Raw genomic sequence first — 55463 nt, 5'->3', positions numbered from 1 at the left:
GCATCAAGTGGCCGGTGTCGGTGACGGGCACCGATCTGGTGTGGCCACAGGGCCGCATCCGCCTGCACGGCACCTACAGTGACCTCGCTTCGACCGCCGGGTTCGCGGCCGACGCCCCGCCCGCGGGCCTGTATGCCGATGGCACCCGCATGGATCCGGACGAACCCTTCAGCGTCGACGTCGACGCCGCTACCAGGGTGCACGACTGGTTCGCGGTGGGAGACATTGCATTACGGCGCTTCGCCGAGGAACAACCGGTGCTGTGGCCCGAGCACTTCGATCTGTCCGCCGCGGTCGACGAGGTGAATTACGGTGTCTCCCCAGGGGATTGGGACAACCCGCAGCCCTACGCGTATGTCGGGCCGTGGACCCGGCGCCAGGGCGAGTTCTGGAACACGTCCTTCGGGGCGATGCGCCCGCGCGCCGAGGTGGCGACGGTCGAGGGCCTGCTGGAGTTCTTCCGGGAGGGCAGAGCCCGCGCCGCGCAGGACAATTGATGTCAGCGCAGGTGCGCCTTCAGCACATCGCCGCCCTCGGTGCCGAGGATGAAGGTGTGGTCGTCGGACGGGTCGACGGCCACGGAGGTCAGCGGCTGGCCCGACAGCAGCGTGCAGCTGGTGTGGGTGACCGGATCGGCCCGCACGAATTGCCCACTGCCGGTGGCGATGTAGAGCAACCCATCGGCAGCGATCGCCAGATCGTCGGGGAGCAGCGGTGCGGTGAGCGGCGCGGGCGCCAGATCGACGGCGACACCGGCCCGGGCCGGATCGTCGATGGGCAATGCGACGATGCGTGCCGTGGGGCTCTCCAGCAGCGTCACATAGAGGATGTTCCCGGCCGCGGCGATCCCGTCGGCGCCGGATCCCTTGGCCGCCAGCGCGTTCCGGGCCCGCTCGGTCCACTCGGTGTCGAGGGTCCCGTCCGGCCGGATCCGCTCCACGGTGTTGGCGGTGGTGTCGGCGACGAACAGATTCCCGGCCGCATCGAAGACGGCCCCATTGGCCTGGCCGAGCCCGGAGACGAAGACTTCGGGCCGCGGGACGGCCGCGGCGGGATCGAATCGGAGCACGCCGCCCTGCCCGGTGAGCCCGGCGAACGGTGAATTGCCGTATGTCACGTACATCAGCCCGTCCGGGCCGAGCCGGACCGCGCCCGGGCTCGACACCGGCACGCTGACGACGAGGTGACCATCCCGGTCGTACCGTTCCACCGCATTGCGGTAGGTGCGCGCGACCCAGACGTCCCCGGCCGCGTCGAATCCCAGATTCTCCGACCAGTCGCCCACCGGCGTGCGGGTCGGCAGGCCCATCGCCAGCTCGGCGGGGGAGCAGGAAACCGGGGTGGCCGTGCCGGGTACATCGGCGGCGACCGGGCCGGCCATCGCGACGGGTCCGCCCGCGGCGATGGCCAGCACGAGGGCCATGCCCAGTCCGGCGCGTCGTCCCCTGGGATCCGCTTGCGGCGCAGCTACTTCCGATCGCGGCTCCGGCATCGAGGCGTTCCCTTCCCTGGGCGGTGGTCGCGGCCAGCGTATATCGCTTGGTCCAGCCCGGCAATGATCTCTGGGCCGACATTTTCGGAGGTCAGGCGGCCGTTACGACGCGGCGGGATGGGTGGGTAACTGTTCGGTGGAGCGTTCCGCCAGTGCCGCTTCGACATTCGCGATGCCGGCCCGCACTCCGAGCCCGTAGCCGTCCTCGTCGAGGGCGTCGAGCCGGTCGCGGGCGTCGTCGAGGTGGCGCTGGGCGGTGTCGAACGCGCCCAGGCGGCGATAGTTGTCGGCGAGATTCAGGTGTAGCGACGGATAGAAGCCCCGGACACTCAACCCCGCATGGTGGGCCTGGGCCCGCTCGTCGGTCAGCGTGTCGGCGGCATCGAGGGCCCGGATGTCCCAGGTGAGCGCGTCCGCCGCATGCGTCTGGAGGTCGGCCAGGAAGTGGGCGAGCGAGACCCGGTGCAGCGGGTCGCCGCCCGCGCCGATGGTGTCCCACAGCGCGGTCAGCTGCTTTCGCGCCGTCGCCGTATCACCTTGGCGGCCAAGGGTTACGGCGTCGTTGATGGCGGTCATGGTCTCGTCGACGGCGGTCATGCCCGCGACCGTAGCGTCAGGGTCCGACAACTAGCGGGCGGGCCGCCCGTGCCGCCCGTCCCCGGTGATCCGGCCGCGCCGGATGAGATCGCGCTTGGTGCCGGGTCCGAGGGTGACCTGCTCATCGGCCCCGGCCACGGCCTCGTCCGGATTGGGCCGCACGAACAGTGTCACCGTGGTGCCCTCGGTGAACCCGTTCCTGCGCATCATGGACGCCGAGGCCGTGTTGTGGTTCTCCACGTCGGTCACGATGCGGGCCGCGCCGTGCCGGAACAGCAGATCGCAGCACGCGGTCATGAGCCGGCCCGCGACACCGCGCCCCTGCATATCGGGCGCCACGGCGATCCACTCCAGGTATGCCCAGTCCTCGCGCAGCTCGAATTCCATGGAGGCCAGCACGAATCCGACGACCCGATCCGAATCCACCGCCACCCAGCAGGACCGGCCGGCACTGTCGAGGTGCTCGGCCACCGAGGTCAGCGACCACGAGGTGTAGGGCTTGGCCTGGGTGTCGAACACCTGGTAGCCGAGGTCGATGACCTGACGCAGATGCCCGAGTCCCATGGGCACGACGGCGATGTCCGGATGGCTGGATATGTCGGAATCCATGCCCGACAGTTTGCCAGGTGGGTGCTGGCTACCCGGGCGCCCGCCGGGTGGCGAGGCCGCGCGGGTGGCGTGCTATCACGCGCCCTTGCGGGTCTGCTTGGCCGGAGCCTTCTTCGCGGCTTTCTTGGCGGGCTTCTTCTCCGCGGTCGCCTTCGCAGCCTTGGTGGCCTTGGCCGGCGCGGCCGGTGCGGTACCCGCCTTGCGTCCGGAGGCTTCGAGACTGCGCTGCAGGGCCGCGACCAGGTCCACGACCTCGGCATCCATAGCCGGAACCGCTGCCTCGGGCGCCCGGGTGACCTTGCTGGAACCGCTGGCGATCGCCTCGTCGAGCAGCTTCTTCAATTCGATCTGATATTCGTCCACGTACAGACTCGGATCGAAATCGTCGGACAGCGTGTCGACGAGCGTCTCGGCCATCTGCAATTCCTGGGACTTGGGCTCGGTCACGTCCTCGAGCTTGTCGAACGCCACCGCCCGCACCTCGTCCGGCCACAGCAGCGTCTGCAGCACCATTACCCCGTCACGCACCCGCAGCGCGCCGAGCCGGGTCTTCTGGCGCAGGGTGAAATGCACCAGCGCCACCCGGTCCACTCGTTCGAGGGTCTTCGCCAGCAGCACATAGGCTTTCGGCGTGGTCGAATCGGGTTCCAGGTAGTAGCTCTTGTCGAAGAGGATCGGATCGATCTGCTCCGACGGCACGAATTGCAACACTGGAATTTCGTGTTTCTCGGCCGCCGGAAGTTTGGCGAAATCCTCGTCGGTGAGAATCACCCGATCCCCGTCGGGTGATTCGTAGGCCCGGTCGATATCGGAATACTGCACCGGCTGCCCGTCCACCGTGCACAACCGCTCGTAGCGAATGCGCCCGCCATCGGCGGCGTGCACCTGGTGGAACTTGATGTCGTGGTCCTCCGTGGCGGTGTAGACCTTCACGGGGACATTCACCAGTCCGAACGCGATGGAGCCCTTCCATATGGACCGCATTCGGCAAGAGTACGTCGTCCCAGGTCAGCGTTCTACCGCACCGCACCGGGACCTGCGGATTTGCCCTGGTCGTTGGTGGTTGTTGGTGAGCGTCTGACGGCTTGTAGGCGGCTTGGGCTCGCGGGCGCGATGGCAGGTGCCGCTACAACGTGCCGTCCGGCCTGCGTGCTCGCAGGCTCTCGAGAACGGCTCGGAACCCGGACCACTACGTGCGGTCATGCACTGGTTGCGGCTCGAGACACGATGCGCTACATCCGGTACGAAAAATGCGCGACTTCGGCCGTTTCCATCAGCAACAGGAATTCGCGCTGCGCCATATGGATGAGCGCCTCGTGATCGCCGGCCTCGAAATAGACCTCCGGCTCCAGCGCCAGATCCTGCTCGAGGAACGTCTGCATGCCGTAGGCCATGCAGATCGGCGGCAACGCGCCTGTATCGCAGTCCGTGAACAGCTTGTGCAGCTCGGCTTCCTTCGCGAGCACCAGATGCCGTCCGGTCCGCGCCCAGAGATCGGCCAGGCGCACCGCTTGCGTCGCCGGTAGCACGGCTGCGACATAGCCGTTGTCGTCTTCGAGCAGCACGGTTTTCGCGAGGCGATCGCCGGGGATGTGCGCCGCCGCGGCCGTCTGCAGGCTCGTATCGCTATGAGGGTGGTTCACGACTTCGTACCGCGAGGATTTCTGACGCAGGCAATCCTGCAGGGTGGGAGACATGGACATGGCACCCCTCGTCTCAACGTCTCGGGTGAATATTGTGTTTGTGCCGGTGTCGTTCAGCATAGATCGCATTCGCACGTATGGAATCACGTTGCACCCTTTGCCTTCACGTCGGCCCAAGCCTGGCAATCAACCCCGACGCCTGGATTATCGAGGGCGGCCAGCAGCCTTGCTCGAGCCTGCGACCCCGCTCACCCCGAATCTGCCTCGGATCGCGTCGAGCCCTTCGGCCGGAGAATCGAGAGGCGATGAATCGTGTGTGTCGTGTGCGCATTTCTCCTCGAAAGCCAGTCGTGTGCAATTGGCTGTCGTATGGTCTCGGTGACTCGCGGGGAAGCGCGTTGGCAAGGCATCTTACAAATCTGCTTATGGGTAGCTGACCTTGCCTGATTGAAGTGAATTCATATCGGGACGCCTATGTCCATAGGGAATGCTGCGAATGGCACGAATCAGCATATTTTAGCGGGGCTAATGTTTCTGCACCCCGAGCTCGCCCGCTACACCGCCGCCGAACTCATGGCCGCGTGAGCCCGCTGGTACCGCGAGCCGGCATACAACTTCATCGACTGCCTCCGCCGCCACGACCGTCCCTTCGCCGACGTGCAGACCACGTGGCCCTCTACTCCCCGAAAGCCGAAGCAGCATGACCACCACCGAACCCTCCTACCCTGCCCGCCGGCTGATCGCCCTGCCGGTGTCAGCCCTCGGTGTCCGGCGTCGAATTCATGCACTGCAGGCGATCGGCTACAGCTACCGCGACCTCGGCGACCATTCCGGAATCCGACCCGAATCGTTTCGACGCCTCACCGATGTCCCACAAGTGCTGGGACGCAGCGGGTTCCTCATCACCGAGCTCTACGACCAATCCGGTACACCCGGACCGTCTCGCCTGAGCGATCGCCGGTTGTCAGCAGTTGTTGGGTTCGCCATATTTGACGACGGACAGGACCGCGTCGCCCTCGCCGAAAGGGGCTCCCGGGGAGCCAATGTGGCGCGTATCATGAACTGTTGCAAGGAGATTCACCTCTCCTAAGTCATCAACAGGGTCATCGACATGAGCTGCTCCCGACGCAGAAGGGTCCCCCGCCACACTGCGGCCGATATCGCACCCGCCTTACCCAGAATGGTCTGTGCTCCAACACATCTCAAGCCACCGAGCATGTGGCTCGTCCCACACGATCAGCGGTTCGGGGGTGCGGCCTGGACGCGCGGGTGCATCCAGGCCACCCAGCCCCCCACAGGCGTGCCTGCCCAGGTGCGCCGGGGCGCGCGGGTGCCGGTCACCGGTCGGGGATATGCGTGTCGCCGCCGGTGACAAGGGGTGCAGCAGTTCCGCGCGGCAGCCGAGCCCTGGCCTGCACCACACGAGCCGAGCTGACACCGGCGCCGGAGAAAACGCCGGTAAGCAAAGATTGTGAAACACCGGTCGCCGCTACGCATCCCGAACGGTGCCGACAAGCATGGACGGTCATCGATCCGGCAGAGGCGGTCTGTGGCCCGCCCGGCCTCCGGGAGAAGAACCGGGCGGGGGTGCCTGGGTATGCACTCCACAGATGGCCGCCGCGGAGAGGTGACCGAGAAATATCGTTGGCGCGACGGCCCCGATCAGGCCTTTCACCACGCCGCTGCGGAAGTGGTGGCCTGCCTCGAGCCGGGTTGAGACAACGATGGCCGACCGCCCGCGGCGGAAGGTCAGTTGTGCTCGGGCACCGATATTTCCGCTGGTGAGCGGTCGAAGCGGAGTCCGCGCCAGGACGGGTGGCGCAGGCCGGTGGCGGTGCGTTCGCGGTAGGCGACATCGCCGACCAGATGCGGTCGCGCGGCGGACGGGGCTGGCTTCCGGCACGCTGTATCCGATTCTGGCTCGGCTATCCGACGCTGAGTTGCTGGAGACCCGGTGGGAAGGACGGTCCGGCGGCGGGGCGCCCACCTCGGCATCTGTACCGGTTGACCGCCGCGGGTGCGGAAATCGCGGCTGTGAGTCAGCCGAGTTCACCAGGGAGGCCGTGCGGCGGCCGCTGGGGCGGCCGGCGTTGGGGGAGGCGTGATGGCTCAGTGGAATCGGTGGCTGATGCGGCTTTTGCCACCCCGGCGAAAGGAATTCGCCGAGGCTCTGCTGGCGGAAGCGGAGTACCTGCCCGACACCGAACGGACCCGCTGGCGCTCCGGAGTGGTGTGGTTCGTTATTCGAGAGGTGATCATGCGCAGGATGCTCTACCCGATCGGCCTCGTTGCGGCGGCTGCGATCGTGATCGCTACCAACTACTTCGCGACCTCCGACGACTCGTCCCAGGTGGTGGTGCTCGTGCTGATGGTCGCGGCGTTCACGCTCGGGCTCGCGGTGCCACGGCGTGCCTGGCTGTCAGGTGCCGTTCTGGGTTCGACCCTGGCGGTCGCCGTTATGTCGGCGCTGATCGTGGACCCGCGGGCGACCGTGCCGCAGCCGGGCGGATTCGCCGGTGCCGCAACGCTGTTCGGGCTGGTCGTTCCAGCGCTCGCCGGTGCCGGACTGGGTGGCCTCATCGGCCGTCGTCGAGCGGTGTATCCCTGACCGCGAGGTGCGGTCCTCTTACTACACAGGGCGCGCCCGGAAAACGATCAGTCGTTCTCCGGGACTTCGACTTCGGCAGGAGTGCGGTCCAACCTCGGGCCGCGCCAGGAGCAGTGACGCAGTCCGGTCACGGTAGGCGACATCTCGGTCATGACACCGATCGCTGGAACTGCGGGGTCGAGATGTGCTCGGCGCCCATGACGCTGTCCCACCAGGAGGCCAGCGGGCTCGGATCCGGCCAGATGACCTGTTCCTGACGCTGATTGCTGATGGGCCGGACAGTGGTGTCACACATGTGGATCCTCCTGGCGCAGACGACGCTTCTGATGGGGCAGCCACCACTTTGTCGCTGCTGTTCCAAGATCGCGCGGCAAGCAGGCGCACCACAGGAGCCGAAAGTCCGCGCTCGGGCTCCCATACGTCACACAGCTCCATCCGATAGGCGCTGGCGGGCAAGGCGTTCGCCGAGTTCGGGCATGGCACCGACCGGGCTGCCGGCCAAGTCGGACAGGCTCCATCGCAGTACCGATTCCACCTGCCGGCGCGGTGTGGTGCTCTCGAACTCGACGCACAACCGTGCGACGGTCCGCTCGAATATTCCGGCATCGATCGTCCGCGTCGGCTCCAGCTCACCAATCATGATCACGGTTCCAAGGCTGCTGGGCGCACCCACCCCCGCAGCAGAGTCGAAGGACTCCACACCACCTGCCTTGGCCACCACGCGCGAATGACAGCCGATATGGCGTAATTCCATGGTAGGTGGGGTTTTGCGGTTGGGCTGTGTGTCCGAGCGGTTCGTGCTCGACGTGTCTGTGGCGCACCCGCCGAGGGACAGCCCAGGTTTGATCGGACGCCGACGGGTGGTGACCTGGAGACGGTGTGGACCAACGGGATACGGCAGACGGGTGTTGTCGTCGCCGAATGTGCCGGTGCGGCCGAGGGTGTCGGTGCCCGGCTTCCCCTCCGCGGCGATCATTGCCACCGGACACTGCTGCGCGGCGGCAGGGCGCTGGTTCCCGATACGAGGTGTTCACCCAGGATTGATTCGCGCGGCTCAGCAGCAAAGGGGCCTTGGTGTGCCGACCAGGTGTCCGGTCGAGGAAAGGGGTGCTGCCGTCATGTCAGGTTCGACAGACGCTGGCAATGACCACGGTTACACCGGCGCCGGCGGTGGCACGATTCGGGAGACGTTGTCACAGCTGCGATTGCGGGAATTGCTCGCCGAGGTGCGTGACCGCATCGAGCAGATCATCGACGCCCGCGACCGGGTCGACGGCCTGGTCGAGGCGATGCTCGCCGTGACCGCCGGCCTGGATCTCGAGGACACCCTGCGCCGGATCGTGCGCACCGCGATCACGCTGGTGGATGCCCACTACGGCGCGCTGGGGGTACGCGGCCCTGACGGGCAGCTGGCCCGGTTCATCCACGAAGGCATCGACGCCGACACCGCCGAGGCCATCGGGCACCTGCCCGAAGGCAGAGGCGTGCTCGGGTTGCTGTTCGCCCAACCCAAGGCGATCCGCCTGGACAATCTGGCCGATCACCCGGACTCGGTGGGATTCCCGCCCGGGCACCCGCCGATGCGCAGCTTCCTCGGCATGCCGGTGCGCATCCGCGGGGAGATCTTCGGCAACCTGTATCTGACCGAGAAGGCCAACGCGATGCCGTTCACCGAGGACGATGAGGTCGTCGTCGCCGCGCTGGCGGCCGCGGCCGGTGTCGCGATCGACAACGCCCGCCTCTACGAGACCGCGCAGGCCCGGCAGGCGTGGATCGCGGCCACCCGCGACCTCACCACCGCCTTCCTGGCCACCACCACCCCCGACACCGTGCTCGGACAGGTCGTCGACCGGGTCCGTACCCTGTCCGACTCCCAGTACGCGTGGCTGGCTGTCCTGCCCGACCCGGACCTGCCCGCCGGCGAGGCCACCGAACTGGCCATCGCCGAATGGTCCGGGCCCGGCCACACCCACCGCGGCGAGCAGATCCCGATCACGGGCACGATCCTGGCCCGAGCACTGGCCTCGGCGACACCACTTCACCTGGACACCACAGACAATGCCGAGCCACTGCCGATCGGAGCAGGCCCCGCGCTGGTGCTGCCGCTGCACACCGGCGAGGCCACCCTCGGGCTGCTCGTGGTCCAGCGCGGCGATACCCGGCCCTACCCCCGCGAGACCGCGGAACTGACCGAAGCGTTCGCCGGCCAAGCCGCACTGGCCATGCAACTGGCCGCAGCCCAACAGCGCATGCGCGAGCTGGACGTGCTCGCCGACCGCGACCGCATAGCCCGCAACCTGCACGACCACGTCCTGCAACGGTTGTTCGCGATCGGCATGGCCGCCCAGGGCACCGCCGCCCGCACCCGCAACACCGAGGTTCGCCAACGCCTCAGCGACCACATCGACGACCTGCAAACCGTCATCACCGAGATCCGCACCTCCGTGTTCGACCTGCACGCCGGTGAGGGACCCACCCGGCTGCGCCAACGCCTCGACGAGATCATCCGCCAGCACACCGCCGACACCAGCCTGCACACCAGCGTCCGCGTCACCGGTCCCCTCGACGTCGTCGACGCGGCACTGGCCGACCACGCCGAAGCCGTCGTCCGTGAAGCGGTCTCCAACGCGGTCCGCCACTCCGGCGCCGACACCCTCACCGTCGAACTCACCGTGAACGACGATCTGGTGATCGTCGTCGAGGACGACGGATGCGGCCTGCCCGACGGGCTGACCCCCAGCGGCCTGACCAACCTCGCCCACCGCGCCGAAACCGCCGGCGGACACTGCGAACTCGGCCCCGCCACCGCTGCCGGCCCCCGCAGGCCCGGCACCCGCGTGCACTGGTCGGCACCGCTGTAAACCCAGGGGCTGCACCGGCCGGAAAAAGCGAGGATGCCGGCATGCGGCGATGGGATACTCGGGCATGGCCGGAGCGAAGGTACTGGTAGTCGGCGCGGGCGTGATCGGCCGTATCTACGCCGCGCGACTGGCCGCCGCCGGCAACGACGTCGATCTCCTGGCGCGGGGAAGGACGCTGGCGAACCTCGCGGGCGGTGCCTTGACGTTGCACACCAACGGCCGATCGACCACCCAGCAGATTTCGCTGCTCGAGGCACCACGCGCGTACTACGACACCGCCTTCGTCACGGTGCGACGCGATCAGATCGACGCCGCACTGGATTTCGTCACGCATGTGCGCTGCGACCACGTCGTCCCACTCTGTAACAACCCGCTCGGCATCGACACACTGCGTGAGCGGATCGGGGCCGAGCGACTGATCGCTGGATTCCCCGGTGTCGGCGGTTATCTCAATTCCGATGAGAGCGTCACCTACCTGCAGATCCGTCAGCAGCCGACGACTCTCGAGCGTCGACGCGGCGCGGAGCGCGCTACCGCCGAACTGCTCACCGGGGCGGGGTTCACCGTCGCGGGGACCGACCACATGGCCGACTGGCTGGCTACCCATGCCCTGTTCGTCACCACCGTCTGTGCCGCGCTCGATCGCGCGAACTACGATGCGCCGACACTCGCCCGCGATCGCGCCGTCATGCGCGATTTCGTCCGGGCGACCCGCAGCGGCTTCCTCGCCCTGCGCCGTCGCGGGATCGCCGTCGCCCCGGCTGCTCTGGTCTTCCTGTTCACCAGAACTCCGACCGAATTCGCCGCCCGCTACTGGAGTCGGCTCCTGCGCGGCCCCCTGGGCACCGTCGCCCTCGCACCCCATGCCCGGGCCACCCGTGACACCGAGATCGCCGCCCTCCGAACCGATGTCCGGCTCCTGCTGCCTTCGGGTGCCGCTCCCGACCTGGACACCTTCGTCTATGCGGGCAGTGCAGTGCCGTAGAGGCCATTAAACAGACGCTGCATCACGCTGCTCATTACGACCCCGCCAGGACCGATCCCGTCGACGCGTTGGTCGAACTGCGAGCACATGATCGACGCGGTCGCGAGCCTGTCCGAAACGTTCATACGAGCGTGCCCACACCTGCGGATCCTGGCCACCAGTCGCGAGGCTCCGGGTATCGGCGGGGAAACGGTTCATCCACTACCGCCGCTCAACCTCGCCCACCGCGCCGAAACCGCCGGCGGACACTGCGAACTCGGCCCCGCCACCGCTGCCAGGCCCCCACGGGCCCGGCACCCGCGTGCACTGGTCGGCACCGCTGTCAGAGCCGCTGCTCAACAAGGTCCACGCCGTCGTCGAAACCGCCACCGGTGAGGCGGCCAGCATGGGCAAAACCGCCAACCACATCGCCGAGGCGTGGGACCAGCGCCGCGAGGCCCTCGCCGCCCAGCGCTCCCGTCAGACTCCGCCTCCTGCCTACGACAGCTCCGAGCGACGCGCCGGGCAAGAGATTTCGCGTGGGATTCATCCTGCGACCCTGTCGAGAGGCGGGCTGGTTCCGGCGTTGAAGACGCTGGCTCGCCGCTGTTCGGTCCCTGTCTACCTCGACCTTGTCATCGAGCGCCGTCTGCCCGAACCCGTAGAGGTCGGCGCGTATTACGTGGTGGCTGAGGCGCTGACCAATACTACGAAGCATGCCCAGGCGTCGATCGTGAACGTGCACGCGGAAACGGACGATGCGAACCTTTGTCTGCTGGTCCGTGATGACGGGAGGGGCGGAGCCGACCCCCGCGAGGGGTCGGGGCTCATGGGCCTGATCGACCGCGTCGAGACTCTGGGCGGCCATCTGGAGATCGTCAGCCGGCCCGAATCCGGGACAGCGCTGCACATCTCGATGCCGGCGTAGCAAGGAGGCTGTTGATGGTCACGCGCGCACGGTCTCTCGGACATGCCGCGCGGGAATCTACGCACGATCTCGCGGAGAAGGCGCTTCCTACAGTGAGATTCGCTAGCATCAGGGTCCGCCTCGTGGCCCGGCCAACCGAGGCTGATCTTGCTCCGCCAGATGGTGTTCGACCCGGTGGCGTTCGGTCAGCCCAGGTGGGCCTGCAGTAACCAGGCTGGTACCGAGCTACGGCCGTCCGGCTCGTCACGGACATCCTCGAACCAGATCGGTGTCCGATTGTCTCTCGGAAGATTGTTGCCGTGGATGCGTGCCGGGCGGATGTCGTCGATCACCCAGTATTTCGAGACCACCTCGCGCAGTTCGTCTTCGGTGACGGGATTGGGGCCGAACCCTGCGGTCGGGGTCGGGAGGGCTTTGCGGTCGAACACGAGCACGAAGTAGGACGCTGCCGGGGCGGCGGCGCGGACGATCGATTGCTGGTATCCGTCGCGCTGGTCCACCGGAATCGAATGGAACAGTGTGCTGTCGACGATGGTGCCGAAACGGCCGTCGTACCCGGTGAAGGAGGTGATGTCGGCGACCTCGTACGAAGCGGTGGTCAGCCCGCGCCGGGCCGCCTCGGCACGGGCCAGGTCGATGGCGGTGGGGGCCGAATCCAACCCCACCGTCGTGTAGCCGTGTTCGGCCAGATACAGCGAGATCGCTGCCTCGCCGCACCCCACGTCGAGCACGTCGCCGTGGAACTTGCCCAGCTCGATGAGCGCTTTGAGTTCCGGCTGCGGCTCGCCCAGACTCCAGGGGGGCTTGGCATCCGAGAACAGGCCGGCTTCGCCCTTGTAGGCGCCTTCGAACGTGAATTCGTTCGGTGTGGTCATGATTCCCTCCGAATCGGTCAGGGCTATCAGACAGGGGTGGTGCTGTCTCGATGCTACGACAGGCGGGTAGTTCGAGATTCCGGGCAAGTCCTGCCCATACCGGTGTTGGTTGCACGCGTCGCGCAGGCTGTTCCGCGGCGGCACTCGAGCGCCCGGGTGCCGCCGCGAGGGGCGTTGATCGCACGACGGTCCCTGGCCGGCCTGTAGGTCCGGATGGGTCGTCGGACTTGGGTATCCGTGGGGTCAGGCGGCCCGGCGTTCGGGCTCGCTGCGGTAGCGGGATTGGTCGCCGTCGATGTGCAGGAGCTTCCACAGTCGCTTGGTGACCGGGTTCATCAGGCCCAGGTCGCCGGCGAGGGAGCGCATGTCACCGAAGTATCCGGAGAGGATTTTCGACGCGGTGGGGGAGCGCCAGAAGGCTTCCTTGATGACCTCGCGGGGGATGTCGAAGGTGCGGGCGAATTCCGGTGGGGGAGCCATGATCTCACCGGCCAGCCACCGCATGGCGAGCGGGAACGCGATACCGCAGACATTGCGATGCAGCGGATTGAAACCCGGCACATGCTCTTTCAGGAACTCATTGGCAAAGGAGATGTGCCGGGCTTCCTCGGCGATATGGATCTCCATGCAGCGCACCACCGCGGGCGGCAGCTTCGCGCCATTGCGGATGACCGCCTTCTGATAGTGGTCGATCGGTTCCTCGCCGCCGAGAATGCCGATGAACAGAATCGGCCAGGCATAACCGCCGGCCACGCCGATGAACGGTGACAGCCTCCGGAAGATGGGCCGCATCCCCGGGACGTCCGCGCCGATCCGGTTGACCAGCTCCTGGAACATCTGGATGTGGTTGCACTCCTCGGTCATCTCGTGGAGGCAGTAGCGGAACTCCGGCGACCCGTTGGGCAGCTTCATGATGTACTGCATCATGCCGCGGATCAGGATGCTCTCGAAGGCCGCGCCGACCTTGATGGCATTGGCGATCCGCCACCGCCCGATCTCGATCTGCCGTTCCAGGGGCAGGTTCTGATACCACTGCGTCGCGCCGAGCGGATCGATGTCCGGTTGCAGCACCCAGCGCGGGTCCTGGGGGTCGATCGCGAATTCGGGTGAGTCCCAGGCGATATCGAGATACGGATCGAATCGGCGGTACACCGATCCCTCCGACAGGGTGTGCAGCACATCCGCGTAGTCTCGTGCCGCCGGAACGGAGCCCGACATCGTCGTCAGAGCCATCATTGCCTCCTCGTCTCTGTGCCGCGCCGCCCGGGAGCCGAAGCCGAGGCCGCTCCTGTGCGGTGCAACACACTCCAAGGTAAGTGCTAATTAGGGTTACAGACAACCCCGGAATGCCCGCGTGTTCCAGGATTCGCCCGGTGCCCCGCCCGTCACCAGTGCTGCCAGTGCAGGACCCGGTCGCGGGGGACACGGACCGCGGGCTTGAACTCGGTGCCGAGCGTGAAGGCCAGTGGCAGGAACGCGGCCAGCATGACCTCGTCGTAGGGCACGCCCAGGATTGCCGACAGTTCGCGCTCGAGTGGAGCCTGGGCCGTGGTCCACACGGTCCCGAGACCGCGGGCGCGGGCGGCGAGCATGAAGCTCCAGACCGCGGGAAGGATCGATCCCCAGGTGCCGGACTGGATCTGGACCGAGGCGGCGTCGGTGCGGCCCTCGACGGCGGGGATCACGAACGCGGGCACGCGGTGAATGTTGTCGGCCAGATGGCGCACGCCGTCGAATACCCGTGCCATGCTGCCCGGCCGGACGTGCATGCGCGCGAGGTCGTCCCGCGACAGTGGCGCGGTCTCGCTCAGCGCGAGCGCCCGCCGGAAGATCTCGGCCACCTCCCTGCGCTGCGCGGCCTCGGTGACGACCAGGAAATGCCAGCGCTGGCGGTTGCGCCCGGTGGGCGCCTGGGTGGCGAGATCGACGCACTCCTCGATGAGGTCGCGCGGCACCGGCCGGTCGAAGTCCAGGCGGCGACGCACGGCCCGGGTGGTCGACAGCAGTTCATCGGGAGAGAGGTCAAGCGTCATGGCAGCTCCTGTGGCCCAACGGGTTCCGAGATCGTCTGCGCGAAAATCATCTGCGCCCAGACGATTGGACCGTAGGCGCGGCAATCATCTGCTGTCAAACGATCTGCGCACAGATGGTTTTGGTAAGCTGGCCGCGATCGAACGAGGAGACCATGCCTGCCGCCAGACCGTCCTACTTCCCGGCTCTCGCCGCCGAACGCCCCGATATCGCCCTCTGCCGCGCCTCCGCCGCGGTGGCCAAGGCCGGTGAAGCCCATGCCGCCGCAACGGAACTGGGGGTCGGACAGCATCTGGTGCTGAAGATGCTGGACGCGGTCGGCGACTGCGCGCAGCAGACGCTGGCCGCCGAACTCCGCATCGATCGCAGCGTCATGGTGACCGTCTGTGACGACCTGGAGCGATCGGGCTACATCCGCCGGGAACGCAACCCGAAGGACCGGCGCTCGTACGCGGTCACCATCACCGCGGCCGGACGAGACCGATTGCGGACCGCCGAGGCCGCGATCCCGGGCTTCCTGGCCGGCGCCTTCGCCGCGCTCACTCCCGAGGAGCGGGTCCAGCTGACGACCTTGCTCGGGAAGCTCCTCGCTACCGGAGGGGCATCCGAGTAGCAAACGTTCCACCGCTGCGCGCATGCGTGATTCGCGCGTGGAGGGAAATCCGTTGAACCGGGTTGCCCGAGGCGCTGAGTTTCCCTGTCCCGGACCGTCTTACGAGGTAGGTGGCGCAAACACCGTGCCATCGGAACGGGAAGGAAGCCGGCCATGTCGATCCGGAAATCGTTGCAGCAAGCACGGCGCGTGCACTCGAAACTGATGCAGGCCCATCGGGGTCGGGATGACGACCGCAGCGCCCTGCACCGCCGTCGGGTGGCACAGGACGCGTGGCGTGGCGCTCGGTGAGAGCGGGCCGGTCGGCTCAGTTCTGACCGGCGACAGCGAGGGTCGGCTCCGGCTCCGCGGTGGCCGGGGTGTGGCGAGGTCGCAGGGTGAAGGCCAGGACAGCGGCTCCCGCGAGCGCGAAGATCATGGTCCAGACACCGCCGACGTGCATGGCGTGGATGAAGGCGTCGTCGGCGGCGTGGGACAGGTCGGGTCGGTTGATGGCGGCGGCCACATGGCGCGCCTGTTCGGCCGATACCTGGGCGGGTTCGCGGGCGGCGTCGGGCAGGCCGGTGAGCGCGCCCTGGATGCCGGTCCGGTAGGTGATGGCCATGATGGTGCCGCCGAGCGCGATACCCAGGACACTGCCGGTTTGCCGGACGGTATTGGTGACGGCCGATCCCGCGCCGGCGCGGTCGAGGGGGAGCGTGCTCATCAGGGCGCTGGTGACCGAACCGATCACCATGCCGATCGAAAAGCCCTGTGCTGCAGCCAGTGCCACGTTCCAGATGATGGGCGTGTGCAATCCGAAGAAGACCGCGCTGCCCATGCAGAGCGCGCCGACGGTGAGGGCGGTCGCGGTCACCGCGCGCAGGGAGAAACGACGGACCAGGCGGACGCCGAGCGGACCGCCGATGATGACGCCGACGGCGGCGGGGGAGTTGATCAGACCCGCGGCGAGCGGTGGGAAGCCGCGGGCGCCCTGGAGGTAGAACGCGCCGTAGAAGCCGGCCGCGGTCATGGCCAGGAACAGCAGGCCCAGGGCCGCGTTGCCGCCGCCGAAGACCCGCTGCGCCAGCAGACGTGGATCGAAACTCGGCTGTTCGGAACGCAATTCGACCACCACGAACGCGGCCAGCAGGGCCAGCCCGGCGGCGATGGGCGCCCACACCTGCACCGGCGTCCACGCGGCGACCTGGCCCGCCCGGATGAGCCCGTAGGCGAGGGCCGCCAATCCGCTCACCGACAGCGCCAGTCCGCCGAGGTCCAGCGGTCGCGGCGTCGGGCTGCGGAAATTCGGGACCAGTACCGCGATCCCGATCAGTGCGACCGCGACGACGGGCACGTTCACGAGAAACACCGAGCCCCACCAGAAGTGGTCGAGCAGCACCCCGGCCAGCAGCGGCCCGGCCGCCAGTCCGACCCCGGCGGAGGTCGAGAACAGCCCGATGGCCGACGCCCGCGCCGGACCGGTGAACGTCCAGGTCACCGTCGCCATGGTGGCGGGCATGATGAGCGCGCTGCCCACGCCCATGACCGCACGGGCGGCGATGAGCCCGGCGGGATCACCGGCGTAGGCCGCCCAGACCGAGGCGGCTGCGAAGACGATCAATCCGGTGACGAGCACGGTCCGGTGCCCGTAGCGGTCGCCGAGCGCCCCGGCGGTGAACATGAGCGCGGCGAACACGAGCGTGTAGGACCCTGAGGCCCATTGCAGCTGAGTGGGATTCGCGCCCAGCCCGCGCACCGGATCGGCGAGGGTCTCGAGCGCGGTGGCGAGGATGGTGTTGTCCAGCCAGATCAGCAGGGAGGACAGCAGGAGAACGGCGAGGATGAGCCGCTGCCGGGATTTCGGCAGCGTCGCGGGCACGGTCATGGATGCCTTCGATAAGATTGGTAGGAACCTGACGATCGCCAGTGTGCAAGATTGTCAGGAACCTGTCAATCTTTGGAAAGGGTTGTCGCGGTGAGCTGTTCCGGATCGCAGGATGGATCCCTGACCTTCATGGTCCGCACGGTGTGGTTGAGCATGCGTTCGGCCATCGGTGAGGAACTCAAGGATTTCGGCCTCACGACCTCGCAGTACGCGACGCTGATGATGACGCAGAAGCAGCCCGGGAAGTCGGTCACCGATATCGCCCGCGATGTCGGCAGCACCCGGCAGGCCGCGAACGAGATGCTCGGCGGCTTGGAGAAGGCGGGCCTGATCGAGCGCCGCCCGCACCCCACCGACCGCCGGACCCACCAGATCTACGTGACCGACGCGGGCCGCGCCATCTACACCGAGGCCCACGCCGCCGTCGGCCGCCGCGAAGCCGAACTGGAAGCCGGATTCACCCCCGCGCAGCGCACCGCGGTCCGGGAATGGCTCAGCGGCATGGCCGAAGCCTGCCGCTGACCCGCGCCGATCCGGCCGCGAGAAGCAAGCGGATTTCCACGATATGGAAAATTCCGCCGTCAAAGGATCGTCCTGATTCGAACCCTTCGGTGAGTACGACCGGCCGCCTTACCGTTCCGGACACCAACTCTCCCGGGAGGAACGTACCGATGAGCGAACCATGGCAGATCAGTACCGATGTGCTGGTGGTCGGCGGCGGGCCCGCCGCGTGCTGGGCGGCGGTGCACGCCCGGGAAGCGGGCGCGGAGGTGGTGCTGGTGGACAAGGGCTACTGCGGGACCAGCGGCGCCACAGCGCCTTCCGGCACCGGCGTCTGGTACGTCGCGCCCGAGGCCGCAGCCCGCGCCAATGCCAAGGCCGCCCGGGAGGCGCTGGGCGGGCACCTGGCCGACCACTATTGGATGGACCGGGTCCTCGACCAGACCTACGCGAACATGAACCGGCTGGCCGTCGAGGGCCGGTACCCGTTCCCGGTGGATCCCGGCACCGGCGAGCCGGTGCGCACCGGTGTGCAGGGGCCCGAGTACATGCGCAGGATGCGAGCCTGGGTGAAACGGCTCGGCGTGCGGATCCTCGACCATTCACCCGCGCTGGAACTCCTCGTCGATGCCGAGGGGGTGGTGCGCGGGGCGGCCGGCTATCGGCGGCAGGCCGAGGAGGACTACCGGATCACCGCCGGTGCGGTGGTGCTGGCCACGGGCGGATGCGCCTTCCTGTCGCGGGCGCTGGGCACCAATGTCGACACCGGTGACGGCGCGCTCATGGCGGCCGAGGCCGGCGCGCGCTTCTCGGGCATGGAGTTCTCCAACGCCTATGCCATCGTGCCCAAGGGCTCGACCATCACCAAGACCGCCTACTACGGCTACGCCACCTTCTTCCACGCGGACGGCCGGGTGCTGGAGGGTGCCGGCTCCGCGAAGGGCCGGTCGGTCATCGCGCGAACCCTGTTGTCGGAGCCCGTGTTCGCGCAGCTGGACCGCGCCGACGCCGAGGTGCAGGCGCGGATGCGGCTGGGCCAGCCCAACTTCTTCCTCCAGTTCGACCGGCGCGGGATCGATCCGTTCACCGACCGCTTCGAGGTGGATCTGCTCGCCGAGGGCACGGTGCGCGGAACCGGGGGCATCGATATCGTCGACGACGACTGCGCGACAACGGTTCCCGGTCTCTACGCGGCGGGCGACGCCGCGACCCGGGAACGAATCTGCGGTGGATTCACCGGCGGCGGCAGCCACAACTCGGCGTGGGCCATGTCCTCCGGAAGCTGGGCGGGCCGGGGCGCGGCGGCCTTCGCCCGGCGATCGGGGCGCGTCGATCCCTCCGCTGTCCAGGGAGCCGGGCGGGTCGGATTGCGGCCGGAGACAACGGAATCGGTGCCCGCCGACGAGGTCGTGTCGGCCGCGCAGCGCGAACTCATCCCGTTCGAGAAGAACTATCTGCGTCATGGTGACCGCATCCGCCCCGCCCTGGCCGAACTGGACGAGCTCTGGGAGCGGGCCGCGCGCGGGCTCGGCGGCGGAACCGGTGCCGAGCGGATCCGGGCCAGGCAGGCCGCCGCCATCACCGCGGTCGGCCGGCTGATGTACCGATCCACGCTGGCGCGCAAGGAAACTCGCGGCATGAGCAAGCGTGCCGACCACCCGGACCTGGATCCGGCGCAGCACCACCACATCCTGTCCGGCGGCCTGGACCGGGTATGGACCTCGACCGCCGCGGCCACCGGACTCACCTCGGCGGTGGCGTCGTGATCGAACTGGTCCGCGCCGACGACTGCATCGCCTGCGACAAGTGCGTCGACGTCTGCCCGACCGATGTCTTCGACCGCACCGACAGCGGAATACCGCTCATCGCACGGCAATCCGACTGCCAGACCTGCTTCATGTGCGAGGCGTACTGCCCGGCCGACGCCCTCTACGTCTCACCCGAGGCAGCGCCGCTCGTGGACCGCAGCGCGATCCCCGAATCCCACATCGGTCGCTACCGCGAGCAACTCGGCTGGGGGAAGGGCCGCGCGCCGGGCAGTCTCGTCGCGATCGGCCCGGCCCTGCCGCACGGCGCTCTGCCACCGCGGCTGATCGAGCCCGGTCGACTGGTTCGATGAGTGGCCGCCGCGCATACTCGACGCGCTGCTGCCCGCTCCTGTCTCCGGCCGAGACATACCCGCCGAGCTGGTGTGTCGATTACGTTGTCCGGCACAGTGATTGGCGATCGCGCCCGTCGATCCGGGCATACGCTCACCGCAGGGCGAGGGCGAGGAAGAAGTCGACGCGGTCTTCGAGCCGGGACAGGTCGCGGTTGGTGAGTTCCTCGATGCGCTGAATGCGGTAGCGCAGCGTATTCACGTGCAGGTGCAGCAGATCCGCGCACTTGGTCCAGGAGCCCGACACCTCCAGGAAGGTCTCCAGGGTGTGCACCAGATCGGCGCGATTGTCCTGGTCGTAGACCCGCAGCGGATCCAGCAGTCGCACCCGGAACATGCGCCGGACCTCGTCGGGGACGCTGGCCAGCAGCAGCATGTGGGTGGCGAGTTCGTCGTGACGGACCACGCTGGTGGGCTGCTGCCGTTCGGCGGCCATGCGCCGGGCGTAGCGGGCCTCCTCGACCGCGCCGCGCAGCCCCTCGCCGTCGACCGCGCCGCTGATGCCGACCGAGAGCCGGCTCAGTTGCAATCCGGGTTCGAGGGCTTCGATGGCCCGGTGGATGCGATCGTCGAGGGCCTTGTCGTCGCCGAGGGCGACCAGCAGGATGACCTCGCCGTCGACAACACCGACGGCAGGGCTTCTGCCGTAAAGGATTTCGCGCAATACGGCGCGCAACTCACCGGGCCGCACGGCCCCGGAGTCCGCGGTCGCGGCGACCGCGAGGTAGCGGTCGGACAGTCCCAGCCCGGTCAACTCCAGCCGGGAGATGATGTCGGCGGATTTGGCGTCGGACATGATCAGCTCGATCAGTTCCTGGGCCAGCCGCCCCTCGGCGCTGTGCCGATCGTCCTGCCGGGCTCGTTCGAGGGACACCACCGCGGCCAGTTCCCCGATGAGGGCCCGCCGCTCCTCGGGCCAGTCCTTGTAGTCGCTCTCGAACACCAGGAACCAGTCCGCGATGCGTGAGGTTCCGTCGGCGTCCACCGCGAACAGCGAGTACCGCACCTGATTGTGGGAAAGCACATGCGGCAGCCGCCGCGCGCCCAGGAACGCCGACCGCACCTGTTCGGGCAGGTCCCGGGTCGGCCCGGCCACCACGCGGCCGAGGGCCGACACCACCCAGCAGCGGGTGCCCAGCGTGCGATGCACCAGGTCGAGCACCGAATCCAGCCCGCCGCCGGACACCAGTTGCCGGTGCCGGTCCAGGATCGCGCTGAGGTCGGCGGCCCGTCCGGACGACAGTTTCCGGTTGATCTGCTCGGTGACGGTGGCGAAGGCGATCTGCTCCTCGACCCGGAACAGCGGGATTCGGTGTTTCTTGCAAGCCGCGACGAGATCGTCGGGCGCTCCGCCGTACAGCGCGTCACCCGCGGCGAGCGCGGCCACCCGGGCGCGGGCGAGCGCGCTCACGAAGGTCTCGCTGTCCTCGGGGGAATGCCGCCATTGCAGTCCGGTCAGGACGAATTCGCCGCCGGAGAGGTATCGACCGGGATCGAGCATGTCGGTGGTTACCACCCAGCGTACGAAGCGGTCCAGCTCGTCCTCTCCGGTGACGAGCCGCAAGCCCAGATCGTGCATGGTGAGCAGGGAACGTAACCGCATGATGCCCGAGGCTAACAGTCGGTGACGGCCCGGTTACCGAACTTGGATGTAACTACGAACGCGCCCCTGTGAAGCAGGCCACAGGTTCGGAGGTCTCGTCCTTTCGAGCATGACCGCCCGCCGGGTTAAGTGGTTGACACACGCCGAAGACGGATGGAGGTCGGATGTCGAGTCGCCTGGAATGGCTCGGTTCGCTGCCCCTGGAAGAGGCCGAGACGCACCTGCTGACCTGCAATGCGTCGCGGACCTGGGCACGCAAGATGGTGGCGAACAGACCGTACGCGGACGAGTCGAGTCTGATCGCCGCGGCGGTGACCGGGGTCACCGAGCTGAGTTGGACCGATGTCGAGGAGGCGCTGTCGGCGCACCCCCGGATCGGGGAGCGCACGGCCGCCGCCCACCAGTCCGAGCGTGAGGCGCAGTGGTCCGCCGACGAACAGTCCGGAGCCTCCGCCGCCGACGATCAGGTGAAGGCCGACCTGGCCTCCTGGAACGTGACCTACGAGGAACACTTCGGCCATGTCTTCCTGATCCGGGCCGCCGGGCGCAGCGCCACCGAGATGCTCTCGGAGCTCCAGCGCCGTCTCGGCAACTCGGTCGCCGATGAGCAGCTGACGGTCCGCCGCGAGCTCGCCGACATCACCGGCCTGCGGATCCGGAAACTCCTGGAGGACGAATGAGTCTGTCCACCCACGTGCTCAATGCCGCGACCGGACGCCCGGCCGCGGGCATGGCGGTGCGGCTGGAGAGCGCGGCGGGGGAGATCCTCGCCGAGCGCCACACCGATGACGACGGCCGGATCAAGGATCTGCCCGCCCCGGGCGCCGGTGCGCACCGCCTGATCTTCGACACCTCCGGTGTCAGCCCGTTCTATCCCACGGTGACCATCGATTTCCTGGTCACCGATCCGGATGAGCACTACCACGTACCCCTGCTGTTGAGCCCCTACTCCTTCTCTACGTACCGGGGCAGCTGAGTGCTGTCGTACCTGCGTCGAACCGATATCTAGAGGATTGCAATGGATTTCCTACAACCGGGAAGCTGGGCCGAAGCGCTCCAGCTGAAAGCGGAACGCCCCGAGGCGGTTCCGATTCAGGGCGGCACCGACGTGATGGTCGAGCTGAACTTCGACCGGCACCGTCCGGCCGCCATTCTGGACCTGAACCCGTGCCGTGAGGTCTTCACCGTCGACGAGCAGGAGGACGGCCGGATCCGGCTGGGCTCCGGCGTCCCGTTCGTGAAGATCATCAACCGGTATCAGGACCGCCTGCCCGGTCTGGCCCAGGCGTCGCGCACTGTGGGTTCTCCGCAGATCCGCAATCGCGGCACCGTCGGCGGCAATCTGGGCGGCGCCTCGCCCGCCGGTGACGCCCACCCGGCCCTGCTGGCCGGCAATGCCGCGGTCGAGGTCGAGTCGGCCGCCCGCGGCACCCGCATGATCGACATCGACGACTTCTACGTCTGGGTCAAGAAGAACGCGCTCGAGCCGGACGAGCTGATTCGCGCCGTGTGGCTGAAGCCCGCCAGCGGCCCCCAGTACTTCTCGAAGGTCGGCACCCGCAACGCCATGGTGATCGCGGTGTGCTCGTTCTCCGTTGCGCTGCACGCGGATTCGCGGACCGTCGGCGCGGGCATCGGCTCGGCCGGTCCGACCCCGATCCGTCCGGTGGAGGCGCAGGACTTCCTGGCCGCCAACCTGGACTGGGACAACGGCGGCGCGCTGAACGACGAGCTGGCCCGCGAGTTCGGCCGTCTGGTCGGCGCCGCGGCCAAGCCCATCGACGATGTGCGCGGCACCGCCGACTACCGCCGGCACGCGCTGTCGGTGATGGCCCGCCGGACCCTCGGCTGGGCGTGGAACGACTACACCGCGGAGAGGAGGGCGGCCTGATGCGTATCAACTTCACCGTCAACGGATCCCAGGAAACCGCCGACGACGTCTGGGAAGGCGAGAGCCTGCTGTACCTGCTGCGTGAGCGGGTCGGCCTCCCCGGCTCCAAGAACGCCTGCGAGCAGGGCGAATGTGGTTCCTGCACCGTCTATCTGGACGGCACCCCGGTCTGCTCGTGCCTGGTGGCCGCCGGTCAGGTGGAGGGCCGCTCGGTCCGCACCGTCGAGGGCCTGGCCGACGGCGACAAGCTGGACCCCATGCAGCAGGCCTTCATGGAGGCCGGCGCGGTCCAGTGTGGTTTCTGCACACCGGGTCTGATCGTGCAGGCGCACGACCTGATCGACCGGGTGCCGAACCCGTCGGACGTCGAGATCCGTGAGGCGCTCGCCGGAAACCTGTGCCGCTGTACGGGTTACGAGAAGATTCTGGATGCCGTTCGCCTGGCGGCCGAGCGGAAGGCTGCCGCCAAATGAGCAAAGTCGTCATTGACAATGCCTATATCGCACCGGTTGTCGGTGCGGAGATCCCGAACGGCTATCTGGTCGTCGGCGACGACGGCCGGATCGAAGCTCTCGGTGCAGGACCTGCGCCGATGGTGGTGGGTGCTGAACGCCTCTCCGGCACCGGCTGCCTGGTGACCCCGGGCCTGGTGAATACCCACCACCACCTCTACCAGTGGGCCACCCAGGGCCTGTTCCAGGACGCCACCCTGTTCGAGTGGCTGACCGGGCTGTACCGCCTGTGGGCCACCATGGACGCCGAGATCGTCTACGGCGCGGCGTCGGCGGGTCTGGGCTGGCTCGCGCTGACCGGCACCACCACCTCCACCGATCACCACTACGTGTTCCCCAAGGGCCGTGGCGATCTGTTCGAGGCCGAGGTGCGTGCCGCTCGCGAGCTGGGCATCCGCTTCCACCCGTGCCGCGGGTCCATGGACCGCGGTCAGTCGCACGGTGGCCTGCCGCCGGACGAGGTGGTCGAGAACCGCGAAGAGATCCTCCTCAACACCGAGGAGATCATCCGCACATACCACGACCCGTCCTTCGACTCCATGCTGCGCGTGGCCGTCGCCCCCTGCTCGCCGTTCTCGGTGTCCGAGGGCCTGATGGTCGATTCGGCCGCGCTGGCCCGCCAGCACGGCGTGCGCCTGCACACCCACCTCGCCGAGACCCTCGACGAGGAAGAGCACTGCATCGAGCAGATGGGTTGCACCCCGGTCGAATACATGGAGAAGCTGGGCTGGCTCGGCGACGACGTGTGGTTCGCCCACGCGGTGCACCTGCACGACAAGGACATCGCGGCGTTCGCGAAGACCGGCACCGGTTCCGCGCACTGCCCGACCTCCAATGCCCGGCTGGGCGCGGGCATCGCGCGAGTGATGGATCTGCTCGCCGCCGGTGCGCCCGTCGGTCTCGGCGTGGACGGCGCGGCCTCCTCCGAGCTGACCTCCATGGCCGGGGAAATGCGGCAGGCCATGCTGTTCCAGCGCGCCGTGCACGGCCCCCGCGCCATGACCGCGCGGCAGGCCCTCGAGGTCGGCACCCTGGGCGGCGCCCGGAATCTGGGCCGCCAGAACGAGATCGGTTCCCTCGAGGTCGGCAAGCTCGCCGATATCGCGGTCTGGAAGGTGGACGGCTTCCGTGCCGCCATCGAGGACCCGGTGTGCTCGCTGGTGTTCGGCCCGCAGCCGCCGCTGGCGCGCCTGCTGGTGGGCGGCAACACCGTCGTGGAGAACGACGAGCTGAAGACCATGCCGCACGACGCGGTCGGCCAGGCCGGCGTCGCCGCGCGCAAGCGAATCATGAAGCAGGAGAACCGATGACCATCACACGCACCACTCGGTTCCCCACGGATGTGGCGGTCCCGGGCAAGGGCGGGATCGGCGAGAGCCCGCTCCGCCCGGACGGCACCCTCAAGGTGAAGGGCGAATTCGCCTACTCCTCGGACCTGTGGATGGACGGCATGCTGTGGGGCGCGACCCTGCGCAGCCCGCACGCCCGCGCCAAACTCGTCAGCGTCGACACCAGCAAGGCCCTCGCCATGACCGGCGTGCACGCCGTGCTCACCCACGAGGACGTGCCGGGCCGCAAGGTCTACGGCCTCGACCACACCTGGGACCAGCCGGTACTGGCCTTCGACGAGGTGCGCCATCACGGCGAGGCCATCGCGCTGGTCGCCGCCGACCACCCCGAGATCGCCCGGCGCGCCGTCGCCGCCATCGAGGTGGAATACGAAGTGCTGGAACCGATCACGGACCCGATGGCCGTCGTCGAGGACCCGGTCGGGCTGGCCGTGCAGTCGCGCGGCGGCATCGCCCGCTACCAGCCGGTGCGCTCCGGCGACATCGAGATCGGCAAGGCCCTCGCCACCGTCGTGGTCTCCGAGGAGTTCGAGGTCGGCATGCAGGACCAGGCCTTCCTGGGCCCGGAGTCCGGCATGGTCATCCCGAACGAGGACGGCTCGCTCGATTTCTATGTCGCGACGCAGTGGCTGCACTGGGACCTCACCCAGATCGGCCCGTGCCTGGGTCTGGACGAGGACCAGATCCGCATGACCATGTCCGGCGTCGGCGGCGCGTTCGGCGGCCGCGAGGACCTGTCCATGCAGATCCACGCCGGCATGCTGGCCATGCGCACCGGCAAGCCGATCAAGATGATGTACAACCGCGAGGAGTCGTTCTTCGGGCACGTGCATCGCCACCCGGCGAAGATGCGCTACGAATTCGGCGCCACCGCGACCGGAAAGATCACCTACGCCAAGGTTCTCATCGTTCTCGACGGCGGCGCGTACACCTCGGCCACTCAGAACGTGATCGGCAATGCCGCCTCGCTGGCGCTGGGCCCCTACGAGGTCCCGCACCTGGAGATCGACGCCTACGGTGTCTACACCAACAACCCGGTCTGCGGCGCCATGCGCGGATTCGGTGTCGTGCAGGCGTGTTTCGCGCACGAGTCCATGATGGACAAGCTCGCCGAGGCCCTCGACATGGATCCGGTCACGGTCCGTCAGGTCAATGCCGTCTCGCAGGGCTCCACGCTCGCCACCGGCCAGGTCGTGCACGCGCCGACCCCGCTGAAGGAGATGCTCGACAGCCTGCGCGACATGGAACTGCCGGAGTCCGTGGACACCTCCGACATTCGCAACCTGCCCGGCGGTGCGTCGCAGACCACCCACGGCGAGGGCGTGTACCGCGGCGTCGGCTACGGCGTCGGCATCAAGAACATCTGCTTCTCCGAGGGTTTCGACGACTACTCGACCGCCCGGGTGCGCCTGGAGGTGATCGGCGGCGAGCCGGTCGCGCTGGTGCACACCGCCGGCGCGGAGGTCGGCCAGGGTCTGATCACCCTCGAGGCGCAGATCGCGCGCACCGAGCTCGCCATCGAGCGGGTGGTCAGCCACCCCTCCGACAACAATGTCGGCAGCTCGGGTTCCTCGTCCGCGTCGCGTCAGTCGTACATGACCGGCGGCGCGGTGATGACCGCCTGCCGCGCGGTGGCCGACGAGCTGTTCGTGCTGGCGCGCAAGAAGTTCGACGTGCACGGCTTCATGCGGCTCGAGGGCGGCAAGGTCGTCAAGAACAACGGTGAAGTGGTCGCGGCCATCGAGGATGTGCTCGGCGACGACGTCATCGATCTGACCCGTGAATACCACCATCAGCCGACCACCGGTATGGACAAGGTGACCGGTCAGGGCTCCAGCCACACCCAGCTCGCGGTCTGCGTGCACCGGGCAGTGGTGGACGTCGACACCGAACTCGGACTGGTCAAAGTCGTTGCCCTGGACGCCGTTCAGGACGTCGGCAAGATCATGAACCGGCTTTCGCTGGAAGGCCAGATCCACGGCGGCTCCATTCAGGGCCTGGGTCTGGCGGTTATGGAGGAAATTCAGGTCACCAACGGCAAGGTGCGGAACCCGTCCTTCACGGACTATCTGATTCCCACCATTCTCGATACACCCCCGCAGAAGCTGGAGATCCTGGAGAACCCGGACCCGCACGCCCCCTACGGCCTGCGCGGCGCGGGTGAACCGCCCACTCTCTCCTCCACGCCTGCGATCGCCGCAGCGATTCGCGATGCCTGCCGCAAGCGGGGCGGCACCGGCAACATCAACCGCGTGCCCGTGCGTCCGGAAGACATCATCCGGAACAGTTGATTAACAGGGGCAGATCGCGCTGCTCGACATGGTGGAGCGCGATAGGGACCCCACAACAAGCATCACCGAATCCGCGGCCCGGGATACCCCAGCACCCCGGGCCGCTGGTCGGCTACGCCCATAGGAGGGCAGCCATGACCCAGACTCAGTCACCGATCACCACCCCGGAAACGCGGGGTTCTGCGCTCGAAAAGTTCTTCAGGCTATCGGAGCGCAAGACCACCATATCGCGTGAAATCCGTGGCGGCATCACCACATTCGTCGCTATGGCGTATGTCATATTGCTGGTTCCGCTAATTCTCGGCGGCGTCACCGACGCGCACGGGGACAAGCTCAGTATCGCTCAGCTGACCACCACGACCGCCTTCTCCGCCGGCCTGACCACCGTCCTCATGGGCGTGGTCGGCAATGTGCCCCTCGCATTGGCCGCCGGCCTCGGTCTGGTCCCCGTCGTCGCCTATCAGGCCGCACCCCATATGACCTGGCCGCAGGCCATGGGCCTGGTGGTGCTGATGGGCATCGTCATCGTCATCCTGGCCGCCACCGGCCTGCGGACGATGATCATCAATGCCATTCCGCTGGCCATGAAGAATGCCATCGGCGTCGGCATCGGCATGTTCATCGCCATGATCGGCCTGGTCTCCTCCGGCGTGGTGGGACACGGTGCGCCCGGCGGGCCACCGGTAACACTGGGAGTCGAAGGACATCTGGCCGGTTGGCCCACGGTGATCTTCGCGGTCGGCCTGTTGCTGATGCTCGCCCTGTTCATCCGCAAGGTGCCGGGCGCGATCCTGATCAGCATCGCCATCTCGACCGTGCTGGCGATCATCGTCAACGCCATGGCGACCATCGACCCCAAGGCGTGGGGCACCGTCGTCCCCGAGAAGCCGAAATCGCTGTTCGCTTCGCCGGATTTCGGTCTGATCGGTCACATCGACCTGTTCGGCGGCTTCGCCACCGCGGGTGCGGTCACCGCCACGGTGGTGCTGTTCACGCTGGTGCTGACCGGCTTCTTCGACGCCATGGGAACGGTTTTCGGCGTCTGTGACGAGGCGGGCCTGGTGGACGAGAAGGGTCAGGTGCCCGGCATGGGCAAGATCCTCACCACCGACGGTGTCGCCCAGATCGTCGGCGGCCTGTCCGGCGGCGCGGGATCCACGGTGTACGTCGAGTCCGCGACGGGTGTCGGTGAGGGCGCCCGTACCGGTCTGGCCAGCGTCATCTCCGGCGGATTGTTCTGTGCCGCCATCTTCTTCACCCCGATCGCGGCCGTGGTGCCGATTCAGGCCGCCGCTCCCGCCCTGGTGCTGGTCGGCGCGCTCATGATGACGCAGGCCCGCAAGATCGACTGGAACGATCTCGAGGTCGCCGTGCCGGCCTTCATCACGATCGTGCTCATGCCGTTCACCTACTCGATCACGAACGGTGTCGGTGCGGGTCTGATCGCCTACACGGTGATCAAGCTCGCTCGCGGAAAGTACCGCGAAATCCATTGGCTGGTGGCCGTGGTGAGCGTCGTCTTCGTCGCCTACTTCGGTATCAACGGCATCGAATTGGCCCTGGGAGGCTAGTCATGCGCGACATCGCGGCACAACTCTTGGAATGGCATGCGGCGGGCAAGGATTACGCCGTGGCCTCCATCATCGGGATCGGCGGCTCCGCGCCCCGTCCGATCGGCGCGGCCCTGGCCGTGGATGCCGACGGCACCGTCATCGGGAGCATTTCCGGCGGCTGTGTCGAGGGTGCGGTTTACGAGTTGTGCCGCGAGTCGCTGCGAACGGGAGAACCGCTCCGGGAGACCTTCGGCTACAGCGATACCGACGCTTTCGCGGTCGGATTGACCTGTGGCGGAACGATTCAGGTGTTCGTCCAGTCGGTGACCGAGTCCAATCGCGATGCGGTGGAGAAGGTCCTGCGAGCTGAGGGGGAGGCCGTGGCCATGGTCCGCGACCTCGACAGCGGCGCCGTCATGGCGCTGGGCACCTGGTGGACCTCCGGAGCCGAATTCGACGAACGGGTGGTGGCCGAAGCCCAGGCCATGCTCGACGCCGGCACGACCGCGGTGCGCACCGTCGGGTGCGGTGACGCGGAGGTCACGGTTTTCGTGGAATCCCATGTGCCGCCGCCGCGGATGATCGTCTTCGGGGCGATCGACTTCGCGGCCGCGGTCGCCAGAATCGGCAAGTTCCTCGGCTATCACGTCACCGTCTGCGATGCCCGGGAGGTCTTCGCCACCCGCGCCCGCTTCCCCGACGCGGACGAGGTGGTCGTGGAATGGCCGAACAAGTATTTGGCGCGGACCCAGGTGGATGCCCGGACCGTGCTGTGTGTGCTCACTCACGACGCCAAATTCGACGTGCCGCTACTGGAGGTGGCGCTTCGACTGCCGGTGGCGTTCGTGGGTGCGATGGGATCCCGGCGGACGCACGAGGACCGTCTCCAGCGGCTTCGTGCGGTCGGGATGACGAATGCCGAACTGGCGCGGCTGAAGTCGCCCATCGGACTCGATCTCGGCGGGCGGACTCCGGAGGAGACAGCCGTCTCCATCGCCGCCGAGATCGTGGCGGTCCGCCGTGGGGGCACCGGAATGCCTCTGGGCACCTACGGCGGACCGATCCATCGCGATGCGATCGCGGTGCCGGAGGTGACCGTCCCGGACTCGCCGGACGCCCTCCGGCTCACCGCCTGACCGCTGTCGACCGAAAAGGGAACCACGGCAATGCCTTTGATCTTCCTGAACGGGGGTGCCATGCGCGGCGGACCCCTGAACCACCTGCTCGAGGGCGCGCCCTGCGCCGGGGAGGTCAGGACCGCGCCGCACTACCGCTTCTATTCGGTCGGCGACCGCTTCCCCGGCCTGCATCCGGTGGCCTACGGCGGCGCGCCCATCGCGGGCGAGCTGTTCGAGGTGCCGATGCAGGTGCTGCGCACCCGCCTGCTCCCGGCCGAACCGCCGGAGCTGGAACTGGGTGTGATTGCCTTGGACGACAACCGCTCGGTGCTGTCCATGCTGTTGCGCCGCCCGATCATTTCCTACCCGCAGCTCATCGACATCACCGATTTCGGTAGCTGGCATACCTACAGGGAGGAAACGACCCGATGAAGTACACCGCCGACGGTGCTCTGCGGAAGTTCGACGTGCACTGCTCGATCCTGTTCACCGATCTGCCGTTGCTGGAGCGTCCGGCGGCGGCGAAGGTGGCCGGGTTCGACGCGGTCGAGTTCTGGTGGCCCTTCGGCGAGAACCCGGTGCCCGGAGACAAGGAGGTCGACGCGTTCGTCTCCGCGGTGTCCGATGCCGGAGTGCGGCTGGTCGGGTTGAACTTCATCGATCTGGTGCCTGCCGGGCGGGGACTGGTGTCCGTGCCCGGGCGGGAGGCCGAATTCCGGGACAATATCGATGTCACCGTGGGCATCGCCGAGCGGCTGGGATGCCGGTCGTTGAATGCCTTGTACGGGAACCGGATTCCCGGTGTGGACCCGGCGGTGCAGGACGAGCTGGCTGTGGAGAACCTGCGACTGGCCGCGCGCGCCGCCGCGGGCATCGAGGCGCAGGTGGTGCTCGAGGCACTGAATTCCATCGAGTCGCCGGACTATCCGATCGTCTCGGCGGCGCGCGCCCTACAGGTGATCGATGCGGTCGGCGAACCCAATCTCCGGTTCCTCTGCGACCTGTACCATCTCGCGCGCATGGGTGCGGACCTGTTCGCGGTGATCGCCGAGTACACGCCCCGGATCGGGCACGTGCAGATCGCGGATGCGCCCGCGCGCAGCCGGCCCGGCACCGGAACCCTCGATTTCGAGGCCCTCTTCGCCGCCCTGGACGCCGCCGGATACGACGGCTGGATCGGGCTGGAATACCAGGACCCCGACCGTGATTGGAGCTGGATCGAGTGAGCGTCGGGCTGAGCGGTCCGGGCTCGTGGACACCGCAGGGGCACTGTGCGTCGGCGCTGCCGCCCGGCTGGATGATGGAGCGGTTCACCGTGCAGTTGCCGGTCGTCGGACGCACGCGGCATCGCCACGAGCGAGTGGGACTGACGGCCACGAGCGAGTGGGGCTGACCTCGCTTCATGGCGCGGGAGCCGCTGACCGATGAGGGGCCGGCGGCTCCCGTGCGTCACTGCGTCAACGCCCGATCGATGACCACGGCGTACATCGCTGTCTCCCAGGGCTCCGGCTCGGCACCCATGAGGATCTCGTCCAGGAGTGGCGCTCGCGCCAGGCTTCCCGCGCCGTAGTGGCCGGAGGCGCGCGCACTGGCGATGACCGCGTAGATGACGGTGGCATACACCTCGGACCGTTCCGCGAGCACGACACCGTCCTTCGCCTCGAAACGCCGCAACCGATCCTCGACCGCGTCTATCACATCCTGCAGCGTTCGAATCTCGATGTCACTCTGGTCGTCCACGTCCCACCCCGTTCGTTCTGCGGTGCGATTCACCGAAAAGAAATGTCCTGGCCTGCAATTTGATCGGACAGATTGTGATCGGGCATTCGGCGTGCGCTTTCTGCGCGGCGAGCGCATCAGAAACGGTCATCCTCGGCAGTGCACGGTGACTGGATCGTGGAAGGTCGAACATCGTTGGAACCTCCCCTATTCGGGATTGCGACCCCACCAGCAGACCATCAGCGACTGCTTTTGACCGGCAATTCGGGAGAATTCGTGTAGATCAATACCGAACGCGCTCCCGATAACCGTCGACCTACTGCGCTACGCGGGGCCCTCGGCGGATACGGGTGTGGCTCAGGAGGCGTCGGGTGTGCGGCGAGGCGGCCGGGCCACGGCAATGGCGAGTGTGCGCTGTACTCGCCAGGGGAGCGCCGCGAACAGCGACATCATGGCGGCGGTGGTGCCGCGGAGGTCGTCGCGGCCGGAGAGGTAGGCGCGCTGGGATTCGACGGGCAGAGCGAAGAAAGCCTCGAAGAAGAGGGGCAGGTCGGCGGGCGGCAGCGCCAGCAGAGCGCGTAATCCGGCCTGGCGCAGCAGGTGCACAGCGCGCGCCGGACCCGGCCAGAGGGGGTCCCCGGCTACGACGGCATCGGCCGTCCGCAGGGAGGTCGCGACGCTGTATCCCGTTGCCGGATGCGTGAAAGCGCCCGCGGACCCGAACGTGCAGGCATTCGGCCGGCCGCCGTGCACCGGGAACCGGACGCGCTCGACCGGTTCGGTGCCGGTGAGAGTGATTCCCCGGGAACGCAATCGGTGCGTCAGCCGGTCGTGCAGCGTCCGCTGATCCAGCGCCGGGAGCCCGGCCAGGCAGGTCTCCTCCAGCAGGACCCGCTCATCGTCCAGCGGCACCGCGTACAGAAACGACCGGGGCGCATCGGTTTCCGCGCCGTTGTCCGCACGCCAGTCCATGAAATATGTCTCCGGGTCCGGCAGACGGGCCCGGTCCACGATCACCCCGAATGCCGTCTGCTCGGCGAGCCTGGGGGAGCGGGTCACCCCGCGCGCGTCGATGACGCGTCCGGCCGCCAGCACCGAACCCGATGCGAGCCGTACCGACGGCAGATCCAGTCCGTCGTGCCGGTGGCGGGCCGCGGGCGCGATGTCGGTCACGCTGTCCTGCAGGAGCCCCGCCCCCTGCAGGTCCAGCGAATCCTGTAGGCGCGCTGTATCGAAGACGATGTAGCGGCGATCCAGTTCGATGCGGTGCTGCGCCCACACGATCGGGCGGTCGACCGTGGCCCCGACCGCCTCCGGGGCGATCCACTGCGGCAGCTCATCCGCCCAGGCCGCATAGGTGGCCGTCCATCGCCGCCGGGGATGCGGATCGACGATCGTGACCGAGAGTCCGTGCGCCAGCGCGCGGTGGGCGAGGGCTCGCCCCGCCGGGCCCGCACCGCAGATGAGGAGATCATCGGTCACCACGTGATTGGATCATGCCGGGTCGCCCGCCTACGCTTCGGGAATGATGCCGGGCCGGGGAGGGCTCGGGCAGGCCGCGAAAGGTGAGCAGATGACGTATCCACCCGCCGGATTCGGCGGCGATCCCACCGTGCACGGGCAGCCGCCGCAGGATCCGGATCCGGCGTGGTGGGACCACCCCACTCAGCAGACCGGCAGCCAGCAGCAGGCGTCGCAGCCCGGCTGGCCGGGACAGCAGCAGGCCGACCCGGCAGGCTGGCAGCCGACGCAGACGAATTGGATTGGGCAGCAGGGATATCCGCAGCAGCCGGGGTATCCGCAGGACGCGGGTTACGCGCAGCAGCCGGGCTTCCAGCAGAACCCGGGCTTTCCGCAGCAGCCGGGCTTCCCGCCGCCGCAGCCGCCGAAGTCGAACACCGGCTTGATCATCGGTGTGGTGCTGGGCGCGATCGTGGTGCTCGCGGTCGCCGTCGGCGCGATAGTCCTGGTCTCGAAGAAGGACGACTCCTCGCAGGCCGACGCCACCACGACGACCACCACATCGTTGGCCACCAGCGCCCCGGCCACCACCCGTAGTGCGCCCACCACCTCCAAGTCCGCGCCCGGCGGTAGCCGCTTCAGCTACACCGAATTCGGCAAGGACTGGAACTTCAAACTGGGCGACGTCGCGCTGCAGGCCACCTACGTGTCCGGCCGCGACTACGACTCCTGCGCCCCGATCGAGGAGTCGGGCGCGCTGACCGCCCTCGGGTGCACGCGTGCCTCGGAGATGGCGTGGAAGACCGAGAACGGCGCACTCATGCTGACTCAGCTGGTGCTCACCATGTCCGACGCCGGCAAGGCCTCCAGCGCCGACGGCCAGTTCGACGACCAGGACGTGGTGCTCCCCGAAGGCAGCTACATCAAGAACTTCGAAACCGGCAAATGGAAGGACGGCAACCAGGACAAGTTCCTGGTCATCACCGTCGGCACCGCCACCCCGGCCGTCGACGAGGCGACGGTCGAGAAGTACGTGAAATACCGCCACAGCGACACCCTGGGCGCACTCGCCTTCCGCTGAGCACTGCGCAACTCGCGCCCGGCACCCATTCCTGGTGCCGGGCGCGAGTTTTCGATGCTTCCAGTGTCAGATGCCGCCGGTGGCCAGCAGGCCGCCATCCACCCGCACGGTCGTGCCGGTGATCCACGACGACTCGTTCGAAGCCAGGAATCCGATCAGCGCCGCCACATCCTCGGGCGACCCCAGCCGCTTCATCGGATAGATGCCCGCCGCGGCCTCTTCGTCGGCCGAGTACAGCGCGTCCGCGAACTTGGTCTTGATCACGCCCGGCGCCACCGCGTTCACCCGGATCTTCGGACCCAGCTGCCACGACAGCTCCTCGGTGAGCCGGATGAGCGCCGCCTTGGACGCCCCGTACGCGGCGATCACGCCGGTGGACCGCAGCCCCGCGACGCTGGCCACATTCACCACCGCGCCGCCGTGCTCACCCATCCACGCCCGGTACGCCTCCTGCACATACCCCAGTGCCGCAACGACATTCACATCGAAGATCTTGCGCACGGCATCCAGATCGGCATCCATCAGCGCCCCGTACACCGGATTGATCCCGGTGTTGTTGATCAGCACATCCAGCGACCCGAACTGCTCGACCGCGGTGGCAACCTGCTCGGCCCGAGCCGCCGCATCGCCCGAATTACCGGCGACCGCGACCACCTTCCCCGGATACCCCAGCCCGCGCAGCCGCTCGGCCGCCTCCTCCAGCGGCTCCGGCTTCCGAGCCGAAATCACCACATTGGCGCCTCGCCTGAGCAGCTCCGCAGCCACCGCGAACCCGATACCCCGGCTGGCCCCGGTGACCAGCGCGCTCTTACCCGACAAGTCATCACTCATGTGACGGCACGTTACTTCAGTCACGGTTTCGTGCCAGATCTGCCCCATATTGGGGTTCATGCCGTCACACGATACCGGTCGTGATCCCAGGCCGCACAGGGGTTTCCGGACCGATCGCTGCAGGGGTGCTCGAAGCAAGGGGTGCGGCTCACCGGTGAGGAGCGACAGTGCCCGTGCCACCTCCGGCAGCGAGGCGCGGACGTAGGTGTAGGTCGCTCCCGCGGCCCCGCCGGGCTCGCTGTGGCGGCATAGGCCCGCGCGACGGCATATCCGCATTCCCGCTCGACGAAGGTCAGGGTCGTGTGACGGATCCAGTGCGCGCTGAATTGCAGGGCGGCAGCCCACGGCAGCTGTTCGCGAATCCGCTTCGTCAGATAGTCGTAGCGGCGACGCCCCACCGGCCTTCCTCTGCGGTAGCGCAGGACCCGCCATGTGGCCTATTCGCCACCGCGGAGAGCGACGTGCTCGACAAGTCGTCCCATCAGCGTCGGAGACACCGGCTGCCAACGCTCGGTCTCACCCTTCTCACGGAGTTTGACCAGACAGTCCTCGACATTGAGGTCATCGACGGTGAGGGCCAGCAGACCACCACGGCGGCACGCGGTCTCGATATGCAGCCGCACGATCAACGAATCGAGCTCGCAGTCGTCGCCGGTCGTGGACGCGACCCGACCGATGTCGACGACTTGGTCGAGATCCAAGGCATGGCGGGTACTGGGCAACCGGCGCGGCTTCTTGACCTGCAGGGCCGGGTTGTCGTGGGGGTGAAGGATCCGATCCGCTTCGGCGTGGCGGTAGATGCAACGGATCGCGGAGATCATGTTCGTCGCCGCGCCTCGTCCGCCCCGGAAATTGCGCCGAACGACGGCGTTCGACCGATGATGCCGGACCAGCTGATCGATCTCGGTAGCCGTCGGCGAGGTAAGGAGCCGGTCGGGCCAGGCCCTCTCGATGACGCTCCAGTACGAGCCGTAGGTACTGACTATCGTTTCCGGCAGCGCTTCACGCAGATGCCGGATATACGCAGAGAACGTCGGCACCGATACCGCGGCCTGGCCGCGACAAGTCAGATCATCGACAGTGAGCCCCAGCCGCGAGAGTATCTGCAGCGCTGCGTCGACATCATCGGACTTCGCGAGATCCCCTGAAGGGGGCTTCGGAATAGGCCCGCAGTGCGGCAAGCACCAGAGGCGCGGAATACACCAAGATCATCTCGGAGTCGACGACCGCTGCCATCGGAACTCGATCGTCGGGCATCAGACTGCATCGGTTCCTGACCGACGCCGGCAGGCCAAGATGGCCGGTCGAGCGGATGGTCCAGCGGCTGTGGACGGCCCGCTCCACAAGGGCGACACCGTCGATCACGTCTATCGAAATGTACTGGCCTGGCGCCCATTTCACGGCTTTGAGCGCAGACCTGTCGGACAAGCGGCCGTGGTCGTTGACTGTTGCGACCGACCAGTGAACCCTGCCGATCGGGCTCGGTGACGGTGTTCGGGGGAACGCGAAGGGAATCCGGGCAAGTACGCCTGCGCTGTGATCGGAGTGAAAGAACCGCTCGATCCCAGTATCTGCGTGGTGGTTTGGATCATCCACGAACGAGTTCATGCGCGGCAGCTCGGCGTGTGCGGCAGGTGTATCAGAGGTCATGTGGCGACCTCGGTTGGCAGGCTTGCGAGGTCACATCGACCCCATTCCGTCTCGAGAAGGTTCGGTACAGATCGTTGGCGCCGTGTCGGGTTGAGCACTCGGTAGACATGCAGCTGAGGTATCGGATCAGGCCGGTCGAACTCGCTCTCATGGCTTCATGGAAGCGACTCGGCGGTTCGTTGTGCCAGCAGTATGCCGAAAAGTGTTGATGTGGCTTCTTCTCGCGCTAGGGGCGGGTTGGCGATTCAAGGTGGGGCATCGGATTGCCGGGAGCGGGCCTCTCCGGCTCGACGATGGCGATTGCTCCTCAGCAAGAGTCGTCGGTCTTGCCGTCGATGAGGAGGGTTCCCCGAGGGCAGTTCTTCGCTGACCCCGTACGCTGCCCCACGGACTGGTTCATGTCACCAAAGATGCGACCGGGCCATTACCCAGAAGCCCTGCCAGGCATCCGCACGAATGCCTGGCAGGGTCCTCGGGCTGGGCTTGCGACCGCAATTGGTCGCCGTCACTAGACGTTGGCATTGCCCCGGCGCTCCTGGCGATCCTGGCCAGGACGTGCATTCGGTGTGCGACGAGGTGGGCGATGACCTGGCACAGGTCCGCACGCTCCTCGCAGAAGCAGGCGCCCCATTTGCTCCGCCCGTCCAGGAGCCTCCCGTAATCCCTTGGCCTCCTGTCACTCCGGGCCGCGCAGACTACGACGACCCTGCCGCGGTCATCCGCGGATACATCGTCGAGATGGCGAGTGGCCGTCTTGCAGGAGCGGCCGGTTGGCTGCGCGCGCTGACGTTCCACTGCGGCGAGCCCGTCGTCGAGATCAAACGCACGTGGACCACGCCCGCGATGCGTGGGCACGGCCTCGGGCGACGACTGCTGTCGGAACTCGAGCGCCAGGCATCGGCCCACGGCGCGGGCATCCTCCGGCCGGAGACCAATCATGGGCTGGCAGAAGCGATCCGGCTCGATCGCAGCTCGGGATTCGCCGAAGTCGAACCCTTCAACGACGAACTCCATACCCACCACTGGTTCGAAAAGCGCATCACCTGATCAGCGCCCTGCCGACCTCGAAGGTCGGACCGGAGGGGACCAACGCGGGCAAGTGCCGTTGTCGCCCGGCCGATCAGTCGGTGTGTTGGTTGCCCGCGAGGCGTGCCGCCACGCGGTGACGGTGATAACCGGGAAGACCTCGAAATCCACGAGGTCCGTCCAGCTCGCGATCCAGACGCCGATTACATCCTCGTCAGCGGCCTCGATCAGGCGGAAGCAGGTGTTGAGGGGAGTGTCGTCTACGACCCAGCTGTCGATGTGGACGAGGCCGGGTGGGAGCATCCGGCCCCACGCCACGGCGCGTGCGTACACGGGGGCAGGTCCGTGAGGATATCGCTCAATCAGCATGTAGCGCATGGTGATTCTCCCCGTCTCGCGGAGAATAGCTGATTTGTGTCAGAGAATAGGCGCGGGATCGGCCCGCAGCAAGGCTGACGGCGCGGGCCGATCCCGGCTCCTGTGATCAGGGGTGGCTGTGCAGTGGGCGGCCGGCCAGGGCGAGCATGGCTTCGCCGAGGGCTTCGTTCTGGGTGGGGTGGGCGTGGATGAAGGGGGCGACGTCGGTGGGGAGGGCTTCCCAGGCGACCGTCAGTTGGGCTTCGCCGATGGATTCGCCGATTCTGTCGCCGACCATGTGGATGCCGACCACCGGGCCGGTGTCGCCCGCACGCACGACTTTCACGCCTCCGGTGGTGCGGAGGATCTGACTCTTGCCGTTGCCTGCGAGATCGTAAACCGTTGTGGTGCAAGAACCGTACCGTTCGCGGGCGGCGGCTTCGGTGAGGCCGACGGAGGCCACCTCCGGGTGTGAGTACACCACGCGAGGGATGAGGTGGTCGACGACCGGGATGGGTGAGAGGCCGGCGATCTCCTCGGCGACGAACAGGCCGTGCTGGAATCCGCGGTGTGCCAGTTGGGGCCCGGCGACGAGGTCGCCAGCGGCGTAGACCCCGGACACATTGGTGCGCAGCCGGTCGTCGGTGACCACGCAGCCATTGTCGACGGCGATACCCACGGCCTCGAGGTCGGCGCTGCGCGGAGTGCGGCCCACGGCTACGAGCAGGATGTCGGCGGCGAGCGCCTCTCCGTCGGCCAACTCGACCGACACCCCGTTGTCGTCCTCCTTCGCCGCTGCGACGCGGGTGTTCGTGCGTAGCGTGATGCCGCGTCTGCGGAGTGTCCGTGTCAATTGCGTCGAACTCCAGGGGTCTTCGGCCATGAGGAGGCGGGGGAGTGCTTCGACGATGGTCACCTCGGCGCCGAAAGAACGCCAGAGGCTGGCGAATTCGACGCCGATGACGCCACCGCCGAGCACGATCGCCGAACGCGGGATGAAGCCCAACTCCAGAGCTTGATCACTGGTCAGGATGCGGGCACCGGCCTTGATGCCGTCGAGCAGGCGCGGTTGGGATCCGGTCGCCAGGACGACTGAGTCGCCGGTGTAGCGCACGCCCTCCACGGTGACCGAGCGGTCCGGCGAGTAAGCCCCGGCACCCTCCACGATCCTGATCTTGTCGCCGGAGAGCAGCCCGCGTAGTCCTTTGTGCAGGCGCTGTACGATACCGGTTTTGTAGGCGTGCAGCTCGTTTGCATCGATACCATAGACCTCGGCCTTGACACCGAAGGATCCTGCGGTGCGAGCTGTTTCGGCGACCTCGGCGGCACGCAGCAGCGCCTTGGTCGGGATGCAGCCGCGGTGCAGGCAGGTGCCGCCGACCTTGTCGGCCTCGACGAGGGTAACGGTCAGGCCCAGCTGGGCGGCGCGCAGGGCGCAGGCGTAGCCGGCCGACCCGCCGCCCAGGATCAGGACATCACTATGGGTTTCGGTCATCACAGTCTCCCCAGCGCGGCGACGGGGTTCTCGAGGTAGTCGGCGAACAGCCGCAGGAATCCGCCGGCTGCTCCGCCGTCGCACACCCGGTGGTCGAAGCTCAGCGAGACCTGGGTGAGCTTACGGACGGTGAGCACACCGTCGACCACCCACGGCCGGTCGATAATGCGGCCGATTCCCAGGATCGCGGCTTCCGGGTGATTGATGATCGGGGTCGAGCCGTCCACGCCGAAGACGCCGTAGTTGTTGAGGGTGAAGGTACCCCCGGTCAATCGGGCGGGCGGCAGCTTGCCCTCGCGCGCGGTCTCGACGGTGTCGCGCAGCGCACGGGCCAGCTCCACGGTGGTCATGGTGTCGGCGTGGTCGATGACCGGCACGATCAGGCCGCGCGGAGTCTGCGCGGCCACGCCGAGATTCACCTGCCCGTGGCGGATGATCTCGCCGTGCGCGGTGTCCACCGAAGCGTTGAGTTCCGGATACTTGGACAGGGCTGCGATGGTGAGCCGCGCCAGCAGTGCCAGCAGACTCACCTGGTCCCCGGGTGGCAGACCGTGATTGATGGCGGCGCGGGCCCGCAGCAGCTCGGTGGCATCGACGTCGACCCAGGTGGTCGCGTCGGGAATCTCGCGGCGACTGGTGGACAGCTTGTCGGCGACCGTCTTGCGCAGGCCCTTCAGCGGAATCCGCTCGGGATGGAAGCGGGCGGGGCCGGACACGGGAGCTCCGGGTACGGGCGCGGGCGGGCTCTCGACGTCAGCGTGGCTTTCGACATCGGCGCGGACGATGATGCCGCCGGGCCCGGTTCCGGTCAGCGTGGAGAGGTCGATTCCCTTGCGCAGGGCGAGGTTTCGTACCAGTGGCGAGATGACTCGAGGCGCGGACGGCGGGACCTGGATACCGGTCGATCCCATTACGTTCGGTCGCTCGTGCACCTCGGGAGTGGCGGGCGATCGGTGGGTGATGGGCACCCGCCGACGTCGGCGTGGGGCATCGAAACCGGTTCCGTACCCGATGAGCACATTGCCCGATCCTGCGCGTTCCTCCTCCCGATACTGTTCATGACCTGCCGGTGCGGCCAGTGCCGGTCCGGCCGTGTCGGCGTTCGTGCCACGGATGGTGACCAGCGGGGTGCCGACCTTCAGCGTGTCGCCCGCGGCCCCGTGTAGTTCGATCACGGTGCCCTCGAACGGAACCGGCACCTCGACCGCGGCTTTGGCGGTCTCCACCTCGGCTATGATCTGGTCGATGCGCACGGTGTCGCCGACCGTGACCCGCCATTCGAGAATGTCGGCCTCGGTCAGGCCCTCACCGAGGTCGGGCAAGAGGAAGACCTGGTCGTTCACGCGGTCACCGCCCATTGGGTATCGGGGATGTCGTTCCACTGCAGGCGGTCCACGGCGTCGAGGACGCGGTCCACGCTCGGCCGGTGGATCCGTTCGAGTTTCGGTGCGGGATAGGGAATATCGAATCCGTTGACCCGCAGCACAGGCGCCTGCAGATGGTGGAAGCACCGTTCCTGCACGCGGGCCGTGATCTCGGCACCGACCCCGGCGAATCCCTGTGCCTCGTGAATCACCAGGCAGCGACCGGTTTTTCGTACCGATGCGGTGACGGTGTCGTCGTCGAAGGGGACAATCGAGCGCAGATCCACCACCTCGAGGTCGTGACCGTCCGCGGCGGCGGCTTCGGCCGCCTCCAGCGCCACTTCGACTGAGGGGCCATAGGCCACCAGGGTCGCGTCGCGACCGGGCTTGCGCACCAGCGCTCGTCCCAGTCGGTCGTCCGCGCGCGGCTCCACCTCGGCACGAGAGTAGTAGAGCCGCTTGGGCTCCAGGAAGATGACGGGGTCCGGGTCGTCGATGGCCGCGCGCAACAGGGAGTACGAGTCGGCAACGGTCGCGGGCGTCACCACCTTCAACCCCGGGGTGTGGGCGTAGTACGCCTCACTGGAATCGCAGTGGTGTTCCACGCCGCCGATGCCGCCCGCGAAGGGGATACGGATGACCATCGGCACCGACAGCTTCCCGCGGGTTCGGTTGCGGATCTTGGCTACGTGCGAGGCGATCTGTTCGAAGGCCGGATAGGCGAAGGCGTCGAACTGCATCTCCACCACGGGCCGGAAACCCGACATCGCCATGCCAACCGCGAAGCCGATGATGCCGGACTCGGCCAAAGGCGTGTCGAAGCACCGAGTTTCGCCGAAGTCTTTGGTCAGGCCGTCGGTGACCCGGAAGACGCCGCCCAGGGCGCCGACGTCCTCGCCGAAGACGATGACGTTCTCGTCGGCGGTCAACGCATCGCGCAGGGCCAGGTTCAGTGCCTGCGCCATCGTGAGTTTCGGCATGATCAGTGCTCCTCGGCTTCAGCGGCGAGTTCGATTTCGACCTGGGCCAATTGCTCGCGCAATTGCGGGGTGGGCTCGGCGAACACGTGCCGGAACAATTCGGTCGGGTCGGCGGGGCGGTCGGCGTTCATGGCCGCGCGCAGCGCGGCCGCCTCCGCCTCGACCTCGACGGTCAGCTGCTCGTCGAAGGCGTCATCGACCCTTCCCTGGGCATCCAGGTAAGTGCGCAGGCGGCTGATCGGATCCCGGGTGAGCCACTGCTCGACCTCGGCGGATTCGCGATAGCGGGTGGCGTCGTCAGCATTGGTGTGGGCGTCGAGCCGATAGGTGTGGGCCTCGACGATGACCGGCCCATTGCCCTCGCGGGCGAATCGCACGGCCTCGTCCATGACGCCCATCATGGCGACCGGATCGTTGCCGTCGACCTGTTCGGAGCCGATGCCGTAGCCGACGCCCTTGTGCGCGAGCGAGGGCGCGGCGCTTTGCCTGGCCAGTGGCACGCTGATCGCGAAACCATTGTTCTGTACCAGGAATACGACCGGCGCGTGGAACACCGCTGCGAAGTTGAGCGCCTCGTGGAAATCGCCCTCGCTGGTCGCGCCGTCACCACACAGTGCCAGCACGACCGTGTCCCGCCCGCGGCGTTGCTCGGCGTGCGCCAGGCCCGTGGCGTGCAGGAGCTGGGTGGCCAGCGGCGTGCATTGTGGCGCGGTGCGGTGCGCGGCCGGGTCGTATCCGCAGTGCCAGTCGCCCGCGAGCATGCTGAGGATCTCGGCGGCCGGGATTCCCCGCACGGTCATGGCCATCGAGTCTCGATAGGTGGGGAACAGCCAATCGGTGGGGCGCAGGCACATCGCCGCGCTGACCTGGCACGCTTCCTGTCCACGCGCGGACGGGTACACCGCGAGCCTGCCCTGCTTGGTCAGCGCCGTCGCCTGCTGATCGAATCGCCTGCCGCGCACCATCTGCCGGTACACCTCGACCAGGCGATCATCGCCGGGGCGGGGGTAGCGGGCATCGCTAGGGGTGAGGTTGCCATCGGCGTCGAGATACTGGACGGCGCTCGCCGCGGGCAGGAACTTCTCGAACTGCCGCGCGGATGGCGGCTCAACGAGGGTCATTTCTGTCTCCGGATACGTTGATACATGGTCGAATACGGGAATTGATGTGTGCAGATCGTCTACACAGAGTCTGCGAATTGAGGCCAAGGTTCAATGAAAAACTAAATTCTGTAGATGATCTGCTCACAAGGGTGGGTTCAGGCGACAATTGGTCGTCACGCGGACCGAATCGGCCCCTGCGGCTGGATGAATGGCCCGTCCGGCGGGCTGGGGTGACGGGTCAGTCCGCCGGACGGCCGGCCGAGCTGCCCCGCGGATCGGTGTCGGTCAGCGCGTGCAAAGCGGGTCCGAGCAATTCGAGGATCGCCGGGACGTCGGTGCCGGTCAGCGCTGGCAGCGATCCGTTCGCGTGTACGGCGCTGATGCCCGCCACGCAGGCGACCGCCAGCGCCGAACGCACCGCGGCGTCGCCGGTTCCGGTGTCGGTCAGCCGTTCGACGAGTGGCGCGGTGAGTTTGTCGACCACCTCGCGGGCCCGATCGCGCGCGTCGGCGCTGGCCATCGGGTCGAGCAGTGCGAGTGCGACCGGTCCCACGCCCTGCCGTGTCTCGACGCGCCGCAACAGGGTCTCCGCGATGGTCTGCACGTCCGACAGATCCTCGACCTCGGGAAGGCGGATGGTGTCGTCGGTCGTGATAGCGGCGAGGTAGAGCCCGTCCTTGTTGCCGAAATACCGGGAGATGAGCGCGGGGTCGACGCCCGCGCGCTCGCCGATCGCGCGGATGGTGGTCTTGGCGTAGCCGCGTTCACCGAACAGCGCCCGGCTGGCCGTGAGCAGTGCCTGCTTGCGCGCCTCGGAATCGTAGGGCCGCCGCGACCGGCGCGCCGGCGCGTCGCCCGCCGCGGCGTCGGTTCCGGGCTGCGGCGGCTGTAGCGTCCGCAGGGCGTGTGCCACCACGTCGTACACCTCGAACGCGTCGGGAAAGACGGACCCGAGATTGGTGAACGCGTGTGGCGCGCGGGCGTATTCGTGATAGCGCACATCGACGCCCGCTTCGGTCAGCAGCCGGGCGTAGCGCCGGTTCTGTTCGACGAACGGGTCCCAGCCGCTGCTGATCAGTACCGTCGGGGGCAGGCCCGCGAAATCGCTGTTGCAGAGCGGACTGAGATGTGGATCAGCCGCGTCCCCCGGTGCGGGCGCGTAGCAGCGGACGATCCAGCCCAGCCTGCGTTGTTCTGCGGCGATGTCGACGACCCGCGCGGCTGCGCCCGTGGTCGGGAGCTTCTCGGTCAGGTCGTACAGGCCCGAGAGCAGGACCTGCAGGCCGATCCTGTCGGGATGCTCGCGGGCCACCGTGGTCGCGAGACTGGCTCCGGCGCTGTCGCCCCCCACCGCGAGGCGGGCCTGATCAACGCCGTGTGCCGCGGCCTGGGTGAGGATCCAGCCGAATGCGGTGCGGGCGTCGTCCAGCGCGGCCGGATACGGATGCTCGGGGGAGAGGCGATAGTCGACGGAGAACACCACCGCCGGTGTACGCGCGGCCAATTTCGCGGCAGACCACTTCGGCCGCGTCCAGTGTTCCGCGCACCCACGCCCCGCCGTGCAGATACATCAGTGCCGGTGCGGCCTCTTGCGCGGCCAGCGTGGCGGGGCGGTACATGCGTGCGAGCACAGCGCCGAAGCTATGCCCGAATACTGCGGCGGGCGTGCCGATTTCGGTCAGGGCCGCGTGGAGTTCCTCCACTTCCCGGTCGAGGCTGATGGCGACCGGCCGGGTTCACTGCGGCGTGGTTGCGCCGATCGAGCAGCAGGACTCGATATCGCGAGCTCAGTTGCTCGGCGACGGCCTGCCAGTCGGCGCCGGCCGCGCGGCTGCCGTGGACGACCAAAACCGCGGGGCCCCGGCCGATCTCGGTCACGGACAGGCGTGTGCCGTCGGCGGAAGTGACCTACATTCAAACTCCTCTTTGCGCAATGAATGTTTGTCAGCAGGTGATGAAAATTGCAGGAATGATGATGACATTCGGTGAGAACGCGAAGACCGTGTTGTGCGTCGTGGGCGATGTGATGGTCGATCGGGACGACCCGTCCGTCATCTGGACGCATGTTGATGACCTGTTGCGTACCGCGGACCTGCGGGTGGCGAACCTCGAAGGGTGCTTCAGCGACCGCACCACGCAGGCGGTTAACACCCATGGCAAGGTGACGCCCGCCCTGCGCAACCTGAGTGCACTACCCAGGATGTTCGATCTGGTGATCGGCGCGAACAACCACATTCTGGACGGCGGCGGCGAGGCCATGCTCAAGACTCTGGATGAGTTGCACAGTCTGTCTATCGCCACCTGCGGTTTCGGGCGCAATCTGGCCGATCCGCGCGCACACGATCTATCACGTGTACGACGACTTTCACGCGCCTGGGCGGCCGCTGGATATCACCACCGTTCCCTACGAACAGGATCTGGCGGATCTGTGCACGGATATCGCGGCCGTGCGCGCCGAAGCGGATGTGGTGAACGGGCAATTCCATTGGGGTGAGGCGAATCGCCCGGCGGTGCTGCTGGGATACGAGCGCGCTATTGCCCACGCCGCGATCGACGCGGGCATGGATGTAGTGCTCGGGCTGTCGGTTTAGTGCCTTGCACGATGACCCCGGATGGCCGGGTCATGCCTAGGCGGCTCGACAGCCAGGATGATGCGCAGGTGGCGGACTATCTGCGGCAGGTGACCGCCGACGAGGGAATGCCGACCAGCTATCGGCCGTTGCCGGACCGGCAGCTGGGCGGCTTCGACCTCATGGGTGTGTTGCCCACGAATGCGGCTATCCCTGCCTGACGCTCGCGTTCACGACCGGGCTCGGGAGCAGCTTGGCCAGCGCCTCCTTGAGGAGCTCGCGAGGAGGCGTGCCGCCATCGACGGCACGCAAGCAGACATGCCCATCGGGGCGGACGAGAACCGCCCCGGACGCCTCGATTCCATACCGCGCCAACCAGTCCTGCCCCTCCTCCACGACGAAGTCGCCGCCTTCACCGATCGTGTATGTGGCGGTGGGCAGTTCGCGAGCAGCCGACAAATCCTCCAGCGCCGCATGCCACTCCGTGCCCTGCGGGGTGGTCAGGAGAACGAAATCGGTGTGCAGCAGGTCGATTGTCGAGATCCGGTTACCCTTCAGGTCGCGCAGCCATACGTGCGGTGCATGCGCGCCCGGTGCGGCGGAGGGGAGGTAGTCGCTGACGATCGATGCCGGTTCGATGGTTCCATCGTCGATGATTGCCGCGGAATCGTAGATAAATCCGAATTGCTGGCCGTAGGACCAATATTGGTCCTCCTGCAAGGGAATTGCGTCGGCGATCTGCTGGCGCACCGGGCCGCCGTCGGGCCTTTCGATGCGGGCGAGCATGTCGGGATCGGTCATGACCCATCCGACCTTGGCCGACGCCTCGACGTTCCGGTGAATCTGTTCGGCGTTGAACCACGCGACCGCGCGCCGCTCCTCATCATAGGTATCGAGTACGCACTCTTCGGCGTGGCCGTGCAGCACCAGTGCGAGCTTCCAGGCGAGGTTCTGCGCATCCTGGATGCCGCTGTTCATGCCGAATCCGCCGCTGGGCGGAAGCCGGTGTGCCGCATCGCCGATCAGGAAGGTCCGGCCCGAACGGAACCTGTCGGCAATGGCGGCATCGATGGTCCAGGGGAAGACCCGTTCGAACTCGACCTCAGCCTCCGCGTCGCCGATTGCGGATCGGATCACCTCGGTGCAGCGTTCCGGCGGGTAGTCCGCGACCGATTCCCGGTTGGGATCGTATCCCCAGCTGTATACCCAGCGACGGTCGCCGTCATAGGTGAGGAACGCGCCCGTGGTGTCCTGGTTGATGATCCACCAGAGAATGTGGTTGCGATCGCCCAGATAGGGGCGGAGGTCGCCGACGAAACACGCGTTCAGCTGGTGGCCCTTGGTCGGTGAGACCGGTGCCTCGATGCCCAGCAGCCCGCGCACGGTGCTGTGCGCGCCGTCGGCTCCGACCACGTACTTGGACGAAATGCGCCGGACCGCGCCGGTTTCATCCTCGACGGTGAGCGCGACATGGTCGTCGAGCTGTTCGAGATGAGTCACGCGCAGGCCCGTTGTGAGACGGACCGACGGGAACTCACGTACCTTCTCGACGAGGAAGGGCTCGAAAACGTCCTGCGCGCACCAGGCGATCATCTCCGGGGATTCCGAGTAAGCGCGCTCGACGCGGTCGGGATCCGACATCAGATCGATGGATCCGATGTCGGCCGTATTCAATCGGGTCATGTAGCCGAAACTGGACCAGCGCTCCAGCGGCAAGTTGCCGACCCGGCGCACATCCTCCGCCCAGCCGAGCTGGCGCATGATCTCCATGGTCCGCGCGTGCAGGCCGATTGCCCGCGGATGCCGCAGCCGGGTGGTCCGGCGTTCGATCACTTCGACCTCCACGCCGCGGCGACCGAGTTCGATCGCCATCATCAGGCCGACCGGTCCGCCACCGACGATGACGACCTCGTGATCGGTTCGTGTTGTAGACATGGATAGTGCTCCTACTGGTTTTCGATCGAGGTGTTTGCGGCTAGATTTCGAAGATTGCCGAGGGTGGCGTTCAACATCGCGTAACCGGGCATATTGGCCTGGATCGCGCGATATTCGGTGAGGGTCTCGGTATTCGCGTAGGACTTCTGAAATTCGGACGCGAGAGACATCCATGTGCGCGGCACGACACCCAGCTGGGTGAAGCGGGCCATCGCGCTGTGATGCGCGGTGAGGCTTGTGCTGGCGGTCGCGTCGGCGACGATCGAGACGCCGTAGTCGCGCCGCAGGGCGCTCATGGTCGTATGCATGACGCAGCCATCGGACATCAGACCGGCAATGACCAGGTGCCGGCGTCCGGTCGCCATGACGGCCGCAGCGAACTCCTCGTCCTCGAAGGCATCAAAGGACAGACCGCGATGCTGCACTAGATGGTCCCCGAGTACCTCCGCGATCTCCGGGTACAGCACACCCCGGGGGTCGTGCTCAGGGCCGACGGAAACGATCAGCGGGATGCCGTAGGCGAGCGCCGTCTGTGCGAGAGCGCGCCCGCCGGAGACGTTTTCGGCCACGGTCTGCGACGCGATCAGCGGGGCGAATCCGCTGACGTAGTCGATGAGAACAATGCAGGTGTTCTCGGGAGTTCGGACCTCGATGTCCACTGTGATTCTCCTGAATAGGGATTCGGTGATCGTTCGGGAATCGCCCTGAACGCAGTCACTTCTCATCTCCGATCGGCGTCTCCATGACGCCGAGCCCCGTGATCTCCATTCGCACTACGTCGCCGTCGCGCAGGAACTTCGGGGGATTCTGGAATGCGCCGCAGCCGGTGGTGGTGCCGGTCATGATGACATCGCCGGGGGACAGCTCGATGACCTTGCTGAAATCCTCGATCAGGTGCGGGATGTCGACGATCATCTCGGAACTGCTACCATCCTGGCGCAATTCGCCATTGACCCAGCAGCGCAGCTGGAGTCGGTGGGGATTGGGGATCTCGTCCTTGGTGACCAGCCACGGTCCCAGCGGCGCACCGGTCGGGATGCCCTTGGCCCGCGTCATCTGTGAAAAGAGCGGGCTGATGTGGACATCCTTGAATGCCAGATCGCGGGCGGTGACATCGTTGGCGATGCAATATCCGGCGACGTGGTCGTAGGCGTTCTTCGCGGCGATGTGCCGCCCGCCGCGACCGATGACGACGGCGATTTCGGTTTCGTAGTCGAGCTGTTCGGTCTGCGCCGGGCGAATGAGCGCGTCACGCGCGCCGATTACGGTATTCGACGGCTTGAGAATGATGATCGGTTCCGAGGGGGAAGGGGCGTTCTTCATCCCCGCAGCCTCATCGACATGCGACTGATAGTTGCCACCGGCCACCAGCACCTTCTCAGGGAAAGGAATAGGCGATCCGAGGCGGGTGGTAGCGGGGTCGAGCCACGAGATCGACTGCGTGGCCGTATCGTTCGCGGTCGCCTTCTCGATCTCGGGTTGCAGCCAGTCGAGCATGGCGACCAAGGTGTTGGAGTCAACCGCGGTCAAACCGAGCGACCGCAGTAGTGGGTCCAGCGGCGCGATTCCTCGCTCCGGCACGAAGATTCCCGGACGTTCGGCCCGCTCGGGTCCGTAACTGACTATCTTCATTTTCGATTCCTAACCTTGTGGGGACGGGTCGTACTCGAGCCCAATGAATCCCGAATAGCCGATTTCTGCCAATGCCTGTGTGACCCCATCGAAATCGATGCAGCCGGTACCGGGCCGCCCGCGCCCGGGTGAGTCCGCGAACTGCACATGGCGGATCAGCGGGCCGTATTCGCCGATGGCGATCGCCGGATCGATACCCATCGTTCGCAGGTGGTAGGTGTCGAGCAGCAATCCGATATTGCCGTGGCCGCTCTGTGCGATCGCCTCGGTGACCAGCGCCGCGGTGTCGCCGATGTTCGTCAAGGGAAACCGTGGACTGTCGATGGCATTGAGCGTTTCGACGACCACCGTCACGCCCAGCTCTGCGACCCGGTCGGCGATTCCGACCAGCCTGCGCAAGGCGAGCCGGTCCTGGTATCCCGGATCATGACCGTCGATCCGATTTCCGTACAGGGCGTTGAGGATTGTGCACTTCGTGTCCGCGAGAATCTCGACGGCCGATTCCAGATTGGTCCGCACGCGTATCTCGTGGCCGGGGTCGGTCAGTAGCCCGCGCTCTCCGGCACTGGGGTCGCCCGCGTCGAGATTGAGGGCCGCCAGCCGGACTCCCGCACACCGCAGCGTCGAGCAGAAACGATCGATTTCCTCCACCGCCGGTGCCGATTGTGCGAAGGGCCACCAGGTTTCGACGTAGGAGTAGCCGTCGCCGGCAGCCGCGGCGACGCGCTGCTCGACCGGCAGCCGGGAGTACAGCATCGAGAGATTGGCCGCCCATCTCATCGAGGACCCACCTGCGCCGCCGTACTTTTGTGGTCGAGCCGGGCGAGAGCTGCCGGATCGAGCTCGCCGGCGCCGCACGCCACGGCCGCCCGGAATGTCGCGGTGGTGGCGTCGAGCACCGGTCCGCTGAGGCGGGCGTCATCACGTAGGCGATTCACCAGGTCCAAGACCTCATTCATGCCGGAGATAGTGGCGCCGGTGTGTTCTACCGCCTCGAGCTCGAGCTGGGTGAAGGCGCGCCGGAGCATGGTGCTCTCGGCCCATCCACTGAGCAGGACCTCTGCGGCGAGGCCGAGATCGATGCCAACCCGGTCGAGTACTCTGATCGCCTCGGCGGCGGCGGTCATGTGCGCGCCGACCAGCAGCTGGTTCACGAGTTTGAGTTCGAGGCCCGTGCCGGAGCCGCCGACGCGAGTGATGCGAGATCCGAAGGATTTCAACAGCGGAGTCACCTGGTCGATGGCGTCGGCGTCACCGCCGGCCATGATCGCGAGTGTTCCCTGCGCGGCTCCCGCCGGCCCGCCGGTGACCGGGGCGTCGAGGAATGCCGCACCGCGCTCACGGGCCAAGGCAGCAAGGTCGCGGGCGTTGGCTGGTGCGAAGGTGCCGTGCTCCACGAAGATCTGGCCGGGCCGGGCTCCGGCGAGCAGACCGTCGTCGCCACCGTAGATAGTCTCGACCGCGAGAGTGTTTCGCAGACAGGAGATTACGACGTGGCTGGCCCCGGCGAGCTCCCCTGCGCTGCCACACCACTGCCCGCCCGCGTTCTCCACGGCGAGTGCGTTCCCGCGGGTTCGATTGTGTACGGCGAGCTGATGGCCCGCGGCGATGATGCGGGTGGCGATCTGTGTCCCCATCGCCCCTGTTCCGATCAGGCCGACATCGAACATGCTCATCGCGCCGCCTGCAGGAAATCGAAGTCGCAGCCCCGATCGGCCTGCGTCACGTGCTCGGCGAACAATCGCGCATACCCGCGCGCCTGGGGAGCCGCCGAGGAATCGGTGCCGTCGTTTCGCTGTGGCCCTTGATGATTCGGGCCACTCTCAAGGCTGCGCCGTTCCAATTCGGCGGAGTCCACCAGCAGATCGAGGGTGTTGCGGGCGGTATCGAGCTCGATTAGGTCCCCGTCGTGGACGAGTGCGAGCGGTCCGCCAGCTGCCGCCTCGGGAGCCACGTGCAATACGACGGTTCCGGTCGCGGTGCCGCTCATCCGGGCATCGGAGATGCGCACCATGTCGGTGACGCCCTGCTCCAGCAGTTTTCGCGGAATGGGCAGGTGGCCGACCTCCGGCATACCCGGCCCGCCGATCGGGCCGGTCCCGCGCAGCACGAGCACCGATGTCGCATCGACCTTCAGATCGGGGTGATCGATCCGCGCCCGCAGGTCGTCGACACCGTCGAAAACCACCGCTCTGCCAACGTGTTTGCACAGTCCCGGATCCGCGGCGGACTGCTTGAGGAGCGCGCCGTCGGGGGCGAGGCTGCCGCGCAGCATGACCAGCGACCTCGCCTGGCCGACGGGATGAGTCAGCGTCGATAGGCAGCCCGCGATCGAGGCCGGGTCCGTCGCAGTCTCGTCCCAGCTGCGGTCGTCGCCGGACATCGCAGTCATGTCGGCGATTTCGCGCAGCCGGCCCATGAGTGCGGGAACTCCGCCATCGGCCTCGAAGTCGTGCAGGAAACGTCGCCCGGACGGTTTCACATCGGCCAGCAGGGGAGTCGAGTCGCTGAGCTTCTGCAAATGCGCCGGGGTCAAAAACAATCCGAGCCGGCCCGCGATCGCCTGCAGGTGGATCACCGCATTGGTCGAACCGCCTACCGCGCACACTGCGCGAAGCGCGTTGTCGAACGCGCTCGGTGTCATGACAGCGGCCGGGGTGATGTGGGCTCTGGCGCGTGCGACGATGGCTCGTCCGGTGTGCTCGGCGGCTGCTGCCCGCTGCGCCGAGCCCGCTGGCAAGAGCGCCGTGCCGGGCAGCGCCATCCCCAGCACCTCTGCGACAACAGCCATGGTGACGGCGGTTCCCATTACATTGCAGGTGCCGACTCCGCCGCTGAGGCAGCCTTCCAGCCGCGACCAGTCGCTGTCGGACAAGTGGCCGGTCCGGCGCTGATCGATGAGCGGCCAGAGGTTCTCGACCGCCATCGGCCGACCCTCCCAGGTCGACAGCGGGCGGGGGCCGGCCGCGAGTGCCAGTGCGGGTTTGCCCGCGCTGGCCGCACCCATCAGCTGGGCAGGCAGGGTCTTGTCGCAGCCGCCCAGCAGGACGACCCCGTCGATCGGGCTCGCGGTGATCATTTCCTCGGTGTCCATCGCCAGCAGGTTCCGCAGATACATGCTCGACGGACGTGTGAACGCCTCCGCAAGGGAGATGGTCGGGAACTCGAGTGCCAGCCCGCCCGCTGCGGTGATCCCGCGTTTCACATGCTGAGCGAGCTCTCTCAGACCTGCATTGCAGGGATTGAGCTCACTCCACGTATTGGCGATGCCGATGACCGGCCGCTGGCGGACCGTCAAGGCCGACAAACCGGTTCCACGCAGGAAGGCTCGGGTGATCAAGCCGTCCGGACCTTCCTCGGACATCAGCTCCCCACCGATTCGGTGGGTGCTTTCCTGAGACATCGTTTCCTCACCCTGCCGCGATTGCGGCAGCTTTGCTGCAATCAGGGTTGTATTGAATGGCGCTGCGAGCTCGACAGTCGGGTCTCGCGGCCGATGGGATCTCGGCACGAAGCCGAGTGATGGCTACCACAATGACATATGCGTTAGAGATTTTGGAAGAACTTTGTAGATATATCAGTGGGATCTCAGTGGGTTACACTCATGATCTCAGGATTTCAGCTGGTGAAAGAGGGGCTATGTCGCTCACCGACGAGGTGTACGAACGGATCAAGGACCAGATTCTGCGGGTGCAGCGGGCACCCGGCACCGCCATCTACGAGGCGGAGCTGGCCACCGAGTACGGGGTGTCCAAGACGCCGGTGCGCGAGGCGCTGCGACTGCTGTCGCAGACCGGGTGGGTTGTGGTGCTACCACGGAAGGGTTACCTGGTCCGGCCGGTTGAGTTGCGGGATATTCGCGATATCTTCGCGGTCCGGCGCATGATCGAGCCGGAGGTTGCCGCGGAGGCGGCGACCCGTGCGACATCGGATGATCTGGAGCTGCTCGCGCGCATGCTCGGCGAACAACACAATGCCTCGGGCACGGACGCCGCTCTGGGCGCGGCGAGCGCGTTTCACCTGGCGTTGGCCGATATCGGCGGCAATCCGAGAGTTCGGACCATTCTGCAGGACCTCACCGACGAGGTACGCCGGTTGCACTATCTACTGCCCCAGATCGAAGAACACATCACGTCAGCGGAGGAACTGCGCGCCCACGATCTGATCCTGACGGCCTTGCGGGACCGTGACTCGGAGCAGGCTCGTGAGCTAACCATCGAGCACCTCAACGAGGTCGCGCAGACGCTGGTGCGCGGGTTCTCAGGGGTTTAGACGAGCATCTCCTGGGTCGGGCCGGGATCAGTGACGGAGGAAGAAGAGTTCAGGGTCACCTGCGTCCAGGCCGTGGACGAGTCCGACGACGTGCCAGCCGAGGCGTGTCAGCAGCGACTGCATCGAGTGGTTCGAGACGTTAGTCGAGGTGAAGGGCTTCGCGGTGGTGCACTCGGCCACTGCGGCGTCGAGCAACTTTGCCCCGATGCCTCGCCGTCGGGCGTTGGGGGCGACCATCGGCACGGTGACGAAGCCCTGGTCGAAGAAGGTGCATTCCAGCACGAGGTAGCCGAGCGGTCCCGACTATCCCTCGGCCATGAGCGTGGACCCTTGCTCGCACCAGCGGCGGATCTTCGCGACGCGCTGCGCGTCACCGGCTGCTGCGGTCGAATCGATTCCCGCCAGGTCGGCCCAGTCCGAGGCATTGGCGCGGCGGATGATGAACTCGCTCGGGTTCTCGCTGCTATGTCGTCAATCGTCGCCGCTATCTCGGGAGCGTCGGTGGTGGCGGTTCGTAGTTGATGAACGACGTTGCGGGGTACCAGATTTGGGAAGCGTGGCGAGGACGTCATACATCAACATTGTGAGCAATGAAATCGACATCCTCACCGGTGCACGCTGCAGTGCAGTCGATCAGACCCACTCGGGTCCGGGACCTACGGCTTCCTCGAAGATCAGCCAGGTTCTCGTCGACCGCACGCCTGGCAGACCCTGCAGTTGTTCCAGCACGATACCGCGGAGCGCCTGATTGTCCGTGGCGCGCACCAGGACAATCACGTCCAAATCGCCGCCCAGCAGGAAGTAATGGTCGACGAACGGCAGGGTACTGAGCGAATCCGCGATACTGTGCCAGCGCTCCTGTCGAATCGACATGGCCACCAAGGCAGATGCGCGTAGTCCGGTCTTCTCATACCCGATGCGCGCCGAGAAGCCTTCGATGACGCCGGATTGCCGGAGGCGGTCGAGCCGTACATAGGCGTGGGCTCGGGAGATATGGGTTCGCTCGGCCAATTCGCGCATCGACAGTCGCGCATCGCGGGACAACTCCTGGATGATGCGCCGGTCGATCTCATCGATGCTGGTTCGGGCCGCTTCGTCGGTGGTCATATGTTTACTCTCTGTCGCTGTTCTAGGGTGCTGGAAGACTGTTTGCCGGAATTGGACGCCCACCGGAGTCTATTTGTCTAGCAATATGACGATTATGTTGTCAATGCTGCCTCGGATGGCAATTCTGAGCGGACATCTTTGCGGGTCGAGGGACGAGGAAAGGAGTTCGGGCGCTATGGAAGCGACAATGCAGAGCGCACAGACCGCTGCGCCCCGCGGTGCGCGCGTCGGAGTGGTTCGCGAAACGAACCCGGACGAACGACGCGTCGCATTGGTGCCGAAGATCATCCCGGCCCTGTTGAAGCAGGGCGTCGAGGTGATCGTCGAGGCCGGTGCCGGTCTGGGCGCGTTGATTCCGGACGAGGCGTACATCGAAGCCGGTGCGACGCTGGGTGATCCGTACAGCGCCGACGTGGTCGTGAAGGTCGCCGCACCGAACGACAGCGAGATCGCCAAGCTGTCGTCGGGGCAGACGCTGATCGGGTTCCTCGCACCTCGCAACGCCGACAACAAGATCGGCGCGCTGAAGAGCGCGGGCGTGCAGGCCTTTGCGGTGGAAGCCATTCCGCGTATCTCCCGCGCCCAGGTGATGGACGCGCTCTCCTCGCAGGCGAATGTCGCCGGCTACAAGGCCGTGCTGCTGGCCGCGTCGGAGTCCACCCGCTTCTTTCCCATGCTGACCACCGCCGCGGGCACCGTGAAGCCCGCCACCGTGCTGGTGCTCGGTGTGGGTGTCGCCGGTCTGCAGGCTTTGGCGACCGCCAAGCGCCTCGGTGGCCGGACCACCGGTTACGACGTCCGCCCCGAGGTCGCCGA

General features: G+C 67.1%; 56 protein-coding genes and 2 pseudogenes (1 of these 58 running past the window's edge). 27 read left to right on the top strand and 31 right to left on the bottom strand.

What is annotated here, in order from left to right; genetic code table 11:
• Positions 1–497 carry the 3' portion of a hypothetical protein gene (locus tag ACWEQQ_RS27155; RefSeq protein WP_452350220.1) on the top strand. The gene continues 127 nt to the left of window position 1, outside the view, so the window shows 497 of its 624 coding nt (coding positions 128–624); its start codon lies beyond the left edge, outside the window; its stop codon occupies positions 495–497.
• A gap of 2 nt (positions 498–499) precedes the next feature.
• On the opposite strand, the gene ACWEQQ_RS27150 is transcribed toward ACWEQQ_RS27155, so the two are convergent.
• The 5 genes from ACWEQQ_RS27150 to ACWEQQ_RS27130 form a co-directional block, all read right to left on the bottom strand.
• Positions 500–1492, bottom strand: a complete 993-nt coding sequence (locus ACWEQQ_RS27150; protein WP_452350219.1) for an SMP-30/gluconolactonase/LRE family protein — start codon at positions 1490–1492, stop codon at positions 500–502.
• Between the two features lie 102 nt (positions 1493–1594).
• Positions 1595–2089 carry a hypothetical protein gene (locus ACWEQQ_RS27145; protein ID WP_452343102.1) on the bottom strand — a complete coding sequence of 165 codons (495 nt, stop codon included), beginning with the start codon at positions 2087–2089 and terminating at the stop codon, positions 1595–1597.
• A gap of 30 nt (positions 2090–2119) precedes the next feature.
• Positions 2120–2698, bottom strand: a complete 579-nt coding sequence (locus tag ACWEQQ_RS27140; RefSeq protein ID WP_379390533.1) for a GNAT family N-acetyltransferase — start codon at positions 2696–2698, stop codon at positions 2120–2122.
• A 75-nt stretch (positions 2699–2773) separates the two neighbouring features.
• Positions 2774–3682, bottom strand: coding sequence for a non-homologous end joining protein Ku (gene ku / locus ACWEQQ_RS27135; RefSeq protein WP_452350218.1), 909 nt, complete (start codon positions 3680–3682; stop codon positions 2774–2776).
• Positions 3683–3930: 248 nt separating this feature from the next.
• Positions 3931–4395, bottom strand: coding sequence for an aminoacyl-tRNA deacylase (locus tag ACWEQQ_RS27130; protein ID WP_452343099.1), 465 nt, complete (start codon positions 4393–4395; stop codon positions 3931–3933).
• Positions 4396–5041: 646 nt separating this feature from the next.
• Here ACWEQQ_RS27130 and ACWEQQ_RS27125 point away from each other — a divergent pair.
• The gene (locus ACWEQQ_RS27125; RefSeq protein WP_452350217.1) at positions 5042–5431 is read left to right on the top strand and encodes a hypothetical protein; all 390 of its coding nucleotides are present in this window, start codon (positions 5042–5044) and stop codon (positions 5429–5431) included.
• Positions 5432–6445: 1014 nt separating this feature from the next.
• Positions 6446–6949 (top strand): hypothetical protein, encoded by a 504-nt coding sequence (locus ACWEQQ_RS27120; protein WP_452350216.1) that lies wholly within the window; start codon positions 6446–6448, stop codon positions 6947–6949.
• 148 nt (positions 6950–7097) lie between these two features.
• On the opposite strand, the gene ACWEQQ_RS27115 is transcribed toward ACWEQQ_RS27120, so the two are convergent.
• Positions 7098–7244, bottom strand: a complete 147-nt coding sequence (locus ACWEQQ_RS27115; protein ID WP_452350215.1) for a hypothetical protein — start codon at positions 7242–7244, stop codon at positions 7098–7100.
• A 126-nt stretch (positions 7245–7370) separates the two neighbouring features.
• Positions 7371–7931, bottom strand: a complete 561-nt coding sequence (locus ACWEQQ_RS27110) for a hypothetical protein (RefSeq protein WP_452350214.1) — start codon at positions 7929–7931, stop codon at positions 7371–7373.
• Between the two features lie 136 nt (positions 7932–8067).
• Between ACWEQQ_RS27110 and ACWEQQ_RS27105 the strand changes: the two genes are divergently transcribed.
• The 3 genes from ACWEQQ_RS27105 (at position 8068) to ACWEQQ_RS27095 (ending at position 11702) form a co-directional block, all read left to right on the top strand.
• Complete coding sequence (locus tag ACWEQQ_RS27105; RefSeq protein ID WP_452350213.1) at positions 8068–9810, top strand: GAF domain-containing protein; 1743 nt, start codon at positions 8068–8070, stop codon at positions 9808–9810.
• 64 nt (positions 9811–9874) lie between these two features.
• The gene (locus ACWEQQ_RS27100) at positions 9875–10795 is read left to right on the top strand and encodes a ketopantoate reductase family protein (RefSeq protein ID WP_452350212.1); all 921 of its coding nucleotides are present in this window, start codon (positions 9875–9877) and stop codon (positions 10793–10795) included.
• A 301-nt stretch (positions 10796–11096) separates the two neighbouring features.
• Complete coding sequence (locus ACWEQQ_RS27095; protein WP_452350211.1) at positions 11097–11702, top strand: sensor histidine kinase; 606 nt, start codon at positions 11097–11099, stop codon at positions 11700–11702.
• Positions 11703–11887: 185 nt separating this feature from the next.
• Here ACWEQQ_RS27095 and ACWEQQ_RS27090 read toward each other — a convergent pair whose 3' ends face one another.
• The 3 genes from ACWEQQ_RS27090 to ACWEQQ_RS27080 all read right to left on the bottom strand — a co-directional run bounded on the left by ACWEQQ_RS27090 (position 11888) and on the right by ACWEQQ_RS27080 (position 14610).
• A complete protein-coding gene (locus ACWEQQ_RS27090) occupies positions 11888–12577 on the bottom strand; it encodes a class I SAM-dependent methyltransferase (protein ID WP_452350210.1) in 690 nt (229 codons plus the stop codon).
• Between the two features lie 243 nt (positions 12578–12820).
• Positions 12821–13810 carry an AurF N-oxygenase family protein gene (locus ACWEQQ_RS27085; RefSeq protein WP_452350209.1) on the bottom strand — a complete coding sequence of 330 codons (990 nt, stop codon included), beginning with the start codon at positions 13808–13810 and terminating at the stop codon, positions 12821–12823.
• A 152-nt stretch (positions 13811–13962) separates the two neighbouring features.
• Entirely contained in the window at positions 13963–14610 is a 648-nt protein-coding gene (locus ACWEQQ_RS27080; protein ID WP_452350208.1) for a nitroreductase family protein, read from the bottom strand.
• A gap of 152 nt (positions 14611–14762) precedes the next feature.
• Between ACWEQQ_RS27080 and ACWEQQ_RS27075 the strand changes: the two genes are divergently transcribed.
• Complete coding sequence (locus ACWEQQ_RS27075) at positions 14763–15221, top strand: MarR family winged helix-turn-helix transcriptional regulator (RefSeq protein ID WP_452350207.1); 459 nt, start codon at positions 14763–14765, stop codon at positions 15219–15221.
• A gap of 307 nt (positions 15222–15528) precedes the next feature.
• On the opposite strand, the gene ACWEQQ_RS27070 is transcribed toward ACWEQQ_RS27075, so the two are convergent.
• Positions 15529–17088, bottom strand: a complete 1560-nt coding sequence (locus ACWEQQ_RS27070) for an MFS transporter (protein ID WP_452350206.1) — start codon at positions 17086–17088, stop codon at positions 15529–15531.
• A gap of 90 nt (positions 17089–17178) precedes the next feature.
• Between ACWEQQ_RS27070 and ACWEQQ_RS27065 the strand changes: the two genes are divergently transcribed.
• The 3 genes from ACWEQQ_RS27065 to ACWEQQ_RS27055 all read left to right on the top strand — a co-directional run bounded on the left by ACWEQQ_RS27065 (position 17179) and on the right by ACWEQQ_RS27055 (position 19708).
• Complete coding sequence (locus ACWEQQ_RS27065; protein WP_452350205.1) at positions 17179–17610, top strand: MarR family winged helix-turn-helix transcriptional regulator; 432 nt, start codon at positions 17179–17181, stop codon at positions 17608–17610.
• 149 nt (positions 17611–17759) lie between these two features.
• Complete coding sequence (locus ACWEQQ_RS27060) at positions 17760–19355, top strand: FAD-dependent oxidoreductase (protein ID WP_452350204.1); 1596 nt, start codon at positions 17760–17762, stop codon at positions 19353–19355.
• Positions 19304–19708, top strand: a complete 405-nt coding sequence (locus ACWEQQ_RS27055; RefSeq protein WP_452350203.1) for a 4Fe-4S dicluster domain-containing protein — start codon at positions 19304–19306, stop codon at positions 19706–19708. Before ACWEQQ_RS27060 ends, ACWEQQ_RS27055 begins: the two co-directional genes overlap by 52 nt.
• Before the next feature lie 133 nt (positions 19709–19841).
• Here ACWEQQ_RS27055 and ACWEQQ_RS27050 read toward each other — a convergent pair whose 3' ends face one another.
• Positions 19842–21350 carry a PucR family transcriptional regulator gene (locus ACWEQQ_RS27050; RefSeq protein ID WP_379401939.1) on the bottom strand — a complete coding sequence of 503 codons (1509 nt, stop codon included), beginning with the start codon at positions 21348–21350 and terminating at the stop codon, positions 19842–19844.
• A 164-nt stretch (positions 21351–21514) separates the two neighbouring features.
• On the opposite strand from ACWEQQ_RS27050, the gene uraD reads away from it, so the two are divergent.
• The 11 genes from uraD (at position 21515) to ACWEQQ_RS26995 (ending at position 31457) form a co-directional block, all read left to right on the top strand.
• Positions 21515–22030, top strand: coding sequence for a 2-oxo-4-hydroxy-4-carboxy-5-ureidoimidazoline decarboxylase (uraD, locus tag ACWEQQ_RS27045; RefSeq protein ID WP_452343084.1), 516 nt, complete (start codon positions 21515–21517; stop codon positions 22028–22030).
• On the top strand, positions 22027–22326 hold the full coding sequence (gene uraH / locus ACWEQQ_RS27040; protein ID WP_452350202.1) for a hydroxyisourate hydrolase: 300 nt from the start codon (positions 22027–22029) through the stop codon (positions 22324–22326). The genes uraD and uraH overlap by 4 nt, the downstream gene beginning before the upstream one ends.
• Positions 22327–22368: 42 nt before the next feature.
• Positions 22369–23241, top strand: coding sequence for an FAD binding domain-containing protein (locus tag ACWEQQ_RS27035; protein WP_452350201.1), 873 nt, complete (start codon positions 22369–22371; stop codon positions 23239–23241).
• Positions 23241–23714: a (2Fe-2S)-binding protein gene (locus tag ACWEQQ_RS27030; protein ID WP_452350200.1), complete on the top strand. Its 474-nt coding sequence runs from the start codon at positions 23241–23243 to the stop codon at positions 23712–23714. Before ACWEQQ_RS27035 ends, ACWEQQ_RS27030 begins: the two co-directional genes overlap by 1 nt.
• Complete coding sequence (locus ACWEQQ_RS27025) at positions 23711–25063, top strand: 8-oxoguanine deaminase (RefSeq protein ID WP_452350199.1); 1353 nt, start codon at positions 23711–23713, stop codon at positions 25061–25063. The genes ACWEQQ_RS27030 and ACWEQQ_RS27025 overlap by 4 nt, the downstream gene beginning before the upstream one ends.
• On the top strand, positions 25060–27393 hold the full coding sequence (locus ACWEQQ_RS27020; RefSeq protein ID WP_452343080.1) for a xanthine dehydrogenase family protein molybdopterin-binding subunit: 2334 nt from the start codon (positions 25060–25062) through the stop codon (positions 27391–27393). Before ACWEQQ_RS27025 ends, ACWEQQ_RS27020 begins: the two co-directional genes overlap by 4 nt.
• Positions 27394–27527: 134 nt before the next feature.
• The gene (locus ACWEQQ_RS27015; protein ID WP_379390497.1) at positions 27528–28964 is read left to right on the top strand and encodes an NCS2 family permease; all 1437 of its coding nucleotides are present in this window, start codon (positions 27528–27530) and stop codon (positions 28962–28964) included.
• Positions 28965–28966: 2 nt separating this feature from the next.
• On the top strand, positions 28967–30082 hold the full coding sequence (locus tag ACWEQQ_RS27010; RefSeq protein ID WP_452343079.1) for an XdhC family protein: 1116 nt from the start codon (positions 28967–28969) through the stop codon (positions 30080–30082).
• 30 nt (positions 30083–30112) lie between these two features.
• Positions 30113–30496, top strand: a complete 384-nt coding sequence (locus ACWEQQ_RS27005) for an allophanate hydrolase-related protein (RefSeq protein WP_452343078.1) — start codon at positions 30113–30115, stop codon at positions 30494–30496.
• Complete coding sequence (locus ACWEQQ_RS27000; RefSeq protein WP_452350198.1) at positions 30493–31290, top strand: hydroxypyruvate isomerase family protein; 798 nt, start codon at positions 30493–30495, stop codon at positions 31288–31290. The genes ACWEQQ_RS27005 and ACWEQQ_RS27000 overlap by 4 nt, the downstream gene beginning before the upstream one ends.
• Positions 31287–31457, top strand: a complete 171-nt coding sequence (locus ACWEQQ_RS26995; protein ID WP_452350197.1) for a hypothetical protein — start codon at positions 31287–31289, stop codon at positions 31455–31457. Before ACWEQQ_RS27000 ends, ACWEQQ_RS26995 begins: the two co-directional genes overlap by 4 nt.
• 56 nt (positions 31458–31513) lie before the next feature.
• Here ACWEQQ_RS26995 and ACWEQQ_RS26990 read toward each other — a convergent pair whose 3' ends face one another.
• Both ACWEQQ_RS26990 and ACWEQQ_RS26985 read right to left on the bottom strand, forming a co-directional pair.
• Positions 31514–31804 (bottom strand): hypothetical protein, encoded by a 291-nt coding sequence (locus ACWEQQ_RS26990; RefSeq protein WP_452343075.1) that lies wholly within the window; start codon positions 31802–31804, stop codon positions 31514–31516.
• 336 nt (positions 31805–32140) lie between these two features.
• Positions 32141–33268 (bottom strand): lycopene cyclase family protein, encoded by a 1128-nt coding sequence (locus ACWEQQ_RS26985; protein WP_452350196.1) that lies wholly within the window; start codon positions 33266–33268, stop codon positions 32141–32143.
• An 88-nt stretch (positions 33269–33356) separates the two neighbouring features.
• Here ACWEQQ_RS26985 and ACWEQQ_RS26980 point away from each other — a divergent pair, with 88 nt between their 5' ends.
• The gene (locus ACWEQQ_RS26980) at positions 33357–34325 is read left to right on the top strand and encodes a hypothetical protein (RefSeq protein ID WP_452350195.1); all 969 of its coding nucleotides are present in this window, start codon (positions 33357–33359) and stop codon (positions 34323–34325) included.
• 66 nt (positions 34326–34391) lie between these two features.
• Here the strand turns inward: ACWEQQ_RS26980 and ACWEQQ_RS26975 are convergent, their stop codons facing one another.
• The 3 genes from ACWEQQ_RS26975 to ACWEQQ_RS26965 form a co-directional block, all read right to left on the bottom strand.
• Positions 34392–35156: an SDR family oxidoreductase gene (locus ACWEQQ_RS26975; protein WP_452350194.1), complete on the bottom strand. Its 765-nt coding sequence runs from the start codon at positions 35154–35156 to the stop codon at positions 34392–34394.
• 437 nt (positions 35157–35593) lie between these two features.
• Entirely contained in the window at positions 35594–36337 is a 744-nt protein-coding gene (locus ACWEQQ_RS26970) for a site-specific integrase (RefSeq protein ID WP_452350193.1), read from the bottom strand.
• Positions 36279–36806 carry a hypothetical protein gene (locus ACWEQQ_RS26965; protein WP_452350192.1) on the bottom strand — a complete coding sequence of 176 codons (528 nt, stop codon included), beginning with the start codon at positions 36804–36806 and terminating at the stop codon, positions 36279–36281. Before ACWEQQ_RS26965 ends, ACWEQQ_RS26970 begins: the two co-directional genes overlap by 59 nt.
• Before the next feature lie 456 nt (positions 36807–37262).
• Between ACWEQQ_RS26965 and ACWEQQ_RS26960 the strand changes: the two genes are divergently transcribed.
• Positions 37263–37853 carry a GNAT family N-acetyltransferase gene (locus tag ACWEQQ_RS26960; RefSeq protein ID WP_452350191.1) on the top strand — a complete coding sequence of 197 codons (591 nt, stop codon included), beginning with the start codon at positions 37263–37265 and terminating at the stop codon, positions 37851–37853.
• On the opposite strand, the gene ACWEQQ_RS26955 is transcribed toward ACWEQQ_RS26960, so the two are convergent.
• From ACWEQQ_RS26955 to ACWEQQ_RS26930, 6 genes are all read right to left on the bottom strand, one after another.
• Positions 37854–38201, bottom strand: a complete 348-nt coding sequence (locus tag ACWEQQ_RS26955) for a DUF3303 domain-containing protein (RefSeq protein ID WP_452350304.1) — start codon at positions 38199–38201, stop codon at positions 37854–37856.
• Positions 38202–38316: 115 nt separating this feature from the next.
• Positions 38317–39684, bottom strand: coding sequence for a dihydrolipoyl dehydrogenase (gene lpdA / locus ACWEQQ_RS26950; RefSeq protein ID WP_452350190.1), 1368 nt, complete (start codon positions 39682–39684; stop codon positions 38317–38319).
• The gene (locus ACWEQQ_RS26945; RefSeq protein WP_452350189.1) at positions 39684–41027 is read right to left on the bottom strand and encodes a dihydrolipoamide acetyltransferase family protein; all 1344 of its coding nucleotides are present in this window, start codon (positions 41025–41027) and stop codon (positions 39684–39686) included. Before ACWEQQ_RS26945 ends, lpdA begins: the two co-directional genes overlap by 1 nt.
• Positions 41024–42028 (bottom strand): alpha-ketoacid dehydrogenase subunit beta, encoded by a 1005-nt coding sequence (locus tag ACWEQQ_RS26940; RefSeq protein ID WP_452350188.1) that lies wholly within the window; start codon positions 42026–42028, stop codon positions 41024–41026. The genes ACWEQQ_RS26945 and ACWEQQ_RS26940 overlap by 4 nt, the downstream gene beginning before the upstream one ends.
• A 2-nt stretch (positions 42029–42030) precedes the next feature.
• The gene (gene pdhA, locus ACWEQQ_RS26935) at positions 42031–43149 is read right to left on the bottom strand and encodes a pyruvate dehydrogenase (acetyl-transferring) E1 component subunit alpha (RefSeq protein ID WP_452350187.1); all 1119 of its coding nucleotides are present in this window, start codon (positions 43147–43149) and stop codon (positions 42031–42033) included.
• Between the two features lie 220 nt (positions 43150–43369).
• The gene (locus ACWEQQ_RS26930) at positions 43370–44635 is read right to left on the bottom strand and encodes an alpha/beta hydrolase fold domain-containing protein (protein ID WP_452350186.1); all 1266 of its coding nucleotides are present in this window, start codon (positions 44633–44635) and stop codon (positions 43370–43372) included.
• A gap of 429 nt (positions 44636–45064) precedes the next feature.
• Between ACWEQQ_RS26930 and ACWEQQ_RS26925 the strand changes: the two are divergent.
• Positions 45065–45722: pseudogene (locus tag ACWEQQ_RS26925) on the top strand (CapA family protein).
• Between the two features lie 32 nt (positions 45723–45754).
• On the top strand, positions 45755–45922 hold the full coding sequence (locus ACWEQQ_RS26920; protein ID WP_452350185.1) for a hypothetical protein: 168 nt from the start codon (positions 45755–45757) through the stop codon (positions 45920–45922).
• Here the strand turns inward: ACWEQQ_RS26920 and ACWEQQ_RS26915 are convergent.
• The 6 genes from ACWEQQ_RS26915 to ACWEQQ_RS26890 form a co-directional block, all read right to left on the bottom strand.
• Positions 45909–47636 (bottom strand): FAD-dependent monooxygenase, encoded by a 1728-nt coding sequence (locus tag ACWEQQ_RS26915; RefSeq protein WP_452350184.1) that lies wholly within the window; start codon positions 47634–47636, stop codon positions 45909–45911. The genes ACWEQQ_RS26920 and ACWEQQ_RS26915 overlap by 14 nt on opposite strands.
• 11 nt (positions 47637–47647) lie before the next feature.
• On the bottom strand, positions 47648–48295 hold the full coding sequence (locus ACWEQQ_RS26910) for an isochorismatase family protein (protein ID WP_452350183.1): 648 nt from the start codon (positions 48293–48295) through the stop codon (positions 47648–47650).
• A gap of 55 nt (positions 48296–48350) precedes the next feature.
• The gene (locus ACWEQQ_RS26905; RefSeq protein ID WP_452350182.1) at positions 48351–49133 is read right to left on the bottom strand and encodes a fumarylacetoacetate hydrolase family protein; all 783 of its coding nucleotides are present in this window, start codon (positions 49131–49133) and stop codon (positions 48351–48353) included.
• 144 nt (positions 49134–49277) lie between these two features.
• Complete coding sequence (locus ACWEQQ_RS26900; protein WP_452350181.1) at positions 49278–50048, bottom strand: hydroxypyruvate isomerase family protein; 771 nt, start codon at positions 50046–50048, stop codon at positions 49278–49280.
• Entirely contained in the window at positions 50045–50944 is a 900-nt protein-coding gene (locus ACWEQQ_RS26895; protein WP_452350180.1) for an NAD(P)-dependent oxidoreductase, read from the bottom strand. The genes ACWEQQ_RS26900 and ACWEQQ_RS26895 overlap by 4 nt, the downstream gene beginning before the upstream one ends.
• Entirely contained in the window at positions 50941–52671 is a 1731-nt protein-coding gene (locus ACWEQQ_RS26890; RefSeq protein WP_452350179.1) for a dihydroxy-acid dehydratase, read from the bottom strand. The genes ACWEQQ_RS26895 and ACWEQQ_RS26890 overlap by 4 nt, the downstream gene beginning before the upstream one ends.
• A 236-nt stretch (positions 52672–52907) precedes the next feature.
• Between ACWEQQ_RS26890 and ACWEQQ_RS26885 the strand changes: the two genes are divergently transcribed.
• Entirely contained in the window at positions 52908–53540 is a 633-nt protein-coding gene (locus tag ACWEQQ_RS26885; protein ID WP_452350178.1) for a GntR family transcriptional regulator, read from the top strand.
• 27 nt (positions 53541–53567) lie between these two features.
• On the opposite strand, the gene ACWEQQ_RS26880 is transcribed toward ACWEQQ_RS26885, so the two are convergent.
• On the bottom strand, positions 53568–53822 hold the full coding sequence (locus tag ACWEQQ_RS26880; protein WP_452350177.1) for a GNAT family N-acetyltransferase: 255 nt from the start codon (positions 53820–53822) through the stop codon (positions 53568–53570).
• 351 nt (positions 53823–54173) lie between these two features.
• Positions 54174–54647: an Lrp/AsnC family transcriptional regulator gene (locus tag ACWEQQ_RS26875; RefSeq protein ID WP_452350176.1), complete on the bottom strand. Its 474-nt coding sequence runs from the start codon at positions 54645–54647 to the stop codon at positions 54174–54176.
• A 175-nt stretch (positions 54648–54822) separates the two neighbouring features.
• On the opposite strand from ACWEQQ_RS26875, the pseudogene ACWEQQ_RS26870 reads away from it, so the two are divergent.
• Positions 54823–55463 (top strand): annotated as a pseudogene (locus ACWEQQ_RS26870) (NAD(P)(+) transhydrogenase (Re/Si-specific) subunit alpha); the annotation flags it as partial.

It is taken from the genome of Nocardia sp. NPDC004123, assembly GCF_053603795.1.
The sequence above is the reverse complement of the archived record's forward strand: the minus strand, read 5'-3'. Positions and strand labels throughout refer to the sequence as shown.

Bases quoted from the DNA above. Each gene is read 5' to 3' on its own strand.
- ACWEQQ_RS27090 (WP_452350210.1), bottom strand. From the start codon at position 12,577: ATGACCACACCGAACGAATTCACGTTCGAAGGCGCCTACAAGGGCGAA.
- uraH (WP_452350202.1), top strand. From the start codon at position 22,027: ATGAGTCTGTCCACCCACGTGCTCAATGCCGCGACCGGACGCCCGGCC.
- uraD (WP_452343084.1), top strand. From the start codon at position 21,515: ATGTCGAGTCGCCTGGAATGGCTCGGTTCGCTGCCCCTGGAAGAGGCC.
- ACWEQQ_RS27140 (WP_379390533.1), bottom strand. From the start codon at position 2,698: ATGGATTCCGACATATCCAGCCATCCGGACATCGCCGTCGTGCCCATG.
- ACWEQQ_RS26900 (WP_452350181.1), bottom strand. From the start codon at position 50,048: ATGAGATGGGCGGCCAATCTCTCGATGCTGTACTCCCGGCTGCCGGTC.
- ACWEQQ_RS26975 (WP_452350194.1), bottom strand. From the start codon at position 35,156: ATGAGTGATGACTTGTCGGGTAAGAGCGCGCTGGTCACCGGGGCCAGC.
- ACWEQQ_RS27055 (WP_452350203.1), top strand. From the start codon at position 19,304: ATGGACCTCGACCGCCGCGGCCACCGGACTCACCTCGGCGGTGGCGTC.
- ACWEQQ_RS27020 (WP_452343080.1), top strand. From the start codon at position 25,060: ATGACCATCACACGCACCACTCGGTTCCCCACGGATGTGGCGGTCCCG.
- ACWEQQ_RS27035 (WP_452350201.1), top strand. From the start codon at position 22,369: ATGGATTTCCTACAACCGGGAAGCTGGGCCGAAGCGCTCCAGCTGAAA.
- ACWEQQ_RS27120 (WP_452350216.1), top strand. From the start codon at position 6,446: ATGGCTCAGTGGAATCGGTGGCTGATGCGGCTTTTGCCACCCCGGCGA.
- ACWEQQ_RS26965 (WP_452350192.1), bottom strand. From the start codon at position 36,806: ATGACCTCTGATACACCTGCCGCACACGCCGAGCTGCCGCGCATGAAC.
- ACWEQQ_RS27005 (WP_452343078.1), top strand. From the start codon at position 30,113: ATGCCTTTGATCTTCCTGAACGGGGGTGCCATGCGCGGCGGACCCCTG.
- ACWEQQ_RS27080 (WP_452350208.1), bottom strand. From the start codon at position 14,610: ATGACGCTTGACCTCTCTCCCGATGAACTGCTGTCGACCACCCGGGCC.
- ACWEQQ_RS26940 (WP_452350188.1), bottom strand. From the start codon at position 42,028: ATGCCGAAACTCACGATGGCGCAGGCACTGAACCTGGCCCTGCGCGAT.
- ACWEQQ_RS27100 (WP_452350212.1), top strand. From the start codon at position 9,875: ATGGCCGGAGCGAAGGTACTGGTAGTCGGCGCGGGCGTGATCGGCCGT.
- ACWEQQ_RS27130 (WP_452343099.1), bottom strand. From the start codon at position 4,395: ATGTCTCCCACCCTGCAGGATTGCCTGCGTCAGAAATCCTCGCGGTAC.
- ACWEQQ_RS27000 (WP_452350198.1), top strand. From the start codon at position 30,493: ATGAAGTACACCGCCGACGGTGCTCTGCGGAAGTTCGACGTGCACTGC.
- ACWEQQ_RS27025 (WP_452350199.1), top strand. From the start codon at position 23,711: ATGAGCAAAGTCGTCATTGACAATGCCTATATCGCACCGGTTGTCGGT.
- ACWEQQ_RS26875 (WP_452350176.1), bottom strand. From the start codon at position 54,647: ATGACCACCGACGAAGCGGCCCGAACCAGCATCGATGAGATCGACCGG.
- ACWEQQ_RS26915 (WP_452350184.1), bottom strand. From the start codon at position 47,636: ATGTCTACAACACGAACCGATCACGAGGTCGTCATCGTCGGTGGCGGA.
- ACWEQQ_RS27060 (WP_452350204.1), top strand. From the start codon at position 17,760: ATGAGCGAACCATGGCAGATCAGTACCGATGTGCTGGTGGTCGGCGGC.
- ACWEQQ_RS26960 (WP_452350191.1), top strand. From the start codon at position 37,263: ATGCCTGGCAGGGTCCTCGGGCTGGGCTTGCGACCGCAATTGGTCGCC.
- ACWEQQ_RS26890 (WP_452350179.1), bottom strand. From the start codon at position 52,671: ATGTCTCAGGAAAGCACCCACCGAATCGGTGGGGAGCTGATGTCCGAG.
- ACWEQQ_RS27050 (WP_379401939.1), bottom strand. From the start codon at position 21,350: ATGCGGTTACGTTCCCTGCTCACCATGCACGATCTGGGCTTGCGGCTC.
- ACWEQQ_RS27075 (WP_452350207.1), top strand. From the start codon at position 14,763: ATGCCTGCCGCCAGACCGTCCTACTTCCCGGCTCTCGCCGCCGAACGC.
- lpdA (WP_452350190.1), bottom strand. From the start codon at position 39,684: ATGACCGAAACCCATAGTGATGTCCTGATCCTGGGCGGCGGGTCGGCC.
- ACWEQQ_RS27115 (WP_452350215.1), bottom strand. From the start codon at position 7,244: ATGTGTGACACCACTGTCCGGCCCATCAGCAATCAGCGTCAGGAACAG.
- ACWEQQ_RS27145 (WP_452343102.1), bottom strand. From the start codon at position 2,089: ATGACCGCCGTCGACGAGACCATGACCGCCATCAACGACGCCGTAACC.
- ku (WP_452350218.1), bottom strand. From the start codon at position 3,682: ATGCGGTCCATATGGAAGGGCTCCATCGCGTTCGGACTGGTGAATGTC.
- ACWEQQ_RS27030 (WP_452350200.1), top strand. From the start codon at position 23,241: ATGCGTATCAACTTCACCGTCAACGGATCCCAGGAAACCGCCGACGAC.
- ACWEQQ_RS26955 (WP_452350304.1), bottom strand. From the start codon at position 38,201: ATGCTGATTGAGCGATATCCTCACGGACCTGCCCCCGTGTACGCACGC.
- pdhA (WP_452350187.1), bottom strand. From the start codon at position 43,149: ATGACCCTCGTTGAGCCGCCATCCGCGCGGCAGTTCGAGAAGTTCCTG.
- ACWEQQ_RS27105 (WP_452350213.1), top strand. From the start codon at position 8,068: ATGTCAGGTTCGACAGACGCTGGCAATGACCACGGTTACACCGGCGCC.
- ACWEQQ_RS27070 (WP_452350206.1), bottom strand. From the start codon at position 17,088: ATGACCGTGCCCGCGACGCTGCCGAAATCCCGGCAGCGGCTCATCCTC.
- ACWEQQ_RS27010 (WP_452343079.1), top strand. From the start codon at position 28,967: ATGCGCGACATCGCGGCACAACTCTTGGAATGGCATGCGGCGGGCAAG.
- ACWEQQ_RS27085 (WP_452350209.1), bottom strand. From the start codon at position 13,810: ATGGCTCTGACGACGATGTCGGGCTCCGTTCCGGCGGCACGAGACTAC.
- ACWEQQ_RS27150 (WP_452350219.1), bottom strand. From the start codon at position 1,492: ATGCCGGAGCCGCGATCGGAAGTAGCTGCGCCGCAAGCGGATCCCAGG.
- ACWEQQ_RS27015 (WP_379390497.1), top strand. From the start codon at position 27,528: ATGACCCAGACTCAGTCACCGATCACCACCCCGGAAACGCGGGGTTCT.
- ACWEQQ_RS26895 (WP_452350180.1), bottom strand. From the start codon at position 50,944: ATGAGCATGTTCGATGTCGGCCTGATCGGAACAGGGGCGATGGGGACA.
- ACWEQQ_RS26905 (WP_452350182.1), bottom strand. From the start codon at position 49,133: ATGCTCGACTGGCTGCAACCCGAGATCGAGAAGGCGACCGCGAACGAT.
- ACWEQQ_RS26920 (WP_452350185.1), top strand. From the start codon at position 45,755: ATGCCTAGGCGGCTCGACAGCCAGGATGATGCGCAGGTGGCGGACTAT.
- ACWEQQ_RS26885 (WP_452350178.1), top strand. From the start codon at position 52,908: ATGTCGCTCACCGACGAGGTGTACGAACGGATCAAGGACCAGATTCTG.
- ACWEQQ_RS26980 (WP_452350195.1), top strand. From the start codon at position 33,357: ATGACGTATCCACCCGCCGGATTCGGCGGCGATCCCACCGTGCACGGG.
- ACWEQQ_RS27125 (WP_452350217.1), top strand. From the start codon at position 5,042: ATGACCACCACCGAACCCTCCTACCCTGCCCGCCGGCTGATCGCCCTG.